Source organism: Sedimentitalea arenosa, assembly GCF_016428585.1.
Classification (GTDB): Bacteria; Pseudomonadota; Alphaproteobacteria; order Rhodobacterales; family Rhodobacteraceae; genus Sedimentitalea; species Sedimentitalea arenosa.
This window is the reverse complement of the sequence record NZ_JAELVR010000002.1, coordinates 113,118-170,232: the sequence shown is the minus strand read 5'-3', so window position 1 is coordinate 170,232 and position 57,115 is coordinate 113,118. Positions and strand designations below refer to the sequence as shown.

General features: G+C 62.9%; 54 protein-coding genes and 2 tRNA genes (1 of these 56 running past the window's edge). 19 read left to right on the top strand and 37 right to left on the bottom strand.

Features of this window, described 5'->3' with window-relative positions:
- On the bottom strand, positions 1-1,932 hold the 5' portion of the coding sequence (gene alaS, locus JF290_RS03630) for an alanine--tRNA ligase (protein WP_199023384.1). The gene continues 726 nt to the left of window position 1, outside the view; the window shows 1,932 of its 2,658 coding nt (coding positions 1-1,932); the start codon lies at positions 1,930-1,932; its stop codon lies off the left edge, out of view.
- Positions 1,933-2,097: 165 nt separating this feature from the next.
- A complete protein-coding gene (gene recA, locus JF290_RS03625; RefSeq protein ID WP_199023383.1) occupies positions 2,098-3,171 on the bottom strand; it encodes a recombinase RecA in 1,074 nt (357 codons plus the stop codon).
- 192 nt (positions 3,172-3,363) lie between these two features.
- On the opposite strand from recA, the gene JF290_RS03620 reads away from it, so the two are divergent.
- Positions 3,364-3,960, top strand: a complete 597-nt coding sequence (locus tag JF290_RS03620; protein WP_199023382.1) for a sulfotransferase family protein — start codon at positions 3,364-3,366, stop codon at positions 3,958-3,960.
- 62 nt (positions 3,961-4,022) lie between these two features.
- Here the strand turns inward: JF290_RS03620 and JF290_RS03615 are convergent, their stop codons facing one another.
- The 3 genes from JF290_RS03615 to guaB form a co-directional block, all read right to left on the bottom strand.
- Positions 4,023-6,329 carry an ATP-binding response regulator gene (locus JF290_RS03615; protein ID WP_425503911.1) on the bottom strand — a complete coding sequence of 769 codons (2,307 nt, stop codon included), beginning with the start codon at positions 6,327-6,329 and terminating at the stop codon, positions 4,023-4,025.
- Positions 6,330-6,427: 98 nt separating this feature from the next.
- Complete coding sequence (locus JF290_RS03610) at positions 6,428-7,600, bottom strand: RsmB/NOP family class I SAM-dependent RNA methyltransferase (protein WP_199023381.1); 1,173 nt, start codon at positions 7,598-7,600, stop codon at positions 6,428-6,430.
- A 38-nt stretch (positions 7,601-7,638) separates the two neighbouring features.
- Positions 7,639-9,090 (bottom strand): IMP dehydrogenase, encoded by a 1,452-nt coding sequence (gene guaB / locus JF290_RS03605; protein WP_199023380.1) that lies wholly within the window; start codon positions 9,088-9,090, stop codon positions 7,639-7,641.
- 203 nt (positions 9,091-9,293) lie between these two features.
- On the opposite strand from guaB, the gene JF290_RS03600 reads away from it, so the two are divergent.
- Complete coding sequence (locus JF290_RS03600; protein WP_199023379.1) at positions 9,294-11,357, top strand: ASKHA domain-containing protein; 2,064 nt, start codon at positions 9,294-9,296, stop codon at positions 11,355-11,357.
- Positions 11,358-11,406: 49 nt separating this feature from the next.
- Positions 11,407-11,480, top strand: a tRNA-Gly gene (locus tag JF290_RS03595).
- Between the two features lie 260 nt (positions 11,481-11,740).
- On the opposite strand, the gene JF290_RS03590 is transcribed toward JF290_RS03595, so the two are convergent.
- Both JF290_RS03590 and JF290_RS03585 read right to left on the bottom strand, forming a co-directional pair.
- A complete protein-coding gene (locus JF290_RS03590; RefSeq protein WP_199023378.1) occupies positions 11,741-12,607 on the bottom strand; it encodes an MBL fold metallo-hydrolase in 867 nt (288 codons plus the stop codon).
- Positions 12,608-12,872: 265 nt separating this feature from the next.
- A complete protein-coding gene (locus JF290_RS03585; protein ID WP_199023597.1) occupies positions 12,873-14,270 on the bottom strand; it encodes a formimidoylglutamate deiminase in 1,398 nt (465 codons plus the stop codon).
- Between the two features lie 52 nt (positions 14,271-14,322).
- Between JF290_RS03585 and hutI the strand changes: the two genes are divergently transcribed.
- Genes hutI through hutU form a run of 4 tightly spaced genes read left to right on the top strand, consistent with a single transcriptional unit; the run spans position 14,323 to position 19,524 of the window.
- The gene (gene hutI / locus JF290_RS03580) at positions 14,323-15,534 is read left to right on the top strand and encodes an imidazolonepropionase (RefSeq protein ID WP_199023377.1); all 1,212 of its coding nucleotides are present in this window, start codon (positions 14,323-14,325) and stop codon (positions 15,532-15,534) included.
- Positions 15,535-15,539: 5 nt separating this feature from the next.
- Complete coding sequence (gene hutH, locus JF290_RS03575; RefSeq protein WP_233155140.1) at positions 15,540-17,069, top strand: histidine ammonia-lyase; 1,530 nt, start codon at positions 15,540-15,542, stop codon at positions 17,067-17,069.
- Positions 17,066-17,863: an N-formylglutamate deformylase gene (gene hutG, locus JF290_RS03570; protein WP_199023375.1), complete on the top strand. Its 798-nt coding sequence runs from the start codon at positions 17,066-17,068 to the stop codon at positions 17,861-17,863. The genes hutH and hutG overlap by 4 nt, the downstream gene beginning before the upstream one ends.
- Positions 17,860-19,524, top strand: coding sequence for a urocanate hydratase (hutU, locus tag JF290_RS03565; protein ID WP_199023374.1), 1,665 nt, complete (start codon positions 17,860-17,862; stop codon positions 19,522-19,524). The genes hutG and hutU overlap by 4 nt, the downstream gene beginning before the upstream one ends.
- A gap of 36 nt (positions 19,525-19,560) precedes the next feature.
- On the opposite strand, the gene JF290_RS03560 is transcribed toward hutU, so the two are convergent.
- Together JF290_RS03560 and JF290_RS03555 are read right to left on the bottom strand one after the other, a co-directional pair.
- Positions 19,561-20,250, bottom strand: coding sequence for a histidine utilization transcriptional repressor HutC (locus JF290_RS03560; RefSeq protein WP_199023373.1), 690 nt, complete (start codon positions 20,248-20,250; stop codon positions 19,561-19,563).
- Positions 20,251-20,433: 183 nt separating this feature from the next.
- Complete coding sequence (locus JF290_RS03555; RefSeq protein ID WP_199023372.1) at positions 20,434-20,973, bottom strand: GNAT family N-acetyltransferase; 540 nt, start codon at positions 20,971-20,973, stop codon at positions 20,434-20,436.
- Between the two features lie 242 nt (positions 20,974-21,215).
- On the opposite strand from JF290_RS03555, the gene JF290_RS03550 reads away from it, so the two are divergent.
- On the top strand, positions 21,216-21,797 hold the full coding sequence (locus tag JF290_RS03550) for a VOC family protein (RefSeq protein ID WP_199023596.1): 582 nt from the start codon (positions 21,216-21,218) through the stop codon (positions 21,795-21,797).
- A 122-nt stretch (positions 21,798-21,919) separates the two neighbouring features.
- Here JF290_RS03550 and rpoH read toward each other — a convergent pair whose 3' ends face one another.
- On the bottom strand, positions 21,920-22,816 hold the full coding sequence (gene rpoH, locus JF290_RS03545) for an RNA polymerase sigma factor RpoH (protein ID WP_199023371.1): 897 nt from the start codon (positions 22,814-22,816) through the stop codon (positions 21,920-21,922).
- 144 nt (positions 22,817-22,960) lie between these two features.
- Positions 22,961-23,986 carry an RluA family pseudouridine synthase gene (locus tag JF290_RS03540; RefSeq protein ID WP_199023370.1) on the bottom strand — a complete coding sequence of 342 codons (1,026 nt, stop codon included), beginning with the start codon at positions 23,984-23,986 and terminating at the stop codon, positions 22,961-22,963.
- Here JF290_RS03540 and JF290_RS03535 point away from each other — a divergent pair.
- Positions 23,985-24,293 carry a DUF6476 family protein gene (locus tag JF290_RS03535; protein ID WP_199023369.1) on the top strand — a complete coding sequence of 103 codons (309 nt, stop codon included), beginning with the start codon at positions 23,985-23,987 and terminating at the stop codon, positions 24,291-24,293. The genes JF290_RS03540 and JF290_RS03535 overlap by 2 nt on opposite strands.
- Positions 24,294-24,319: 26 nt before the next feature.
- Here JF290_RS03535 and JF290_RS03530 read toward each other — a convergent pair.
- Together JF290_RS03530 and JF290_RS03525 are read right to left on the bottom strand one after the other, a co-directional pair.
- Positions 24,320-24,396 (bottom strand) — tRNA-His (locus JF290_RS03530).
- Positions 24,397-24,440: 44 nt separating this feature from the next.
- Positions 24,441-24,923 carry a GNAT family N-acetyltransferase gene (locus JF290_RS03525; RefSeq protein ID WP_199023368.1) on the bottom strand — a complete coding sequence of 161 codons (483 nt, stop codon included), beginning with the start codon at positions 24,921-24,923 and terminating at the stop codon, positions 24,441-24,443.
- A 78-nt stretch (positions 24,924-25,001) separates the two neighbouring features.
- Here JF290_RS03525 and JF290_RS03520 point away from each other — a divergent pair, with 78 nt between their 5' ends.
- Positions 25,002-25,190, top strand: coding sequence for a DUF6324 family protein (locus tag JF290_RS03520; protein ID WP_199023367.1), 189 nt, complete (start codon positions 25,002-25,004; stop codon positions 25,188-25,190).
- Here the strand turns inward: JF290_RS03520 and JF290_RS03515 are convergent.
- The 6 genes from JF290_RS03515 to JF290_RS03490 all read right to left on the bottom strand — a co-directional run bounded on the left by JF290_RS03515 (position 25,180) and on the right by JF290_RS03490 (position 29,256).
- Complete coding sequence (locus JF290_RS03515; protein WP_199023366.1) at positions 25,180-25,659, bottom strand: MmcB family DNA repair protein; 480 nt, start codon at positions 25,657-25,659, stop codon at positions 25,180-25,182. The genes JF290_RS03520 and JF290_RS03515 overlap by 11 nt on opposite strands.
- 292 nt (positions 25,660-25,951) lie before the next feature.
- The gene (locus JF290_RS03510) at positions 25,952-26,281 is read right to left on the bottom strand and encodes a hypothetical protein (protein ID WP_199023365.1); all 330 of its coding nucleotides are present in this window, start codon (positions 26,279-26,281) and stop codon (positions 25,952-25,954) included.
- A 70-nt stretch (positions 26,282-26,351) separates the two neighbouring features.
- Positions 26,352-26,834, bottom strand: a complete 483-nt coding sequence (gene nusB / locus JF290_RS03505; protein WP_199023364.1) for a transcription antitermination factor NusB — start codon at positions 26,832-26,834, stop codon at positions 26,352-26,354.
- Positions 26,831-27,382, bottom strand: a complete 552-nt coding sequence (locus JF290_RS03500; RefSeq protein ID WP_199023363.1) for a 6,7-dimethyl-8-ribityllumazine synthase — start codon at positions 27,380-27,382, stop codon at positions 26,831-26,833. The genes nusB and JF290_RS03500 overlap by 4 nt, the downstream gene beginning before the upstream one ends.
- 3 nt (positions 27,383-27,385) lie before the next feature.
- Complete coding sequence (gene ribB / locus JF290_RS03495; RefSeq protein ID WP_199023362.1) at positions 27,386-28,507, bottom strand: 3,4-dihydroxy-2-butanone-4-phosphate synthase; 1,122 nt, start codon at positions 28,505-28,507, stop codon at positions 27,386-27,388.
- A gap of 161 nt (positions 28,508-28,668) precedes the next feature.
- The gene (locus JF290_RS03490) at positions 28,669-29,256 is read right to left on the bottom strand and encodes a riboflavin synthase (RefSeq protein ID WP_199023361.1); all 588 of its coding nucleotides are present in this window, start codon (positions 29,254-29,256) and stop codon (positions 28,669-28,671) included.
- 127 nt (positions 29,257-29,383) lie between these two features.
- Between JF290_RS03490 and JF290_RS03485 the strand changes: the two genes are divergently transcribed.
- The 3 genes from JF290_RS03485 (at position 29,384) to JF290_RS03475 (ending at position 33,921) form a co-directional block, all read left to right on the top strand.
- A complete protein-coding gene (locus tag JF290_RS03485) occupies positions 29,384-30,694 on the top strand; it encodes a capsule biosynthesis protein (RefSeq protein WP_199023360.1) in 1,311 nt (436 codons plus the stop codon).
- 135 nt (positions 30,695-30,829) lie between these two features.
- A complete protein-coding gene (locus JF290_RS03480) occupies positions 30,830-31,915 on the top strand; it encodes a polysaccharide biosynthesis/export family protein (RefSeq protein WP_233155139.1) in 1,086 nt (361 codons plus the stop codon).
- A gap of 2 nt (positions 31,916-31,917) precedes the next feature.
- Positions 31,918-33,921 (top strand): capsular polysaccharide biosynthesis protein, encoded by a 2,004-nt coding sequence (locus tag JF290_RS03475; RefSeq protein WP_199023358.1) that lies wholly within the window; start codon positions 31,918-31,920, stop codon positions 33,919-33,921.
- Here the strand turns inward: JF290_RS03475 and ribD are convergent.
- From ribD to JF290_RS03400, 15 genes are all read right to left on the bottom strand, one after another.
- Positions 33,903-35,012 carry a bifunctional diaminohydroxyphosphoribosylaminopyrimidine deaminase/5-amino-6-(5-phosphoribosylamino)uracil reductase RibD gene (ribD, locus tag JF290_RS03470; protein WP_328701194.1) on the bottom strand — a complete coding sequence of 370 codons (1,110 nt, stop codon included), beginning with the start codon at positions 35,010-35,012 and terminating at the stop codon, positions 33,903-33,905. The two genes, JF290_RS03475 and ribD, sit on opposite strands and share 19 nt — an antisense overlap.
- The gene (nrdR, locus tag JF290_RS03465; protein ID WP_199023356.1) at positions 35,009-35,473 is read right to left on the bottom strand and encodes a transcriptional regulator NrdR; all 465 of its coding nucleotides are present in this window, start codon (positions 35,471-35,473) and stop codon (positions 35,009-35,011) included. Before nrdR ends, ribD begins: the two co-directional genes overlap by 4 nt.
- A gap of 125 nt (positions 35,474-35,598) precedes the next feature.
- On the bottom strand, positions 35,599-36,027 hold the full coding sequence (locus JF290_RS03460) for a secondary thiamine-phosphate synthase enzyme YjbQ (RefSeq protein WP_199023355.1): 429 nt from the start codon (positions 36,025-36,027) through the stop codon (positions 35,599-35,601).
- Positions 36,028-36,034: 7 nt separating this feature from the next.
- Positions 36,035-36,349, bottom strand: coding sequence for a hypothetical protein (locus tag JF290_RS03455; protein WP_199023354.1), 315 nt, complete (start codon positions 36,347-36,349; stop codon positions 36,035-36,037).
- 86 nt (positions 36,350-36,435) lie between these two features.
- Entirely contained in the window at positions 36,436-36,852 is a 417-nt protein-coding gene (locus JF290_RS03450; RefSeq protein WP_199023353.1) for a hypothetical protein, read from the bottom strand.
- A 251-nt stretch (positions 36,853-37,103) separates the two neighbouring features.
- On the bottom strand, positions 37,104-37,511 hold the full coding sequence (locus JF290_RS03445) for a hypothetical protein (protein ID WP_199023352.1): 408 nt from the start codon (positions 37,509-37,511) through the stop codon (positions 37,104-37,106).
- Positions 37,512-37,698: 187 nt separating this feature from the next.
- Complete coding sequence (gene rpoD, locus JF290_RS03440) at positions 37,699-39,684, bottom strand: RNA polymerase sigma factor RpoD (protein ID WP_199023351.1); 1,986 nt, start codon at positions 39,682-39,684, stop codon at positions 37,699-37,701.
- Between the two features lie 113 nt (positions 39,685-39,797).
- The gene (gene dnaG, locus JF290_RS03435) at positions 39,798-41,744 is read right to left on the bottom strand and encodes a DNA primase (protein WP_199023350.1); all 1,947 of its coding nucleotides are present in this window, start codon (positions 41,742-41,744) and stop codon (positions 39,798-39,800) included.
- 40 nt (positions 41,745-41,784) lie between these two features.
- Positions 41,785-42,090 carry a hypothetical protein gene (locus JF290_RS03430; RefSeq protein ID WP_227363018.1) on the bottom strand — a complete coding sequence of 102 codons (306 nt, stop codon included), beginning with the start codon at positions 42,088-42,090 and terminating at the stop codon, positions 41,785-41,787.
- Positions 42,091-42,123: 33 nt separating this feature from the next.
- A complete protein-coding gene (locus JF290_RS03425; RefSeq protein ID WP_328701193.1) occupies positions 42,124-42,669 on the bottom strand; it encodes a sarcosine oxidase subunit gamma in 546 nt (181 codons plus the stop codon).
- On the bottom strand, positions 42,662-45,595 hold the full coding sequence (locus tag JF290_RS03420; RefSeq protein WP_199023348.1) for a sarcosine oxidase subunit alpha family protein: 2,934 nt from the start codon (positions 45,593-45,595) through the stop codon (positions 42,662-42,664). The genes JF290_RS03425 and JF290_RS03420 overlap by 8 nt, the downstream gene beginning before the upstream one ends.
- Positions 45,592-45,867 (bottom strand): sarcosine oxidase subunit delta, encoded by a 276-nt coding sequence (locus JF290_RS03415; RefSeq protein WP_199023347.1) that lies wholly within the window; start codon positions 45,865-45,867, stop codon positions 45,592-45,594. The genes JF290_RS03420 and JF290_RS03415 overlap by 4 nt, the downstream gene beginning before the upstream one ends.
- A gap of 66 nt (positions 45,868-45,933) precedes the next feature.
- On the bottom strand, positions 45,934-47,187 hold the full coding sequence (locus JF290_RS03410; protein WP_199023346.1) for a sarcosine oxidase subunit beta family protein: 1,254 nt from the start codon (positions 47,185-47,187) through the stop codon (positions 45,934-45,936).
- Positions 47,188-47,301: 114 nt separating this feature from the next.
- On the bottom strand, positions 47,302-48,198 hold the full coding sequence (locus JF290_RS03405; RefSeq protein WP_233155122.1) for a TonB-dependent receptor: 897 nt from the start codon (positions 48,196-48,198) through the stop codon (positions 47,302-47,304).
- Between the two features lie 81 nt (positions 48,199-48,279).
- On the bottom strand, positions 48,280-49,710 hold the full coding sequence (locus JF290_RS03400) for a Glu/Leu/Phe/Val family dehydrogenase (RefSeq protein WP_199023345.1): 1,431 nt from the start codon (positions 49,708-49,710) through the stop codon (positions 48,280-48,282).
- A 424-nt stretch (positions 49,711-50,134) separates the two neighbouring features.
- Between JF290_RS03400 and JF290_RS03395 the strand changes: the two genes are divergently transcribed.
- From JF290_RS03395 to JF290_RS03385, 3 genes are read left to right on the top strand one after another with little or no spacing between them, the layout of a single operon-like run.
- A complete protein-coding gene (locus JF290_RS03395) occupies positions 50,135-51,502 on the top strand; it encodes a TadE/TadG family type IV pilus assembly protein (RefSeq protein ID WP_199023344.1) in 1,368 nt (455 codons plus the stop codon).
- Positions 51,502-52,035 (top strand): TadE/TadG family type IV pilus assembly protein, encoded by a 534-nt coding sequence (locus JF290_RS03390; RefSeq protein ID WP_199023343.1) that lies wholly within the window; start codon positions 51,502-51,504, stop codon positions 52,033-52,035. The genes JF290_RS03395 and JF290_RS03390 overlap by 1 nt, the downstream gene beginning before the upstream one ends.
- A gap of 2 nt (positions 52,036-52,037) precedes the next feature.
- Positions 52,038-52,598, top strand: a complete 561-nt coding sequence (locus JF290_RS03385) for a TadE/TadG family type IV pilus assembly protein (RefSeq protein WP_233155121.1) — start codon at positions 52,038-52,040, stop codon at positions 52,596-52,598.
- 5 nt (positions 52,599-52,603) lie between these two features.
- Here JF290_RS03385 and JF290_RS03380 read toward each other — a convergent pair whose 3' ends face one another.
- Positions 52,604-53,068, bottom strand: a complete 465-nt coding sequence (locus JF290_RS03380) for a hypothetical protein (protein WP_199023341.1) — start codon at positions 53,066-53,068, stop codon at positions 52,604-52,606.
- Positions 53,069-53,123: 55 nt separating this feature from the next.
- Complete coding sequence (locus tag JF290_RS03375) at positions 53,124-54,080, bottom strand: NAD(P)-dependent oxidoreductase (RefSeq protein ID WP_199023340.1); 957 nt, start codon at positions 54,078-54,080, stop codon at positions 53,124-53,126.
- A gap of 330 nt (positions 54,081-54,410) precedes the next feature.
- Between JF290_RS03375 and JF290_RS03370 the strand changes: the two genes are divergently transcribed.
- Positions 54,411-54,983, top strand: a complete 573-nt coding sequence (locus tag JF290_RS03370) for a Hint domain-containing protein (RefSeq protein ID WP_199023339.1) — start codon at positions 54,411-54,413, stop codon at positions 54,981-54,983.
- A 123-nt stretch (positions 54,984-55,106) separates the two neighbouring features.
- A complete protein-coding gene (locus JF290_RS03365) occupies positions 55,107-56,018 on the top strand; it encodes a pirin family protein (RefSeq protein ID WP_199023338.1) in 912 nt (303 codons plus the stop codon).
- A gap of 20 nt (positions 56,019-56,038) precedes the next feature.
- Here JF290_RS03365 and JF290_RS03360 read toward each other — a convergent pair whose 3' ends face one another.
- The gene (locus JF290_RS03360) at positions 56,039-56,629 is read right to left on the bottom strand and encodes a TetR/AcrR family transcriptional regulator (protein WP_199023337.1); all 591 of its coding nucleotides are present in this window, start codon (positions 56,627-56,629) and stop codon (positions 56,039-56,041) included.
- 103 nt (positions 56,630-56,732) lie between these two features.
- On the opposite strand from JF290_RS03360, the gene JF290_RS03355 reads away from it, so the two are divergent.
- Positions 56,733-57,044 (top strand): hypothetical protein, encoded by a 312-nt coding sequence (locus tag JF290_RS03355; RefSeq protein ID WP_199023336.1) that lies wholly within the window; start codon positions 56,733-56,735, stop codon positions 57,042-57,044.
- Positions 57,045-57,115 lie beyond the last annotated feature (71 nt).

The following is a 57,115-nucleotide window of genomic DNA, read 5'->3' as shown; positions in this document are numbered from 1 at the left end:
GAACAACGCCTGCGCACCAAGCGCACGGGCATCGTCAGGCGTCATGATCCGCGTATTCACGGGCGCGTTCTGACGGATATAGGCGTTCACCTCGTCCTCGACCCGGGCAAGCTCTTCGCGCGTCAGCGCCTTGGTGTGGCTGAAGTCAAAGCGCAGCCGGTCCGAGGCGTTCAGCGAGCCACGCTGCGCCACGTGATCGCCGAGGGCTTGGCGGAGTGCCTCGTGCAGCAGGTGCGTGGCGGTATGGTTGGCGCGGATCGCCGTTCGCCGCTCGTGATCGATCTCAAGAATCGCCGCCTCACCGCGCGACAGGCTGCCCCGTGTGACTTCCGCAACATGTACGAAGACACCAGCGGTCTTACGCGTATCGATTACCCGCGCCTCGCCCGAGTCAGTTCGGATAATGCCGCTGTCGCCGACCTGACCGCCGCTTTCCGCGTAGAACGGCGTCTGGTTCAGCGCGATCTGCACCTCCTGACCGGCTTCCGCCTTGTCGCACAGTGCGCCATCCTGCACCAACGCCACGATCTGCCCTTCGGCAGTTTCAGTGTCATAGCCCAGAAAATCAGTAGTTCCGGCACTGTCGGCCACGTCGAACCACACTGACGCATCGGCCGCCTCTCCGCTGCCGGACCACGCGGCCCGCGCCTTGGCCTTCTGCGCCGCCATCGCCGCGTCGAAACCCTCGGTGTCGACGGACCGGCCCTTCTCGCGCAGCGCATCCTGCGTCAGGTCGAGTGGAAACCCGTAGGTGTCATAGAGCTTGAAAGCTGCCTCGCCCGGAAAAGCCGCGTCGTCCGGCACCCGCCCGAGTTCCTCGTCGAGCAGTTTCAGACCACGGTCCAGCGTTTGCTTGAAGCGTGTCTCCTCCAGTTTCAGCGTCTCCTCGATCAGCGCCTGCGCACGGCCCAGTTCCGGATATGCCGCACCCATCTGCTGCACCAATGCCGGCACCAGACGATACATCAGAGGGTCTTGCACCCCCAGAAGATGCGCATGGCGCATTGCGCGACGCATGATCCGGCGCAGTACGTAGCCACGACCGTCATTGGACGGCATCACGCCATCTGCCATCAGGAACGAGGTCGACCGAAGGTGATCGGCGATCACCCGGTGATGGGTCTTTCCAGGGCCGTCCGGGTCGGTGTTGCTGGCGTCGGCACTGGCCTCGATGAGGTTGCGCATGAGGTCTGTGGCATAGTTGTCGTTGGTCCCCTGCAACAACGCCGCGACCCGCTCGATCCCCATGCCTGTATCGATCGACTGGTTGGGCAGATCCTTCCGGGTGCCGTCCTCGAACTGTTCGTATTGCATGAAGACGAGGTTCCAGATCTCGACGAACCGGTCGCCGTCCTCTTCAGGCGAGCCCGGAGGACCGCCCCAGATATGGTCACCGTGATCGAAGAAGATCTCCGAACACGGGCCACAGGGACCGGTCGGCCCCATCATCCAGAAATTGTCGTCCGTAGCGATACGGATGATTCGATCATCGCTCAGACCCGCGACCTTTTTCCACAGGTTCGCGGCCTCGTCGTCTGTGTGATAGACCGTGACGAGCAGTCTGTCCTTTGGGATGCCCAATTCACGCGTGATCAGTTCCCAGGCAAACGGGATCGCGTCGGATTTGAAATAATCACCGAAACTGAAATTGCCCAGCATTTCGAAAAAGGTGTGGTGCCGCGCCGTGTACCCGACATTGTCAAGATCGTTGTGCTTGCCGCCCGCGCGCACACATTTTTGCGCAGTGGTCGCCCGCTGATAGTCACGGTGCTCAAGTCCGGTAAACAGGTTCTTGAACTGCACCATGCCAGAGTTAGTGAACATCAGGGTGGGGTCGTTGCGCGGTACCAGGGGGCTGCTGTCGACAACCTCGTGTCCCTGCTTGGCGAAGTAACTCAGAAACGTGGATCGGATATCGTTCAGGGTGCGCATGGACGGGCCTTTGGGCATCTTGGAATGTGGGGTTTCACATATCCGCAAGCCCTGTCGCTGTCCACAGGCGCGCAGGGTCCGAAAACGGCGAAGGACGCGCGGTGTTGCGCGTCCTTCTCCATGGTTACATCTCATCACTGTGCGCCCTTGGACACACAGTCAGGTTCAGGCTTCGAGGATATCCTCGCCCTGTTCTTCGGGCGCTTCGGGCATATCGAAATCCAATCCATGCGCAGCCCTGATCTTGTCCTCGATCTCATAGGCGACGCGGGGGTTGTCCCGCAGATATTGCTTCGCGTTCTCGCGCCCCTGACCGATCCGCTCGTCGCCATAACTCATCCAGGCGCCGGATTTTTCGACCACGCCGGCCTTCACGCCGAGATCCAACAACTCGCCCATCTTCGAGATGCCCTCGCCATACATGATGTCGAATTCCACCTGCTTGAAGGGCGGCGCCACCTTGTTCTTGACCACCTTGACGCGGGTCGCGTTACCGACCACCTCGTCGCGATCCTTGATGGATCCGATCCGGCGGATATCCAGACGCACTGAGGAGTAGAATTTCAAAGCGTTCCCGCCGGTGGTGGTTTCGGGCGATCCGAACATGACGCCGATCTTCATTCGGATCTGGTTGATGAAAATCACCATGCAGTTGCTGCGGCTGATCGAGCCGGTCAGCTTACGCATCGCTTGGCTCATCAGGCGCGCGTGCACCCCGACGCTGCTGTCGCCCATGTCGCCTTCGAGCTCCGATTTCGGTGTCAGGGCGGCAACCGAGTCCACGACCACCATGTTTACCGCTCCCGAACGCACCAGAGTGTCGGTGATCTCGAGCGCCTGTTCACCTGTGTCGGGCTGGCTGATCAGCAGTTCATCTATGTCCACACCGAGCTTGCGGGCATATTGCGGGTCGAGCGCGTGTTCCGCGTCGACGAAGGCACAGACCCCGCCCTTCTTCTGCTGCTCGGCGATGCAATGTAGTGTCAGAGTGGTCTTGCCCGAGCTTTCCGGGCCGTAGATCTCAATGACTCGTCCCATTGGCAATCCGCCAATGCCAAGCGCGATGTCCAATCCCAGCGACCCCGTCGAACTGGCTGCGATCTCCTGAACCGCGCCTTCATCGCCGAGCTTCATGATCGAGCCCTTGCCGAACTGACGTTCGATCTGGGCCAGGGCGCTATCCAACGCCTTCTGCTTGTCTGCGCTCTTCTTGTCTTTCATGCTCAAAAGGTCCGCCATTATCCTGTCATCCTCCTTATTGTCACACACCGGAGCGCGCGACAATCGCTGCTTTGTTCACCCCATGTTCTCAATAGGACCATATAGGGAACATTTCAATCAAAGTTTTCTTCATCTTTACTGTTTCGCAAAGATATTAAGGAGTAGTTTACGCAGATCCCGGCCGGAACCGCATGCAGGAGCGCCAGTCAGATGCTTGTTTTCTTCAAGGAGCGCCTCGTGTTCCTGGCCGTTCCAAAGACGGGAAGCACCGCCTATCACACTGCCTTGGCCAAGCGAGCGGATCTGGTGATCACCAACCCACCGGAACTCAAGCACGCGCCGTTGTTCCGCTATGACCGCTTCGTGCGGCCAATGTTCCAGAAGGTCTGCGGTGTCGACCTTGAAACGCTGGCGGTCGTGCGCGAACCGATCCGTTGGCTGGGGAGCTGGTATCGCTATCGCCGGAGACCATTTACAATTGGAAAGCCCACCTCGACGCACGACATCTCGTTCGACGAGTTCGTTTCCAGCTATATCCGCGGCACGCAGCCGGACTATGCACAGGTCGGAAGCCAAGCCAGGTTTCTGACGCCGCGCCCTGGCGGATTGCCGGTGACCCACCTCTTCCGCTATGACCAGATCGACCGACTCGACGCCTTCCTGTCACATCGCCTCGAAATGCAGGTCGAGACCCGCCGGGAAAACGAGTCGCCGAGCTTGAACCTAGAACTGTCGCCAGAAACGGAACAGCGGCTGAGACAGAAATGCACCGACGAGTTCGCGCTCTATGACAGCATAGGCCGCTGACACGGCGCAATTGGCAAATCCCAATTCTCTGCCGGCACCGCGACCCGGGGAAATGCCGATACTCAATGCAACTGCTGGTGCACTGTATCCGTCAGTTGGTTGAGAGAGAACGGTTTCGGCAAAAAGACCGAGTTCGGGATGACCGGTTGCGAGTCGCTGAATGCGCCTTCGGCGTAGCCGGATACAAACACCACGCGGACATCGGGCCTCTCCTTCAAGGCCTCGCGCACCCAACTCGGACCATCGAGTCCTGGCATCACCACGTCGGTCACGAACACGTCGACGGTGAGTCCCGGGTCCTCAAGCGTTCTAAGGGCGTCTTCGGCCGACTCGGCCTCGAGCACGGTATACCCCCTCAAGCGCAAAGCCCTCGATGCGAACGCCCGGACCGGCGCCTCGTCCTCAACCAGAAGCACCACACCCTCTCCATGCTTGGGCGCGGACGCCTGCACTGGTGCCTTCGCAACCGGCACGGTTTCGGCGTCCTCCTCGTGCACCGGAAAGAACAACGTGAAGACCGTCCCGTTGCCGACGACGCTATCGACGAAGATATAACCACCGGTCTGTTTGACGATCCCATATGCGGTGGACAATCCCAGGCCTGTCCCCTCACCCGTACGCTTGGTGGTGTAGAATGGCTCAAAGACCTTGGGAAGCTTGTCGGGTGCGATTCCCACCCCTTGGTCGCTGACTTTCAGAGTAACGTAGTCTCCCGACGGCACGGTCGCGCGATCACGCTTCAAGGGAGTGGCAAGCGTCGTGACTTCGGTTTCGATCCTGATCTCTCCGCCGGCGGACATCGCATCCCGCGCATTGACCACGAGGTTCATCAGCACCTGTTCGAGTTGACGCTTGTCGGCGCGGATCGACTTCAGAACCGGTGAATGGCTGAGCGTCAGCGTAACCTTTTCGCCCACGAGGCGGTTCAACAAGTGGGTCAAGTCCGAAAGCGTGTCCCGCAGATCCAAGACTTCCGGCCTCAGGGTCTGCTTGCGCGAGAACGCCAGTAGCTGGCTGACCAATGCCGCCGCGCGGTTGGCATTCTGGTTGATCTGAACTAGGTCGCCATAGTCCTGGTCTCCTTGATCGTGCCGCAGCAACAATAGATCGCAATGGCCCGAGATTGCCGTCAGCAAATTGTTGAAGTCATGCGCGACACCGCCGGCCAATTGGCCGATCGCCTGCATCTTCTGGCTCTGGACGAATTGCGCCTCCAGAGTCTTGAGTTCGGTCGCATCGTTCAGAACCGCGATCAGCCTTTTTTCGGCGAGTTCCGTGACCCGGCTCAGGGTGACCTGAACGAAAACTTCCTTGTCCTTGCGCGTCACTCGCAGGAATTCCGACTTCTTGTCAGCGGTGTCGGACAGAGCCTCGTCCAGCCAATCGGAAATCGGGCGCCCAAGGCCCTCCATCACCTGCCCCAAGGCCATTCCTTCACTGGCCTGATCTCCCAGCAGCGTCGTAGCCAACTTGTTGGCGGTCAATATCTTCCCGTCTGCCGCGATTTTCAGCATCGGTACCGGCAATGTTTCAAAGGCGACGCCGTCGTCGGCCCGTCCGCCTTTCTCGGCCGGCAGGAAATAGAGTTCGCGCCGACCCGCGAAGCTGTTGTTTTCAGCCACCATGACATCGACCTGACCTTCGGTCGTGCTCAGCGCATTGACGCAGCCGGGTTGCACCGGCATCGACACGAACAGGCGATCGAGCGATTTGACTCGTTCCCCGACCAGGGTGCGCGCGGCATCGTTCATGAACAGAACGGCACCGGAGCGACCGGTTGTAATCATTGGCACGGGTAGAGTCTCGGCACCGCGCCCCGATTGGCTGCGCTCAGGCATGTCTTCTATGCGCCAGAGATATTTCTCTTCCCCGATCAGGTGGACGGCGAGGCGCACATGACCGCGCCGTGTCACCACGTCCTCATTTGCTGCCCCGTCGAGCCGCGCCCGGCATCGCAGGCGATAGAGTACCGCCGACGGATTGGCGAAGAGCATCCGGAGCGTCCCTGCCAACGTCTCGCTCTCGCTGTCGGTAAAACGTGTTCCCGCCGCAGCGTTCCGGGTCAGGATCGCACCATCCTCATCGGTCACGAAGCTCGGAGAGGCATCCTTTTCTATGAAACCGGCCAACACATCCAGTGCCGCGTCACGCGTGCCGCCGCGATTACGCCCACGCAGGCCCAGCACGAAAACGACGCAGGTGATGGTCAAGCCTGCCGCGATCAACCCCTGTGCCACCAGCCCCGGGGGGACCAGAAAATATCCAGCGAGTCCCATCGCGATCGCCACCAGCACGATCGCCGCCGAACGTGCCCGGTTCGACGGCGGCGCGCTGAGATGAGGCGAAAAGGAAGATGGGCGGCTGATCACAAGACGGCTCCTGAAGCGGGATTCGCTGCCGCCAATGTCATGGCAGAGGAGTTAAGCCCCCCTTAACATCGACCAGCTACCTTTAAGGTTGTGTAGCCTTACGCGTCTGCGCGCGTCAAGTGTGCAGCGAAAAAGCCGTCCGTTCCCTCCGGCACCCGCCAGGATCGCGTGAACCCAGGCTGCCATGGCCTTGTTCTGGCGCAAAACCTCTCGACCTGTTCGGTGTTTTCACAGGCAAGGACCGAACAGGTGGCATAGGCAAGAACACCCCCCGTATCGACACGCGGGGCGACGGTATCCAGGATCTCAGCCTGCGTCGATCTCAGCCGGTCAAGTCCGTCCGGCGTCAGCGTCCATTTACCATGTGGCGCTCGACGCCACGAACCGCTGCCTGAACAGGGCACGTCACAGAGGATCAGGTCGAACTGGCCGAGGCGGTCCAGATCAGACGTTTCGACCGCCTTCACCCGTATCCCGGCCCGATCCGCCCGCGCCGGGATATCTCGCATCCGCCTCGGGTCGACATCATGAACGAATAGATCGATATCGGCCCGCGCCGCCATCGCGAGCGCCTTGCCACCGCCGCCAGCGCAATAGTCGAGCACCCGCATGCCGTCGCGCAGCGGTAGCCCCTCAACCACGGCCTGGCTGGCCGCGTCCTGCAGCTCGATCAGCCCGTCTGCAAAGGCGCTGCATCCCCGCAATTTTCGCGCACCCTCTATGACTTCCAGCGCCATCGCGGCGGCGGGATGCTCACGCGTCTGGATGCCTTCGGCGGCCAAGACGGCGATCGCCTTGTCCCGCGTCGTCCGTCCCGCGTTGACGCGCAGATGCACCGGCGCGCGGGATTGCAATGCGCGCGCGGTTTCTTCCGTGCGCTCCCCAAGGCTGTCGCGAAAAGACCGCCAGAGCCAATCGGGGACATCCAGCGCCTCCGCCCCATCTTGCGGCACCCGCCCGCCTGCGTGCTCAGCCTCGGTCAAAGGATCGGGCGCATGCCCGCCCACCCCGAAAATCGCATCAGGATCAGCGCCTTCCCGGCGCAACAAGCCCAACATGACAGCGCGCCCGTTCATCCCACCGCCGAGCGCGGCACAGGAGCGCAGGCATCGCAGAGCATCGAACACATGGTCGCGCACCGCAGCGCGATCCTTGGAACCGGCAAAGCGGCTGCGCCGGGCCCAGCCGGTGAGGGCCTGCTCGGCTGCAACACCATCCAGGATGCGATCTAACACCTCGATGGCAGCCTGCACGCGCGCCGCCGGGGTCATGGCTGATGCCTCAAGTCAATTGACACCCAGGAACATCTTCACATGACCACGCGGTAGTTCGGCGACTCTCGCGTGATCTGAACGTCATGGACATGACTCTCCTTGAGCCCCGCACCAGTGATCTTGACGAACTCGCAGTTTTTTCGCATCTCATCGATCGTGGCGCATCCGGTATAGCCCATAGCGGCCCGTAGCCCACCGACTAATTGGTGGATCACGGTGCCCGCGCTGCCCTTGTAGGGAACCTGACCTTCAATCCCCTCGGGCACCAGCTTGTCGCTGGCTGCGTCCTTCTGGAAGTAGCGATCCGCCGACCCTGCCGCCATGGCGCCGAGGCTGCCCATCCCGCGATAGCTCTTGAAACTGCGTCCCTGGTAGAGGATCACCTCGCCGGGGCTTTCGTCGGTGCCGGCGATCATGCTGCCCACCATTGCGCAGGAGGCTCCCGCCGCGATCGCCTTTGCGAAATCGCCCGAATACTTGATGCCCCCATCCGCGATGACAGGGATGTCACCTGCCCCGCTGGCGCAGTCCATGATCGCCGTCAGTTGCGGCATGCCAACACCTGCCACCATTCGCGTGGTGCAGATACTGCCCGGTCCGATCCCAACCTTGACCGCATCCGCCCCCGCCCCGATCAGGGCCCGGGTCGCTTCGGCGGTGGCGACGTTCCCGGCGACGATCTGCACCTCGTTCGACAGCTTCTTGGCTCGTTCGACCGCAATCGCGACCCCCTCGGAATGGCCATGCGCCGTGTCGATCACGATCATGTCCGCGCCGGCATCGACAAGCGCCTGCGCCCGCTCGAAGCCCGCATCGCCCACTGTGCTGGCCGCCGCCACTCGCAAGCGGCCCAGCTGATCCTTGCAGGCCGTCGGGTTCAGAACCGCTTGTTCGGTATCTTTCAACGTCAAGAGCCCGGTCAGCTTGCCCTCGCTATCGGTGACCAGCAGCTTCTCGATCCGGCGCGCCTTCATGAGGCTGATCGCTTCGTCCCGGTCCGCCGGCTCCTGCAGGATCGCCAGGTTGTCCGAGCGCATCATCACCTTCACCGGGGTGGTGTCGACCGTGGCAAAGCGCATGTCGCGGTTGGTCACGATTCCCACCACCCGTCCGCGTTCGTCCACCACCGGGAAGCCGGTCACGCGATATCGCTCCTGCAGGGCCTTGGCATCGGCCAGCGTCTGGTCCGGGGTCAAGGTGATCGGGTTGTAGACGATGCCGCTTTCGAACCGCTTGACCCGCCGCACCTCTTCGGCCTGCGCGTCGATATCGAGATTGCGGTGCACGACTCCGATGCCGCCAGCCTGCGCCATCGCAATGGCCATGCGCGCCTCGGTCACCGTGTCCATGGCGCTCGACAGCAGCGGGATATTCATCCGTATGGTTCGGGTGACATAGGTGGCCGTGTTGGCCGTGGAGGGCAGCACGGAACTCGCCGCCGGAACCAGCAGAACATCATCAAAGGTGAGTGCCTCACGAATCTGCATCATCATTCCCCATGCAACAGCCCGTTTGACGGCCACCCTATCGCACGGATGGTCGCAAGGGAAAAGCCCCCTACCATATATTGCCAAGCGCGCCGGATGCCCGGGATGACGCGGGCGAACCTGAAACTGCCGTTCCTTGGCTTTCACTCTGGACAACCGCCACTATCTTGCCCACAGCGCGACATGAAAGGCGGACCAAGATCATGCAGAACGATCCCCTCGTGGTTTTCACCCCCTCCGGCAAGCGCGGCCGCTTCCCGGTCGGCACCCCGCTGCTGACTGCGGCGCGACAGCTGGGCGTCGACCTCGACAGCGTCTGCGGCGGCCGCGGCATCTGCAGCAAGTGCCAGGTCACCCCAGGATATGGCGAGTTTCCCAAGCATGGAGTCAAGGTCGCGCGCGACGCCCTGTCCGACTGGAACGCGGTCGAGGAGCGCTACAAGTCCAAACGCGGCCTGATCGACGGACGCAGGCTCGGCTGCCAGGCGACGGTTCAGGGCGACGTCGTGGTGGACGTGCCGCCGGAAAGCCAGGTGCACAAGCAAGTGGTTCGCAAGCGGGCCGAGGCCCGTGACATCGTGATGAATCCGGCGGTGCGTCTGTTCTATGTCGAGATCGCGGAACCTGACATGCACGACCCCTCAGGTGATCTCGAGCGCCTGCGCACGGCGCTGTTCGAGCAATGGCAGCTCTCGGACCTGCAGATCGACCTTGCCACGCTGCAGGGACTTCAACCGATCCTGCGCAAGGGCAAATGGACTGCGACCTGCGCCATCCATCTCGGCACCGCATCGCTCAGGCCCCGCATTCTCAAGGTTTGGCCGGGCTTTCACGACGCACCTGTGCACGGGTTGGCGGTCGATCTCGGCTCCACCACCATCGCCGGGCATCTCTGTAATCTCGTAACCGGCGAGGTCGTCGCGTCCTCGGGCCTGATGAACCCGCAGATCCGCTTCGGCGAGGACCTGATGAGCCGAGTCAGCTACTCGATGATGAATGCAGGCGGCGCGGCCGAGATGACGGCCGCCGTGCGTGAAGGCATGAATACGCTGTTTAGACAGATCGCCGGGGAGGCCGGGATCGAGACCACCGACATTCTCGACGCGGTGTTCGTCTGCAACCCGGTGATGCACCACCTGTTCCTCGGGATCGACCCGTTCGAACTGGGTCAGGCGCCCTTCGCATTGGCGACCTCCGATGCCCTGAACCTGACCGCCGCAGAGCTCGACCTGCAGCTGCATCCCGCGGCCCGCGTCTACCTTTTGCCCTGCATCGCCGGCCATGTCGGCGCCGACGCCGCCGCCGTGGCGCTGTCCGAGGCGCCGGACAAGTCCGAGGACCTCGTGCTCGTGGTCGATGTCGGCACCAATGCCGAACTCCTGCTCGGCAACCGCGAGAAGGTGCTTGCCTGCTCCTCCCCGACCGGCCCCGCCTTCGAAGGTGCGCAGATTTCCTCCGGCCAGCGCGCCGCTCCCGGCGCGATCGAACGGGTCGAGATCGACCCGGCGAGCAAGGTGCCGCGTTTCAAGGTGATAGGCAGTGACCTATGGTCGGACGATCCGACCTTCCCCGAGGCCGCGGCAACAACGGGGATCACCGGTATCTGCGGCTCGGGAATCATCGAGATGGTTGCTGAAATGCGCCTCGCCGGGCTGCTCGACGGTTCTGGCCTGATCGGCTCTCCCGAGCAGACCGGCTCCGACCGCTGCATCCTCGATGGGCGCACCTATTCCTACCTGGTGTGGGACGGACGTGCCGAGGGCGGGCCGCTGATCACGGTGACCAACCGCGACATCCGCGAGATCCAGATGGCAAAGGCCGCGCTCTATTCCGGCGCCCGGCTGCTGATGGACAAGTTCGGTGTCGACAAGGTTGACCGCATCGTCCTGGCTGGTGCTTTCGGCGCGCATATCAGTCCGAAACACGCGATGATCCTCGGCATGATCCCTGATGCGCCCTTCGACAAGGTCACCTCGGCCGGAAACGCCGCCGGCACCGGGGCGCGGATCGCGCTCCTGAACATGGATGCGCGCGCCGAGATCGAAAGCACGGTGCACGCGATCCAGAAGATCGAGACCGCGATCGAACCGCGCTTTCAGGAGCATTTCGTCAACGCCTCCAACATCCCGAACGCGGTCGACCCCTTCCCGATCCTGAAGACACACGTCACCCTGCCCGAAGTGAACTTCAACCAGGGCGGCAGCGAGGCCCGCCAATCCCGTCGCAGGGGAGCCTCAGGTGGGCCCGGGGGCCGTCGCCGCGCCTGACGTTTCCATCTTGTCCGGCCGGGGGGCTTGCGCTAGTGATCTTCCGTCTGCGGGTGTAGCTCAATGGTAGAGCAGCAGCTTCCCAAGCTGACGACGAGGGTTCGATTCCCTTCACCCGCTCCAGCCGAACGTGCTCTGAGATTGAGCAGACTGGCGTACGAGAACACTCACGAAATCCATGGATTCAGACGCGCCCCGTCCATTCTCGGCAGGTGCGATGAATGATGTCCCGACGGTTTTCTTACGGGTTTGAGTCTCTTGTTCATGGGACGACCGACCATACGCAGGACGCCATCAATTCACGACGCCAGCCGGCACGTTGGCAGCGGATTCCCGCTTCTCCGACCACTCGTATCTTCCGCGTGTTCAGATTGGACCGCTGGTCACTCGGATGCCTTACCAATTGGGACCACCATTCCGTCGCGCCCGACCGTGAGAGGGCCGTTCCATGTCTTCGAAACTTCGGACCGCCAATCGACCTCTCCGAAATCCGGATCATCGGCGGGCACCAGGTGGTGCAGAACCAAATGCCCGACCATTGCGCTGGCCGCGATGCGCCCGACATCCTCGGCCTGAGTGTGCGAGGCCAACAAGTGCTCACGCAGCCGCGTCGCACCGCCAGTGCGCGCAACAAGCTTGTCCACGCCTGCGGTCAGCATCGCTTCGTGCACGAGGACATCCGCCCCCTCGGCGAAACGGCCAAGCGGAGGGAAATGGCATGTGTCGGATGAGAAGACGACACGGTAGGCGGCGCTATCGAACCGAAGCGCGAAGCAATCGGTGACCGGCGGGTGATCGACCCGCAGCGCGGCGACCGACACGCCGTCGATTTCGGCGGACCAGTCGTCGCACAGGGTGTGTATCTCGACCATCCCGGCGATGTCCGGGCGGCCTTCGTCCTCGATCCGGATCGCGTGGTCGAACGCCATCGCCTGCAGAAAACTCCGCCAGTATTCTTCAGTGCCCGGCGGTCCATAGACCGGCAGAACACGCTCGAGCCCGGTCGTCCAGGCAGTGTAGATCAGCGGGCCGAGTTCGACGAGGTGATCGGAGTGCAGATGGGTGATGAAGATCGCGTCGATGTCCAGAAGCGATGTCCCGGCCTCGACAACCGAACGCGACACGCCAATGCCGCAGTCGATCAGGATGGTCTTGCCGCCGAGACTCAGCAGAGATGACGTCGGCTGCGCGCCGACCTCACGCAGGGCCGGCCCACCCTTGGTTCCCAGCAGGATGATCTCGTCGCTCACATCGCTCTCCCCATGCAAAAGCAGATCAAGACCCGCTGCCTAGCGGCTCATGTCTAGGGCGAGGCCCACGGCAAAGTCCAGTGAACCGGTGTCGACCCCAAAAGGAACGACCCTCGCAGCAGGACAAAAAACCGCCGCCGATCTCTTTGACGATGTGCCCCCCAGACGTAGGGGCCGCTCGGGCGAAATCGCGTGGCCCGAGGCGTTGCTCGACAGAAATCTCGCGTCGGTCAGGTGGAAGCTGGCTCGCACGAAAGCCGGCGCCTTATATCCCGGTGGTCAACTCGTTCAGCGCGGCGCGGTAGTCTTTAAAAATCTCGTCGCGGCGGATATGCCGCCCTTCCCGCACCATGTGCCGACCTGCAGACCAAACATCGGTGACCACGTCATTTTTTGTCGCAAAGACCAGCCCATCGAGCAGTTGGGCGCGCGAAAGGGCGCACAGAGCACGATTGGTGGAGTCGATGGCGACGAGATCGGCCAACTTGCCCGCCTCGATCACGCCCGCATCGCGCGCCAAAGCCTGTGCTCCGCCGCGCGCCGCTTCTGCATAAAGGAACGCGCCAACAGAGCCCTCACCCGGGATCATTACGTTCCGCCGCATGTCGCGTAGCCGCTGTGAGTATTCCAGCGTTCTCAATTCCTCGGCCAGGCAGATGTTGACGTTGGAATCCGATCCAATGCCGAACCGGCCGCCAGCGGCCAAGTAGTCGGGACCGTTGAACGGGCCGTCGCCCAGGTTGGCCTCGGTGATCGGGCACAGGCCGGCGACCGCGCCGGACGCGGCCAACGAGCGGGTCTCTTTATCGGTCATGTGCGTGGCATGGATCAGGCACCACCTGTCGTTCACGTCGTGGTTTCCCAGCAGCCATTCCACCGGGCGCGCGCCAAGCCAGGCCTCGATGTCCCGAACCTCCTTGGGCTGCTCGGCGACATGCATATGGATCGGCCCCTGACAGTGAGCGGCGAGCAACCGGGTCAGGTCTTCGGGCGCCGTCGCCCGCAGGGAATGCGGCGCGATCCCGATCCGGGCGTCTTCAGGCAGAGATGAAAGAGTCGCGCTGGCTGCATCGAACAGACGCATGAACCCGTCAACATCGTTGCCAAAGCGCAATTGTCCGTTTTCAAGGTCCGACTTGCCGGCGTCGCCATACGTGTAAAGCACTGGCAGGTGCGTCAGGCCCATCCCCGTCCGGGCCGCGGCCGCGAAGATACGTGTGGAGAGTTCGGCGATATCGTCGTAGGGCGCACCGCCGGGTTGATGATGGACGTAATGGAATTCACCGACGCTGGCATACCCGGCTTCCAGCATCTCGACCTGGACCTGCGTGGCGATGGCCTCGACCTGATGCGGCATCAACCTGTCGAGAAACCGATACATCAGATCGCGCCACGTCCAGAAACTGTCACGTCCCGCGCGGCGGTGTTCGGTCATCCCGGCCATGGCGCGCTGAAAGGCATGGCTGTGCAGGTTGCCCAGTGCCGGTAACACCGTATCGACCCGGACGTCGCTCGGTTCCGGGTCGGCATCCGGACAAATCTCGACGATCCGCCCGTCAAGGATCGACAGACGAACATCGCTCACCCATCCTGTCGACAAGAGAGCCTGTCTCGCATGTATCACGGTACTATTCTCACGGTTAATGATTTTATGTATAGACATATAATCAGGTGACGCATAACAGGAAAGAAGATTTTGCGGAGGATTCCCGGCCATGAGCGCCTCGCCAAAACTCCTGACCAATCTGAACGTCGCGACAATGACGGACGCCCCCACGCCCTATGGGCTGATGTCGGACGCCGCGATCGCGCTGCAGGACGGCCTGATCAAGTGGGTTGGCAAAGCTGAAGAAATCCCGGAAAACCTGCAGGACGCGGAAAGCGTCGACTTGGGTGGACGTCTTGTCACACCCGGCCTCATCGATTGTCACACGCACCTTGTGCATGGCGGCAACCGCGCGGCCGAGTTCGAAATGCGTCTGAACGGCGCCAGCTACGAGGAAGTTGCCCGAGCCGGGGGGGGAATCATCTCGACCGTCAGGGCGACGCGCTCCGCCAACGCGGACGAGTTGCTGCAAAGCGCGCTGCGCAGAGCCGATGCCCTGATCGCCGAAGGGGTCACAACGCTCGAGATCAAGTCGGGCTACGGGCTCGACGTGGACACGGAGTTGCGCATGTTGCGCGTGGCTCGCGAGGTCGGAAACAACCGGGCGATCCGGGTCAGAACATCGTTCCTGGGCGCCCACGCGATACCGGCCGACTACAAAGACCGCGCGGACGCCTATATCGACCAGGTCTGCATCCCCACTCTCCGTCAAGCGCATGACGAAGGGCTGGTCGATGCCGTCGACGGGTTCTGCGAAGGCATTGCCTTTTCAACCGACCAGATCGCGCGGGTGTTCGAAGTCGCACGGGAACTCGGGCTGCCGGTCAAGTTGCATGCGGAACAGCTGTCAAATCTCGGCGGAGCGGCACTCGCGGCGCGCCATGGCGCCCTATCAGCCGATCACCTCGAATATCTCGACGAAGACGGCGTTCAGGCCATGGCGGACGCCGGCACTGTGGCGGTCCTTTTGCCCGGGGCCTTCTACACGTTGCGGGAAACGCAGGTGCCTCCGGTTCAGTCACTGCGCGAACACGGGGTCCCGATCGCGCTCGCGACCGACGCCAATCCGGGCTCTTCGCCCCTGACCTCGCTTCTGCTGGCCATGAATATGGGGTGCACCTTGTTCCGCCTGACGCCCGAGGAAGCCTTGCGAGCGGTCACCGTTCATGCCGCCCGCGCCATGGGATTGACGGACGTGGGAACCATCGCGCCCGGCCAACGCGCCGAACTGGCCGTCTGGGATGTCAAGCAACCGTCCGAACTTGCCTATCGGATCGGGTTCAACCCGCTTCACACCCGGATCTTCGGAGCGCTCACGTGACAACTTTGACCCTCACCCCGGGCGAGGTCTCGCTCCAAGAGCTTGCACAGATCTATCGCGAGGATGCCTCCCTGCGCCTCGCGCCCTCCTGCCATGCGGCCATCACACAGGCCGCGGACCGGATCGCCGCCGCTGCCAATGGCGAGGCGGCCGTCTATGGCGTGAACACCGGTTTCGGCAAGCTCGCCTCGGTCAAGATCGCCGCGAAGGACACGGCGAAACTGCAACGCAACCTGATCCTCTCCCATTGCTGCGGCGTCGGCGCGCCGATCCCGCGCGGCCATGCACGGCTGATGATGGCGCTGAAGCTGCTGAGCCTCGGGCGCGGTGCCTCGGGCGTGCGGATGGAATTGATCACCTTGATCGAGCAGATGCTGGCGCAGGGCGTGACTCCGGTGATCCCGGTCCAGGGCTCGGTCGGAGCATCAGGTGACCTCGCCCCCCTTGCGCATATGGCCGCGGTGATGATGGGTCACGGCGAAGCGGAATTTGGCGGTCTGACGCTTCCTGGTGGCGAAGCTCTGAACCGCGCCGGACTGTCGCCGGTCGAACTCGGCGCCAAGGAGGGATTGGCGCTGATCAACGGCACGCAATTCTCGACCGCCTTCGCGCTCGCCGGTCTGTTCGACGCGTGGCGAGCGATGCAGGCCGCGCTCGTGACCTCATCCATGTCGACGGATGCGATCATGGGCTCGACCGCACCGCTGCAACTCGAGATCCACACGCTGCGCGGCCATGCCGGGCAGATCGAAGCCGCCGCCACGATGCGCGCTCTTCTGGACGGCAGCGAGATCCGCGAAAGCCACCGCGAAGGCGACACCCGCGTGCAGGACCCCTATTGCATCCGCTGCCAACCCCAGGTCACCGGCGCCGCGATGGACATGCTGCGCATGGCCGGGCGCACCTTGCAGATCGAAGCCAACGCGGCGACCGACAACCCGCTGGTTCTGACCGAGGCGGACCTGATCGTATCGGGCGGCAATTTCCACGCCGAGCCGGTCGGCTTTGCCGCCGACATGATCGCGCTGGCCGTCGCCGAGATCGGCGCCATCGCACAGCGGCGCATCGCCCTGATCGTCGACCCGACGCTCAGCTGCGACTTGCCGCCGTTCCTGACCCCCGACCCCGGCCTGAATTCCGGACTGATGATCGCCGAGGTGACGACCGCCGCCCTGATGAGCGAGAACAAGCATCTCGCCAATCCCTGCGTGACCGACAGCACGCCCACCTCGGCCAACCAGGAGGACCATGTCAGCATGGCAGCGCACGGCGCGGTGCGGCTGAGCCGCATGGTCGCCAATCTCGAACGTATCCTCGGAGTCGAGCTGCTCTGCGCGGCACAGGGCATCGAGTTTCGCGCGCCCCTCGCGACCAGCGCGCCGCTGTCGCGCGTGATCGCCCGATTGCGGCGCGACATCCCTGCCCTCGCGGAAGACCGCTTCATGGCACCCGACCTCGAAGCGGCGGCCACGCTGGTGCGCGGCGGGCAGTTGAGCGAAGCTGCGCAAACCCCGATGCCGGACGTCGCCGCATGACTCCGGTCGAGGTGATCCGTGGCGATGGCCCGATCGTTCTGGGTCTGCCGCATACAGGCACCTGGCTTCCGGACGGGGTGCGCGACCGTCTCAACACGCGCGGCCTTGGGCTCGCCGACACCGATTGGCACGTCGAGCGGCTCTATCACGGTCTGCTGCAGGGCGCGACGATGGTGCGGGCCACGTTCCACCGCTATGTGATAGACGCCAACCGCGACCCGGCGGGCCAGAGCCTCTACCCCGGCCTCAACACGACCGGCCTTGTCCCGTTGACCGATTTCGACGGCGAAGACATCTGGAACGCCCCGCCGACCGAGGCCGAGATCGGCGCCCGCGTCGAAACCTACCATGCGGCCTATCACGCTGCACTGCAGGCCGAACTGGAGCGCGTGCGCGCGCTGCACGGGGTCGCGATCCTCTATGATTGTCACTCGATCCGCTCACGCATTCCGTTTCTGTTCGACGGCGCCCTGCCCGATCTCAACATCGGAACCAATCACGGCGTCACCTGCCATCGCGCGATCGAAACCGCCGTCTATGGGTTGTGCCTTGCCGACGATCGCTATTCGACCGTGCTGAACGGACGGTTCAAGGGCGGCTGGACCACGCGCCACTATGGCCGCCCGAACGAGAATATCCACGCCATCCAGATGGAACTGGCCCAGTCCACCTACCTGGCGGCGGAAGCTCCGCCCTGGGATTACGACAGCACCGCCGCCGACAGTCTGCGCCCTCTCCTCGCCCGCATGCTGGGACGGTTGGCCCATCTCGCCTTGAACGGAGACCTGACATGAGCGACCCCCGCAAGAACACGCGCGACGTCTACCCGGACACCGGCCCCGAAATCACCGCGAAAAGCTGGCTGACCGAGGCGCCAATGCGGATGCTGATGAACAACCTGCATCCCGATGTGGCCGAGAACCCGCATGAACTCGTCGTTTATGGTGGCATCGGACGCGCCGCGCGGACATGGAAGGATTTCGACACCATCGTTTCCAGCCTCAAGGCGCTGGAAGACGACGAAACGCTTCTGGTGCAATCGGGCAAACCGGTCGGCGTCTTCCGCACCCACAAGGACGCCCCGCGCGTGCTGATCGCCAATTCGAACCTGGTGCCGCATTGGGCGACCTGGGATCATTTCAACGAACTCGACAGGAAAGGCCTGGCCATGTATGGCCAGATGACCGCCGGATCGTGGATCTACATCGGCTCCCAAGGCATTGTTCAGGGCACCTACGAGACCTTCGTCGAGGCCGGCCGCCAGCACTATGACGGCAATCTGCAGGGCCGCTGGATCCTGACCGGTGGGCTTGGCGGCATGGGCGGCGCACAGCCGCTGGCCGCCGTGATGGCCGGTGCCTGCTGCCTAGCCGTCGAATGCGACGAAACCCGCGCCGATTTCCGCCTGCGCACCCGCTATGTCGACGAAAGGACCCATTCGCTGGACGACGCGCTGGCGATGATCGACCGTTGGACAAAGGCGGGCGAGGCGAAATCCGTGGCGCTGATCGGCAATGCGGCGGACGTGTTCGCGGACCTGGTCGCGCGCGGTGTGCGTCCGGACATCGTCACCGATCAAACGAGCGCTCACGACCCGATTCACGGATACCTGCCGCAAGGCTGGAGCGTGGCAGAATGGCGCCAGAAACAGGAAACCGACCCAAAGGCCGTTGAGAAAGCCGCCCGTGCCAGCATGAAGGTGCACGTCGCAGCGATGGTCGATTTCTGGAATGCCGGAGTGCCGACGCTGGACTACGGCAACAATATCCGCCAGGTGGCGCTCGAGGAAGGCCTTGAAAACGCATTTGCCTTTCCCGGCTTCGTGCCCGCCTATATCCGCCCGCTCTTCTGCAGGGGCATCGGCCCGTTCCGATGGTGCGCCTTGTCGGGCGATCCTGACGATATCTATAAGACCGATGCCAAGGTGAAGGAACTGGTCGACGATCCGCACCTGCACACCTGGCTCGACATGGCGCGCGAGCGGATCAGTTTCCAAGGCCTGCCTGCGCGCATCTGCTGGGTCGGGCTTGGTGTGCGGCACAAGCTGGGGCTCGCCTTCAACGAGATGGTGCGCAATGGCGAGTTGACGGCGCCTGTGGTGATCGGTCGCGATCATCTGGACAGCGGGTCCGTCGCCTCGCCCAACCGCGAAACCGAAGCGATGAAGGACGGCAGCGACGCGGTCAGCGACTGGCCGTTGCTGAACGCGTTGTTGAACACCGCGTCGGGCGCAACCTGGGTGTCACTGCATCACGGCGGCGGCGTCGGTATGGGGTTCAGCCAACACTCGGGCATGGTGATCTGCTGCGACGGGACTGAAGACGCCGACAGGCGCATCGAAAGGGTTTTGTGGAACGATCCGGCCACCGGCGTCATGCGGCACGCGGATGCAGGCTATGAGATCGCGACGGACTGCGCCCGAGAGCATGGGTTGAACCTGCCCGGCATCCTCTGACCCTGCAGACCTTCAGACGCGCCAACGCGGTAGCGCTCAGTACTGCGTGGTCATCCGATGTCCGCGGCGATAGGTCAGCCGCACCAGCGTGATCGCGCTGCCCCTCAGCCATGTGGTGCGCTCGATGCGAAAGAGCGCATCGTCAACAGCACAGCCAAGGTGATCCGCAAGGCCCTGTTCGGCTTCGACCGCCATGAAGCTGATCTCGGCATCGGAGAAGGGAACCTCGGCCACCAGCCATTCATTCGGCCCGTTGACGGAGAAATCCGCCGCGAGCACACCGGGCACGATCTCGGGATTGATCCAGCGATCCTCGTGCTGATACGGCATCCCGTCGGCATAGTGCATGCAGACCACGTGCAGCACCTCCTGTCCCGCGTCCAATCCCAAACGGCCACGCAGCCAATCGGGTGCCCCCTGCACCGTTCGATCTAGCAGCGCATAGCGATACTCCGCCCCCTGGGCCTCGATCTCATCGCGCACGATCGGAATCGAAAATCGCGCCTGGCGGATCGGCGCCATGCGCACGCGTGTTCCGGCCTTTCGCTTGCGTTCGACGATGCCCTCTTCGGCCAGTTCGCGCATCGCCCGGTTCACCGTGGCGCGCGCGCAGCCATAGGCCTCGGCGAGATCGGTCTCGTTCGGCATCTGGGCGCCCGGACGCAGCGTGCCGCGCGCGATCTGATCAAGCAGGTCGGCTTTGACATCCTTGAAGGTCACGGTCATGGGTCCTGCCTTACTCCGGGCGTTCAGCCCCGGCATTTGGGCAGACCAGACCGTTGTCGTCCGGTGCATGACGCCGCATGCCCTTTATCAAGATCATACATAACGCCGTGAAGCCAGACAATAAATGCCAGCCGATCGACCGACCCGTGAATGAAAAACAGTCTCGGTCGCCGAACCGAAAGCCTACCAGAACACCGGGTCGTTGAACGCTCCGACACAGTGCGGCGGGCCATGAAAAGGAACGAGCGGTGCCTTATTCAGGGATTGACCAAGCCATCCCTCTGGATGCCGAAGTGCAAACGGCGCGGGAATGTCATGCTCGCTGACTGGCGCGAAGCTCAGCCGGGCGTAGTAATTCGGGTCGCCGTAGGTCATCGCGACATCCACGCCTTCGGCGCGCAGCATGTCAAGGCCATGCCGGATGATCCCCTGCCCGATCCCGCGACCTTGCCGTTCTTCCGCCACGGCCACTGGGCCCAGAACAAAGACCGACCGCTCATCGCCCTGATAGACGAGACGCGAAAACAGGATGGCGCCAACCAACGCCCCATCGACCCACGCGGTGAACACACGCAGGTCCGCTTCAGGCGTTTCAGCCATCATGCGGCGGGCGAGATCTCCGATCAGGGCGCCCTCCTCAGCGCCCTCGGACACCGAAAAAACGGCTTCGAACAGCGCCGCAATCGAGGGCGCGCTGGTTTCGTAGTCGGTCGAAAACTGCATCGCTCTGTCTCCCAAAGGCGGTGCGACCCTGCCATCCAATGCGTTGCGGGTAAAGTGCAGCGGCATGCGTCGTGCCCGCCGAAGCGATTTGCATTTACCAGAACCAATGAGTGCTTTGTTCTGTCGAGTTGCCCCCGGGGCCAAATCCGGCTCCCAGATTCCGGCGCCTGAAAGGATTTGAGATATGCACTGTGGGGCCTAGAATGACTGCAACACGGGAGAACGACATGAGCCAGAAAAAGTTGCGCAAGATCCAGAGCCAGGGCGTGCACCATATCACCCTGGTCGGGGCCGATAGGCAGACATCTATCGATTTCTGGGAGGGCGTTCTGGGCATGCCTTTCATCTTCGACCAGCCGAACCTGGACGATCCGAACGAAGGGCATCTCTATTTCGATCCCGGCGACGGGCGCCTGATCACGATCTTCACAAATGAGGAGCGCAAACCCGATCCGAGACGCACCTCGACCGAGCCGGGTTCAGTGCATCACATCGCGTTCAACGTCAGCCAGGCCAGCTTCTGGCAAGTCGCTGAGCGACTCGATGATCGAGGCATCAAGCATTCCGGTCCCAAGGATCGCGGCTTCATGGACTCGATCTATTTCAACGATCCGCTCGGACTGCTGATCGAACTGGCAAGCTATCGGTTCGAACCGCCGGAAGGATGCCGCCACGCCGACGTAATGATCGAAGCGCACAGGATCCGCGTGGCCAACGGCGATCCTCATATTGACCGTGAACACCTGGCCGACGCGATAGAGACGCTGGTGGCGCACCGGCATCAGTCGCTGTCAGACGATCGCTCCCCCAGAGACCCTTACTAAGGACCGGGATCGGACGCGAAAAAACCCGCAGCGCCTTCTTGGCACTGCGGGTTCTTCTTTTTCTCGGTGGTCAGATCGCGTCAGAGGTGGCAGCACCGGGCAGAAGCATGTCCTGGTGTCGGTTAAACCGTGCTGAGCATGCCTTTCTCACGCGCGAGGTCGCGCATTTTCTTCTGCAGTTTCTCGAAGGCGCGCACCTCGATCTGCCGAATCCGCTCGCGGCTGACCTTGTACTGCACGCTCAGATCTTCGAGCGTCACGGGCTGATCCGTCAGTCGCCGCTGCGTCAGGATGTCTTTTTCCCGATCGTTCAGAACGTCCAGCGCTTGCGCCAACAACTCGCGCCGCGCCTCCAGTTCGTCGCGCGCCTCATAGTCGCTGGCCTGGTCGGCGTCCTCGTCCTCGAGCCAATCCTGCCATTGCATCGTGCCTTCGCCTTCGGACCCGACGGTCGCATTCAGCGAGGCATCCCCACCGGACATCCGCCGGTTCATGCTGATGACTTCCTCCTCGGTCACGCCGAGATCTGTAGCGATCTGCTTGACGTTGTCCGGGTGCAGGTCGCCCTCTTCGAGCGCACCGATCTTGGCCTTGGCCTTGCGCAGGTTGAAGAACAGCTTCTTCTGCGCCGACGTGGTGCCCAGCTTCACCAGTGACCAACTGCGCAGGATGTATTCCTGAATGCTGGCCCGAATCCACCACATCGCATAGGTCGCCAGGCGGAAGCCTTTTTCGGGGTCGAACCGCTTGACCGCCTGCATCAGGCCGACATTGGCTTCCGAGATGACCTCGGCCTGCGGCAAGCCGTATCCGCGATAACCCATGGCGATTTTCGCCGCGAGCCGCAGATGCGAGGTGACCATCTTGTGCGCCGCCTCGGTATCCTGTTCCTCGACCCAGCGCTTGGCCAGCATGTACTCCTCTTCCGGCTCCAGAAGGGGAAACTTGCGAATCTCCTGCATGTACCGGTTCAGACCGCCTTCCGGCGTCGGCGCAGGCAGATTTGCGTAATTGGCCATGTTCGTGTCCCTCTCAATGTTTAGTGGGTTAACATGCATATGGTGGTACAATGCAGCGGTTCAAGAGCGCATGTCTCATTATGCCCTTCACGACGCATTACGTAACGTGAATATCAGCGGCTTCACGCGCATGTGCTTGATATGTCAATTGCGCAGAAGGGTTATAAGTTCCCGCATATCCTCTGGAAGATCGGCGGAGAACCGCACGGGTTCGCCACTGATCGGATGCACGAACCCCAGAACGGCGGCGTGCAACGCCTGGCGCGGAAAGTTCCATGCTGCCGCGGCGGCCGAAGCGGAGACGGATTTCGACGCCAGCTTTCGGCGGCCGCCATAGACCGGATCGCCGATCAGCCCGTGGCCCGCATGGGCGAGATGGACGCGGATCTGGTGGGTGCGCCCCGTCTCGAGCCAGCATTCGATCAACGCCGCGGCCGGGGGCGCACCGAATGTCTCGACGATCCGCGCCCGCGTGACGGCGTGCCGCCCACCGTTGAAGAGCACTGCCTGTTTCTGCCGGTCGGTCTTGTGACGCGCCAACTGGGTCGTCAGGCGCAGGATATTGCCGGGTTCGAAACTCGCGCCACGCACGCCGCGCAGGCGCGGATCGGACGCGTCTGGCACGCCGTGGCAGATGGCCGTGTAATAGCGTTCCACGCTGTGTGCGGCGAATTGCGCCGCGAGCCCCTGGTGTGCAGCGTCGGATTTGGCCACGACCAGAACGCCGCTTGTGTCCTTGTCGATCCGGTGCACGATTCCGGGCCGTTTCACCCCGCCGACACCCGACAGGTCATCGCCGCAATGATGCATCAGCGCGTTGACGAGCGTGCCACCTGGCGTGCCCGGAGCCGGGTGCACGACCATGCCCGCCGGCTTGTCGATGACGATCAGATCTTCATCCTCATGCAGGATCGACAGCGGAATGGGCTCAGCCCCGATATGACTCTCGGCTGCGGCTTCGACCGTCAGGCGCACCTGTGCCCCGGCCTCGATGCGCGCCTTGGCGTCCCGCGCGACCTGCCCGTTCACCGTGACGGCGCCCTCTTCGATCAACCGCGCGAGGCGCGTGCGCGACAGGGCCGCATCAACTGGAACATCGCGGGAAAGCGCCTTATCAAGGCGGGGCGGCGGGTCTGCCGCGATGGTGAACTCTATCTGGCGCGTGATCATGACTGACCCTTCCGAACCGGCCCCGGAACCGGCGAACCTGAGATTTCTGCGACGCCTCGTCACGACACTGACGGCGGTGATGATCCTCGGGCTTTTAGTGATCGTGAGCCTGCTTGTCATCCGCTTCTGGACCGAGAAGCCACCTGTGATGCCCCTGCCCGACCAGATCACCTTGCCAGAAGGCAAAAGAGCGATCTCCGTCACCTATGGGCCGGGTTACTTCGTCGTGGTGACCGAAGACGACCGCATTCTGGTCTTCGACGCCGTCAGCGGAGACATAACGCAGACGATTCCGTTCAAGCGGTAAAGATCTGCTGTGTGGAAAACCTGGAGTGGTACCACCTCCTGGGCTCGAACCAGGGACCTCCTGATCCACAATCAGGCGCTCTAACCAACTGAGCTAAGGCGGCACGCAGGGGCGATTTAGCTAAGCCACATTCTGAATGCAAGGGTCTTAAAGGTCAATCCGCCAGCTTTGTTCCACCACGTCCTGGCCGAAGCTGCGAGTCCTGCGACTGTCGGTCAGCGTCCAGCCCGACCTTGCGTATAGCGCGCAGGCCGCGCGGTGGCTTTCATGAGTCCAGAGTTCAATGTCGCGATACCCGGCCGCACGTGCGAACTCGATGCAGCGCGCCAATAGCCGCTTGCCCAGCCCTGTTCCCCGTGCTTCGGGCAGCACGAGGAACAGGCGCAGCTTGGCAGTCGTGTCGGTCAGCCGCACACAGAAGATGCTGCCGAGAGGTGCACCCTCCGTCTCGGCGATCCAACCCCGCTCGCGCTTTGGATCATGATCGGTGAGAAACTCCGAGACGATATCCGAAACAAGGTCCCCGAAGCTGTCGTCAAACCCTTCGTCGCGCGCATAGAGAAAACGATGTTGCGCCACCAACCAATCGGCGTCTTCCTTGACGAAGGGGCGCAGCACTGTCTCGGTCATGCAAAGAGACAAGCCTAGGGGCGCTTGATTCTCAAGTCTTCGCGCGCTAGCAGGTTCTCCTCACAAGGGACGGGGCAGATGGGCATCAATACCGAACGCGATATCGAGGCGAACATGCAGATCGGCCCGACCGATACCGGCATGGTGCGGATCTTCGTCGAAGCACAGGGCGTCGAGATTCCGATGGACTTCGATCCAGAGGAAGCCGACGAGATCGCAGAGGAACTGCGCGCGGCGGCTGCGGCGGCCCGAAGCCTCAGAAAGTGAAATCGGGATCACGCAGGGCGTGCAGCCTTCGCGCTGCGTGGGTCGCGAATTTCTGAACCATTGCCTTGCGTCGGGCGGGCGCCAGACGATCTTCCGGCGCCATTCGGATGATCTCGGCATCGAACGCATCCGCGATGATGAGTCCGGTGCCATCCGGCAACACCTCCGTTGGGAACGCCTGGTCAACCGCCCAGAAGTACCGATCGCACCATTCCAGGTAGCCCTGCCACTTGCAGTCACTCTGGTAGTCCGCCCGGCTCGACTTGCACTCCACCACCCAGAGCTCGCCCTTGGGACCCAACCCTATCACATCAACGCGCAATCCCCGGCTGGGAACGAATTCCTCGACCGACGCGAACCCATGTCCGTGCAGCAAACGGCATACGCCACGCGCCAGCAACTGGCCCGGTCTTGGAAGATCCGCCACGGCACTGGTTTGTGGGGAGAGTGTCGTTACGTGTTCGCTCATGCGACCATTATGAACATTACGTGAACATCAGGCAAGCTCGATCACCTGTCCGAGAATTCTTGCGCCTCGACCTGCGTGCCCCTTGCCGGACCTTCGTGCCGTCTCTATGTGCAGAGTGTGGCGGGTTCTGCCCTGCGCGTGAAAGGTTGCATTCCGGTGGCCTTAAGCAAATCCGAGGGAGCTGGCTCTGTACGGATCCTGGTCCGTTTACCTGGCGCCCACCTGTACATACAGGTCCTCGGGAATCAGAACCACACGGCTGATTGGTGGTCCCGTCACATGATCCCCTGACCTATCGGCCCAATTTCAACCGGCGATCCCTGGCCGTCGCTTCGGCGCGCACCGGCTCCGGACGGGACAGATCGACGGCAGGTGTGCCGCCGCGTCCGCTCGACTCGGGCTTGTCAGCCATTGCCATCACCGCCCAGGCGAATTGTACACCCGCAAAAACGATGCCATTCATGAACCACAACAGGAATACCGCCATCAGTCCTACATCGGACTGGCTGACCAGAGCCCAGAGATTCATGACGTTGAACCAGAGCAACATCGCGACGAACGCTCCCGCGATGGCGAAACCGATCAGAACATTGCGGATATAGAGCTTGACGAGTTTGGGCATGGCGTACCTCCAACATCTTACAAATAGCATGTGATGACGGAAGGTCCAACGATTTAGCGGTTTCACCGCGTCAGAAAGCCTCGGGCCGCATCTCTCGGGCCATGTGGTCGAGCACCGCGTTGACGAATTTCGGCTCCTTGCCATCGGGAAAGAAGGCACGGGCGATATCGACGTATTCCACGATGACGACCTTCGGCGGCGTTGCACCGGCGTTCAACTCGGCGCCGGCGGCCCGAAACACGCCGCGCAGCGTCGGATCGATACGGGCGATCGGCCACTTGGCGACAAGCGCGCGGTCAGTGGCCTGGTCGATCCTGGCCTGGTGATTGACCGCATCCTCGACAAGGCTGCGGAACAGACCGATATCGCCATCGATCATCTCGTCGCCCTCGTAGACTTCGCCAAAGCGATGGTTCAGGAACTCGGCTACGACATGCTCGCTGGTCTGCCCGCTCTGCTCCATCTGGAACAGCGCCTGTACGGCATAGAGCCGTGCGGCCGATTTCATCTTGCGCTTCTGGTTACCCGTCGGGGCGCTGCGTTCGGTGCTCATGCGATGGTGGATCCGTCGTTCTTTCCGGCCAGCCGGATCGGGTCGGCGGGAGGTTTGAACCCGACTCCCTTGGTCTGGCCGCCCCACTTACGGGCCAGCGCGATCAGATGCAAGGCAGCCGCAGCGGCGCCACCGCCCTTGTTCTGCTGGTCCGGATCCGCCCGCACAACCGCCTGTTGGCGGTTTTCGACGGTCAGAATACCATTGCCGATGCACAGACCCTGCAGACCCATCAGCTGGATCGCGCGACTGCTGTCATTGCAGACCGTCTCGTAATGGGTCGTCTCGCCCCGGATTACGCAGCCGAGCGCCACATATCCGTCGAAATTCGACGTGCGGTCGGCGATCCCGATCGCTGTCGGCACTTCCAGCGCGCCGGGAACTTCGACCAGCTCCCAGGAGCCCTCAACGGCCTCAATCTCGGCCTTCGCGCCCGCAACCAGGTCGTCAGCGATGTCCTTGTAGTAGGGCGCGACCACGATCAACAGCTTGACCGGCCTGTCGAATTCCGGGCGCGGTAGGATGTAATGGGTTTCGGTTCCAGCCATGTATCAGTCCTTCGGCATGATCGGTCGGGTGCCGACGATGGTCAAACCATAGGCATCGAGGCCGAGATAGCGGGTTTGCGGGGAATCCGTCAGCAGGATCATCTGGCGAAGACCAAGGGACGACAGGATCTGCGCCCCCAACCCGGTCTGCTTGATCGTGCGTGGACCCTCGTCTTCCTGCGCATAGAGCGAATGACGCGCCTCGCGGAACAGGCAGACGACGCCGCGCCCCTCCTCCGCGATCAGTTCCATAGCGCGGGGCAACTCGCGCGCGGGCTTGGGCCCCAGTCCCAGCACGTCGGAAGCCTCGTGCAGCGCGTGGGTGCGGATCAGGACCGGTTCGGGCGTTGTGATGTCGCCCTTGATCAGAGCGACATGTTCGATCCCGTGGGTCTGGTCCGTGAAGATGCGCATGTCCCACGCGCCGCCGTATTCCGAGGTCACCATGTGGTGCGCCGTCTGCTTGACGAGGTTGTCGTTGAGGCTGCGATAGGCGATCAGGTCCGAGATCGTCCCGATCTTCAGTCCGTGTTCACGGGCGAATGTCACCAATTCCGGCAGGCGCGCCATGGTGCCGTCGGCATTCATGATCTCGCAGATCACACCGGCGGGCTTCAAGCCGGCAAGGCGCGCGATGTCCACCGCCGCCTCGGTATGGCCCGCACGCACCAGAACGCCACCTTGACGGGCGCGCAGCGGGAAGACATGGCCCGGCGTCGCCAGCGAGGCCATGGTGTTCTGCTCGTTGATCGCCGTGGCGACCGTATGGGCGCGGTCGGGAGCGGAAATCCCCGTCGACACCCCCTCGCGCGCCTCAATCGACACGGTGAACGGCGTTTCATGACGCGAGGAGTTGTTGACCGCCATCATCGGCAGGCCAAGTCGATCGATGCGCTCCGCTGTCATCGGCAGACAGATCAGACCACGGCCATGCGTCGCCATGAAATTGATTGCCTCGGCATCGGCGAACTCGGCTGCGATCACCAGGTCGCCCTCGTTCTCCCGATCCTCGTGATCCACCAGGATGAACATCTTGCCTTGGCGCGCGATATCTATGATCTCCTCGATCGGGGAAATCGCGTCGCGCAGATCGGTCTCGACCGGACCGGGAGATGCAAAACTCATGGCCTGAACCCTTCACACAGAGACCTCGTCAGAGGCCAATAGCCCACTCGGGTCATGATGACCAGTGCCGCACGGTCGTGCCGCCACGTCCGAGCGCAGCTTCATCTTTGCCGAAATACTCCGGGGGTTTGGGGGCTGGCCCCCAATCCGGTCGGACATGCTCAGACCGTCTCGGCCAGCCGCGCCACATAGCGCGCCAAGGTGTCGATCTCCAGATTGACCCGATCGCCGAGCGCCACTTCGCCCCAAGTCGTTACCGTCTTGGTGTGGGGAATGAAATTGATCCCGAAGCGTGCGCCATCCACCTCGTTCACAGTGAGCGAGGTTCCGTTCAGCGCCACCGATCCCTTGGGCGCGATAAACCGCGCCAGTTCGGTCGGCGCCAGCAGCGTAACCCGCGTGCTGTCTCCCTCCTCCCGCAGGTCGACGACCTCGGCCACGCCGTCGACATGACCCGACACGATGTGACCGCCCAATTCGTCCCCGACGCGCAGCGCACGTTCAAGGTTGATCCGCTTGCCGACCGTCCAGTCCCCCAGATTGGTCTTGGACACGGTTTCGGCACTGACCTGCACATCGTACCAGTCCTCGCCCAGGCCGATCACCGTCAGGCATACCCCGTCACTGGCGATCGACGCGCCGATGTCGATTTTGGCCGTATCGTAGCCGGTTGCGATGCGCGCACGCAGATCGCCGCGCTGCTCGAGTTCCCGGATGGTTCCGATATCGGTGATGATGCCCGTGAACATGCTGTCGCTCCCCTGACCTAGACCGCGAAATCGACCTAGCGGCCGCGCTTGCGCGCCGCAAGCCCCTGCGACCTTGCGCCGTGATCCACCGGACGCCATAGTACGCGAAACCGTCCGGGATCACGACATGCCCAAGCCGCGTTTATCGCCGCGCCGCACGACCTCGGAACGGGTATTCCTGTTCCTGCAGGGGCCGCATGGCCCCTTCTTCGGCAGGCTGGGACGGCAGCTGGAGGCGACCGGCGCGGGTGTTCTGCGCGTGGGCTTCAACGCGGGCGATCAGGTGTTCTGGCCGAACGCGAAAACCTTTCTCGCCCATCCCAGCCCCTTGCAGGATTGGCCCGAAACGATCGACTATCTGTTCGAAACGCGATTTGTCAGCGATCTTGTGATCTACGGCGACATGCGTCCGGTGCATGCCATCGCCATAGCTGCGGCCAGATCGCGCGGCATCACCGTACACGTCTTCGAGGAAGGCTATCTGAGGCCCTACTGGATCACCTACGAGCGTGACGGCTCGAACGGCAACTCCAGGTTGATGGACCTTTCGATAGAGGAAATGCGAACCGCGCTGGCCGAAACCGGAGCCGCGCCCCAGCGTCCACCCGCCCATTGGGGCGACATGCGACGGCACATGCTGTACGGCGCGCTCTATCACGGGTGCGTGCTGGCAAAGACCCGTTCCTACCCGCATTTCACACCGCACAGATCGATTCCGGTGCAGCGGGAGTTCCAACTGCACCTGTCGCGCCTTCTGATGCAACCGGTACACGCGCTTCAGCGCGGCTTCGCGACTCATCGCATCCGCCAAGGTCATTTTCCGTATCACCTGGTGCTTCTGCAACTGGAGCACGACAGCAATTTTCGCGCCCATTCCCCCTTTTCCTCGATGCTCGATTTCGTCTCCGACGTGGTCGCGGGCTTCGCCGCGGGGGCGCCGCGGCATCATCATCTCGTCTTCAAGGCGCATCCGCTCGAAGACGGACGCGTGCCACTGCGCCGGACGATCCTGCGGCTGGCCCGCGCGGCCGGGATTTCGGAGCGCGTGCATGTGGTCGGTGGAAGCCGGCTCGCGCCACTGCTGGATGAAGCCCGCGCAGTGGTGACGGTCAATTCCACCGCCGGACAGCAGGCGCTTTGGCGCAACTTGCCAGTCCGCGCATTCGGGCGCGCGGTCTATGACAAGCCCGAGTTGGTCTCGCACCAGCCCCTGCCCGCCTTCTTCGCCGATCCGGTGCCGCCGGATGCGGCCGCATATGCCGACTACCGCCGTTTTCTGCTTGCCACCAGTCAGGTTCCTGGGGGCTTTTACGCCCGTGGCAGCCGAAATCTCGCTCTGCGACGGATCACCGACATGATGCTCAGCCCGACCGATCCCTATGAAACGCTGCTCACACCGACAGCGGCACAGGAGCAACAGCTGCGACTCATCCAATAGTTGAGCTGTACTCCTGGTGGATTTGCGCTGTGCAGTTCGCTAACGTCCCAGCAAATTGAAGCAATTAATAACAGGTCAGGAGACCGAGCAGTGAAATCCGCTTCGTCACGATGGGCGCTGCCTGTCGCTCTTGTCATGTCGCTTGGCATCGTCGCCGGTTGCACGCTGCCCCAGGTCGGCCCGAACAAGCGTCAGATCTATGCCGGGTCCGTGCAACAACAGGGTGATGCCTTCGTTGTCGAAGTCAACGATCGGGTCACCCGCGCCACCGCCGTGGTGCCCGCGCTCGGCTTCAGCGAGGCCTTCGCTACGGCGCCCGAACTGACATCCGACACGATCCGTCCCGGCGATGTTCTCGGCCTCACGATCTGGGAAAACGTCGATGACGGACTGCTGTCGGGGGAAACCGCAAACTCGACCGCGCTCGAAGAAGTCCAGGTTGATGGGGCCGGCTATATCTTCGTACCCTATGCCGGACGTCTGAGGGCTGCCGGCAACACGCCGAACGAACTGCGCGAGATCATCACCGAGAAACTCGAACTTCAGACCCCTGACCCGCAGGTGCAGGTGCGCCGTCTCGCCGGGGACGGTTCGACCGTGTCTCTGGTCGGCGCCATCGGAGCACAGGGCGTTTATCCGATCGAGCGTCCGACGCGCAAATTGTCAGCAATGCTCGCCAACGCGGGTGGCGTCACGATCGAGCCCGAAATCGCCCAGATCACCGTGATTCGAGGCGACCAGCGCGGCAAGGTCTGGTTCCAGGATCTGTTCGACAACCCGAGGCTCGACATCGCCCTGCGCGGCGGAGACCGTATCCTTGTAGAGGAAGACCGGCGGTCCTTCACCGCCATCGGTGCGACAAGCCAGCAGGCCCGGGTCAAGTTCGAGACACAGAACCTCTCAGCCCTCGAAGCGATCGCCCAGGTCGGCGGCTTGGTTCCCACCGCGTCGGACCCGACCGGCGTTTTCGTGATCCGCAACGAACCGGCCGAAATCGCCGGTCAGGTCCTGGGGCGCAGTGATCTTCAGGGCGCACAGCGGATGGTCTATGTGCTGAACCTGAGGGAACCCAACGGCCTGTTCATGGCGCGCGATTTCGTGATCCGCGACGACGACACTCTCTATGTCACCGAGGCGCCCTATGCCCAGTGGACCAAGACGATCTCGCTGGTGGCTGGCGGCCTGACGCCGTTCGCGAATGTCGCGACCTTGACCCAATAGAGATGGGCGACCCCGGCATGGGGCTAAGCGGCGGCACAGAGCGGCAGCATCTCTTCGCCTACAATGCAGGCTTCTGGCGCAGTGGCCGGGTGCGCCGCATCCTGCAACTGGCCGGATACGACCTGCGGCTGGGACTGCCGGGCTCGCAGGACCGTGTCGCGATCTGGGGCAACAGCCCGACCGCCCACCGTGGCCGCTTCGTCGCGGCCCGTCGCGGAACCCCTCTCCTGACCGTCGAGGATGCCTTTCTGAGGTCGATCCGTCCCGGACGCGCCGGGGATGCACCGATGGGGTTGGTTCTGGATCGCAGCGGGGTGCATTTCGACTCGAGCGTGCCGTCGGACCTCGAGCGCTTGCTGACTAGCGCGCCGCTTGACGACACCGCGCTGCTGGACCGAGCGCGCAATGCCATGGCGCGACTTCGGAATTCGGCCCTGTCCAAGTACAACAGCTTCGATCCTGACCTCCCCTGCCCGGATCCCAGCTACGTTCTGGTTGTGGACCAGACACGCGACGATGCATCGCTCAAAACGACCAACGCCGGTCGCGCTCGGTTCCGAGAGATGCTTGTCTTCGCGCAGGAGGAGCATCCCGGCGTGCCGGTGGTCATCAAGTCCCATCCGGAAACGCTCGCAGGCTATCGTGACGGGCACTACACCAATGCCGATACCAGCAAGCGCGTTCGCATCCTGACCGATCCGGTCAATCCCTGGGCGCTGCTCGACGGCGCGGTCGGCGTCTACACGGTGTCCTCGCAGTTGGGCTTCGAGGCGATCCTCGCCGGGCACAGGCCGCGTGTCTTCGGCCAGCCCTTCTATGCCGGTTGGGGGCTGACCGAGGACGAAGACCCGGTGCCTCGCCGGGTGCGTCGCCTGACCCGCGCGCAATTGTTTGCCGCGGCGATGATCCTCTATCCGACCTGGTATGATCCGTTCCGCGACCGGCTCTGCCAACTTGAAACCGTGATCGACACGCTCGAAGCGCAGGTGCGCGCCTGGCGGCAGGATCGGCGCGGCTGGGCCGCCCGTGGCATCAACCTGTGGAAACGCCCGTCAATCCAGAGTTTCTTTGGGCAGGAACGGAAAGTCGTTTTCACCGAGCGGCTCAAGGCGGACACCCGGCGACGGCAGATGGTCTGGGCCAGTAAGGCGGTCGATGCCGACACCGCGGCCCGCGTCGAGGACGGCTTTCTTCGCTCGCGGGGTCTTGGTGCCGACTTGGTCGCGCCGCTGTCGCTGGTGGTCGACGATCTGGGGATCTACTACGATCCAACCCGATCCAGCCGGCTCGAGCAGTTGATCGCGCGCCGCGCAACGCTGCGTGCAGACGAGCGCCGTCGCGCCGAGCGCCTGATCACCAGCATCACTTCTGGTGGTTTGAGCAAGTACAACACAGGCGGCGCTTTGCGCGACCTGCCAGAAGGGCGCCGGGTGTTGGTCGTCGGCCAGGTCGAAGACGATGCCTCGATCAAACACGGGGCGGATACGATCCGCAGCAATACCGAACTTCTAAAGGCCGCGCGCGTTGCGGAACCCGCCGCCACCTTGATCTACAAGCCGCATCCGGATGTCGAAGCAGGTCTGCGGCCCGGGGCCATTCCCGCCGATGTTGCAGACCTGATCGCCTCGGAGTGCGATCCGTCCACGCTGCTCGGTCAGGTGGATGCGGTCTGGACGATCACCTCGCTCATGGGATTCGAGGCACTGCTGCGCGGAGTGCCGGTGACGACCGTCGGCAGGCCATTCTACGCCGGCTGGGGTTTGACGACGGATCTGGTGGAGCAGCCGGCGCGTCGCACGGCGCGTCCCGACCTCGCCGGCCTTGTCCACGCGGCGCTGATTGACTATCCGCGCTACCTTGATCCGTGCACCGGACAGATCTGCCCGGTGGAGGTTCTGGTCGAACGTCTGCTCGCAGGCCACGTACCGTGCCGAGGCACGGGAAACCGGGTTCTTTCCAAACTTCAGGGTCTCTTCGCGACACAGGCTCACGTCTGGCGCAGGTAGCTCCGGCGCCAGCGATGTGCGATGTCGTTTCCGACGGGGCGCATCTCGACCAGGTCGAACCGGGGCGCGCTCGCCAGCCTGTCGACCCCCAAGGCTCCAACGCAGGGCAATCCTTCGGCTCCGATCAGGCGGCCCGCGGTGAAACCCACAAGCTCGTCCACCAGATCCGCTGCCAGCAGAGAAGCCGCGAGCGCTCCGCCGCCCTCGCAAAAAACCCGTGTGAGTCCGCTCTGCCCGAGCTTGTGCACCACGTCCACCGGATCGAGCTGCATGCCGTTCACGGCACAGGGCAAGAGCCGCGCACCGAGACCCTCCCAGGCGCGGATCCGGTCTGCATCCGCGCTCTCGCCGTGGCAGATCCAGACCGGCACTTCCTTGGCAGTACGCGCGAGGTTTCCCAGCAACGGCAGGTCGAGATGGCGCGAGACGACCACGCGCACGGGCTGCCTGTGAACGCCGATGTCGCGCACGGTCAGCGACGGATCATCTGCGCGCGCGGTTCCCGCCCCCACCATCACCGCATCGTGGCATGCGCGCAGCCCGTGCACGACGCGCCGCGCCGCCGGACCGGTGATCCATTGGCTTTCCCCCGTCGCGGTCGCAATTCGCCCATCAAAGCTGCTCGCAAGCTTCAGGGTGACGAGGGGACGCCCCTGTTCGCAGCGCAGGAAAAAGCCCGCATGATCCTGTTGCGCCCGCTCGACCAAGCAGCCGGTCACAACGCTGATGCCCGCGGCCTTCAAGGCCTTGAACCCCTGCCCCGCGACCCTTGCGTCGCTGTCTTCCATCGGCGCGACGACGCGGGCGATCCCGGCCGCGATCAGCGCATCGCTGCAGGGCGGCGTCAGGCCATGATGAGCACAGGGCTCCAGCGTCACATAGGCCGTGGCGCCATGCGCAAGCGCACCGGCCATGGCCAGCGCAACGGTTTCCGCATGGGGCCGTCCGCCCGGCTGTGTCCAGCCGCGTCCGACGATACGACCCTTGTTCACGATGATGCAGCCGACCGCCGGGTTGGGCCAGCACTGCCCCAGGCCGCGCCGCCCCAAGGAGAGGGCGAGCGCCATGAAACGATTGTCGTCCTGCGTCACTCTTCCGGCGTCTTCGGGCGCAGTTCGTGCACGAAATCCTCGAAATCATCCGCCGCCTGGAAATTCTTGTACACACTGGCGAACCGCACATAGGCAACTGTGTCGATCCGGGCGAGCGCCTCCATCACGATCTCACCGATCTTGCTCGAGGAAATGTCGGTTTCGCCCATGCTCTCAAGCCGGCGCACGAGGCCTGATATCATCTGGTCAATACGCTCGGGCTCGATCGGGCGCTTCTGCATGGAAATCCGGATCGAGCGCTCCAGCTTGTCGCGGTCGAAATCCTCGCGTTTGCCGCTGGATTTGATGACGACCAGGTCGCGCAACTGCACCCGCTCGTAGGTGGTGAACCGCCCGCCACAGGCCGGACAGAACCGCCGCCTGCGGATCGCGACGTGATCCTCTGCCGGGCGTGAATCCTTGACCTGCGTGTCAATGTTACCGCAATACGGGCAGCGCATCGGCCATCCCCCTCATTTGATCTGCCTCTGGTTGTGGACACTCTGGTCCACTTATCCACAACTATACGAAAGCCTCTAGGATTTGGGTAGGGGAGAAATGAGACCGCTAGATGCTGGATTTGCCTCTAGGCGAGATGCGCGGCGATCCGCCGTCGGTGCGGCGCACTTCGATGTTCGAACAGGAAGACGCCCTGCCAGGTACCCAGCATCGCCCGCCCATCGACCACCGGGATGGACAGGCTGACCGGCAGCAATGCCGCCTTGATATGGGCCGGCATGTCGTCAGGTCCCTCACAGGTATGCCGAAGGTACTTCATGGAAGGATCCGTCGCGGGCGGCACAAGGCGTTCAAGAAATGCGACCAGATCGTCCTGAACGTCGGGATCCGCGTTTTCCTGAATGAGCAGCGAACAGGACGTATGGCGCACGAAAAGCGTCAAAAGCGCGTCGCGACGTTTCGTCCGGGCCAGCCAGCGACCGATTTCTGCCGTCACTTCGTAGAGACCGACGCCATTGGTCGCGACAACGAATTCCGTGCTTTCAGTTGCCGCCATCTGGCAATCAACCGTGCGCGTCCACGAAGCGCGCGCAGTAGTTCGACGCCTCGATCGCGCTCAGGTTTTCTCCGACGCGCGTGACCGACAGCAGCAGACGCCAAGAGGTATCACCGTTGGGCGGCGGGTCGAGAGAGAACTGGACCGCGGATTTTCGGTTCGCGGTCTCGGCTTCGGCGCGGCCTCGCGAGACGTAAAGCCTTTGTCCGTTGGCCACGCCCAGCACGCGGCGCGCATACTCGCCGGCAGCGCACCAGTAGTCGGTGTTGCCCGACCCTGCCTGGCCCAGCACCTCAAAAGATCTGTCGGACAGTGGTACCACGGTCTGACTGTTTCGCGCTGTCCAGCCCAGCGATGCCTGCGGCAAGACCATTAGGAGAACGAGTGCCGCGCCAATGCCTACCAGCCTCATCGGACGCTCCAGATGTCGTCTCCGTCAAATTGATAGCAATATTGAACGGCCGCGTGTCGTGCGAGGTTGTCGCCCGCACGCTTGACCGTCAGCGAATACCCGGTCGAGGTGTCCGCCCCTGGCGGCGGCGTCAGCGAAAACTGCACCGCCTTTCGTCCGGGACGCGCTACACTGGGACCGATCGCCTTCCAGATATAGATTCGTTGGGCGGCGGGCGTGCCGAGAACGCGTTGCGCGAAGTCTCCGGCACCACACCAATAATCCGCTGCGCTCGAACCGACTTCGGACACGACTTCCCATACCGTATCGGAAACCGGGAATACCTCGTGCCGGTTCATTGCCCACCAGGCTGAAGCCCAGCTTGGCAATAGGGCCGCCGTGGCGGCGATGCAGATAATTCGGGCCGTTTTCATCAGGTCATCCTTTGCCCTGTTGTTTACGCGATCCTATCATGCCTGTTCAGATCTTGTCAGGTCGTTGGGCGGTTTTTCCTCACGTCTCCAACCGGCTGGAGCAACTGCGTCCCGCAACGCAACAACGGCGAGATAGATCGCATCACTGCCTAGTGTGGCACTTGGACCGCAGGCTCGCCAGAAATTGGTGGACTCTCCCAAGGCGAAAAACCGCTGGTTTCACCCTGCCCTCCGCGCTCAAGCATCTCTGCCTAGAAAATGGACTGCTTGGCACAGAAGTCATAAGCGCGCCGCACAGTCATGTTCTCACCGGCCTTCAGGGAGTTCAGGCTGAGCGACGACTCGATCGGTGTCACGCTCGCCGCCTGCGGATCGAGTGTGAATTGAACCGCGGATCGCCTGTTGGTCGTAACGCTCGGGCCCCGTCCGCGCGCGATGTATAGCTGCGCGTTCCAAGACGCCCGCAACTCGCGCTGCGCATAGTCCGCTGCGCTGCACCAGAAGACCTGACCGTCCCCGCCGCTGCTGGGGACGACCTCGAAAACGGTAGAGTTGACGGGGTTGACCTTGGCCCCGCGCTTGCTGGTGAAAGCGGAACCGACGCTTGGAACCGCGAGCGCAAGCGCCGCGGCAAGGGAGAACGAGACTAGTCGCTGCATTTTGTATCCTTTCCAATCGAACCAAAACGATAGTTCGTCGGCGACAAAGACCCATGCACCGTCACACCAATTTTACCGTCGCTTGTTCTGTCGGCGCGTCCAATGCGCTGTTCATTCCAGAACCGGAACAAAAAAAGCCTCCGCCGATGGGGTTCGGCGGAGGCTACCTAAGTTACTTTGTCTCGGTCTATTGATCGAGGAAACTACGCAGCTTCCGGCTGCGGCTCGGATGCTTCAGCTTGCGCAACGCCTTCGCCTCGATCTGGCGGATACGTTCGCGGGTCACGCTGAACTGCTGTCCGACCTCTTCAAGCGTGTGATCGGTATTCATCCCGATTCCGAACCGCATCCGCAAGACCCGTTCCTCGCGCGGGGTCAGGCTCGCCAGAACGCGCGTCGTCGTTTCCTTGAGGTTCTCCTGGATTGCCGAATCCAGAGGCAGGACCGCGTTCTTGTCCTCGATGAAATCGCCGAGCTGGCTGTCTTCTTCATCCCCGATCGGCGTTTCCAGAGAGATCGGTTCCTTGGCGATCTTCATCACCTTGCGGACCTTCTCGAGCGGCATCTGCAGCTTTTCGGCCAGTTCCTCGGGCGTCGGCTCTCGCCCGATCTCGTGCAGCATCTGGCGGCCGGTGCGCACCAGCTTGTTGATCGTCTCGATCATGTGCACAGGAATACGGATCGTGCGGGCCTGGTCGGCGATCGAGCGCGTGATAGCCTGCCGGATCCACCAGGTCGCGTAGGTCGAGAACTTGTAGCCTCGGCGATACTCGAACTTGTCCACCGCCTTCATGAGGCCGATGTTGCCTTCCTGAATGAGATCAAGGAATTGCAGGCCGCGGTTCGTGTATTTCTTGGCAATTGAGATCACCAGACGCAGGTTTGCCTCTACCATCTCCTTCTTGGCCTGGCGGGCCTCCTTTTCGCCCTTCTGGACCTGCTGGACGATTCGGCGAAATTCGCTGATGTCCAGACCGACATATTGCCCGACCTGGGCCATGTCGGCGCGCAACTCCTCCACCTTGTCAGTGCTGCGCTCGATGAACATCTGCCAGCCACGACCCGGCTTATCTGCCATGTCGGTCAGCCAGTTCGGATCGAGTTCCCGGCCCCGGTATTCATCGACGAACTCGCGACGGTTGATCCGTGCCTGATCCGCAAGTTTCACCATGGAGCTGTCCAGCGACATGACCCGCCGGTTGATACCATAGAGCTGGTCGATCAGCGCTTCGATCCGGTTGTTGTGCAGATGCAGCCCGTTCACCAGCAGCACGATCTCGGATCGCAGAGCCTGATATTTGGCTTCGGCCGCCTCGCTGAACGAGCCGTCCTCGTTGAGCGTCGCGGAAATGCGGCTGTCCTGCATTTCCGAAAGCTGCGCGTAGTCGTTGGAGATGGTTTCGAGCGTGCTGAGAACCTGGTCCTTTAGCGCGGCTTCCATGGCCGCGAGGCTCATGTTGGCCTGTTCGTCCTCGTCGTCGTCGTCATCCTTCTGGATCGGGTTTCCGTCCGCGTCAAGTTCCGGCGTCTCTTCCTCAGCCGGCTTGGCCGCAGCCACCGCGCTGGTGTCCACGACCGGGGCATCGACTTCACCATCCTCCCCCATCTGGTTGCCAAAGGTGGTTTCGAGATCGATCACGTCGCGCAGAAGGATGTCCTCGCTGAGCAATTCGTCATGCCAGATCGTGATCGCCTGAAAGGTCAGCGGGCTTTCGCACAGGCCCGCGATCATCGTGTTGCGGCCGGCTTCGATGCGCTTGGCGATGGCGATCTCGCCTTCGCGCGACAACAGTTCCACGCTGCCCATTTCGCGCAGATACATACGCACCGGATCGTCGGTCCGGTCGAGCTTTTCCGCGCTGCCCGTCGACAGCGTGACCTCGCGCGCGCTCTCGGTGGTCGCGACTTCGGTCGAGCCTTTCTGCTCTTCCTCCTCGGCTTCCTCGTCCTCGATGATGTTGATGCCCATCTCGCTGAGCATCGACATCACGTCCTCGATCTGTTCGGAGCTCACCTGATCGGGCGGCAGCACCTGGTTCAGCTGATCGTACGTGATGTAACCCTTCTCGCGCGCCTCGCCGATCATTTTCTTGACGGCGGCCTGGCTCATGTCGAGCGTTACTTCGGCGTCCTGATCGTCGGTTTTGCGGTCGTCGTTGTCCTTGGCGGCCATTCGGTGCTCCTGCTAGGGCGTCGGGTGATTCGCGCTGAGCGAATCATTAGCGCGATCTGCTGATTCGTCACCCCACCTACCCTGATTTCTTTAGTGTTTCTTTACCAAAACCATCATCGCTTGGGCCGGGAGTGCATGATCTTGTCCAACAGGGAGGCAAAAGCATCGCGCTCTTGCCGATTGATTCGCGCGCCGTTTTCGCCCATGTCGTATTCCGCCTTGTCCTCGTGCTCGCTGCGTTCGGCCCGGTTGTATGCCTGGGCCGCTTGCGACAAGCGCCAGGTCAATGCTTCGTCCGCTAGGCCGGTCAGGTCTTCCTCGGCTTCGGCAATCTCTGCCGTCAGCCCGCGTCGCGCCTTCAGTTTCGCGAATTCTTCGCTCAGGGTGATCCGAGCCAGTTCGACATCGCCGGGTTTCCGCACGCAGGGGCTGAGCGCGACATGGCGTAGCGCGTGTAGTTTTTCAAGGGTATCCGCCCCGATTTCCCGCTCTATCGCCTGCATCAGGTCCTCCGCTGTGGCCTCAGGGTTGCGCAGGATGAGGTCGCGCAGCTTTGCATGCGTCGGATCCTTGCAGGGCAGCAACTCGATATCGGTTTCCACCTCGGCGATGATCGCGGGGGTGGACAGCACGGTCGCCAGGATGACCGCCACACGCAGGTGATCCTGAACGTCGACATCCGCGGCCACCAGCAGCGAGGACTTGGTGCCCGCGAGTGGCGCGACGTCCGGCTTGCGCCCGGGGGACCACGGCCGCTTTCCCGACCCGGCCGGGCGTGACTTGAACAACTGCCAACTCAGCGATTTCAGTTCGCGGCCATAATGATCGCGGATCGAACGGTCGCGGATCAGATCGACCTTGTCCTGCAACGCCTTGTCGAGCATCGCCTTGCGTTCGGGGCTGTCGAATACCTTGCCTTCGGTTTCCCTCTGCCAAAGCAACCGCACCATCGGTACCGCGCCGTCCAGCAACGTCTGCATCGCGCTTGGCCCGCGCGCCCGGATCAGATCGTCCGGGTCCTGACCTTCGGGCAGAATGACGAAGCGAAGCGATTTGCCCGCTTCCAGCAGCGGCAGCGCCAGGTCGATCAGCCGCATCGCGGCGCGCAGGCCAGCGGCGTCGCCATCCAGCGCGATGATCGGTTCGGGCGCGATCCGCCAGAGCATCTGCAACTGGTTCTCGGTGATGGCGGTGCCCAGAGGGGCGACAGACGCCTGGAAGCCACCGCTGTCGAGCGCGATCACGTCCATGTAGCCCTCGGCCACGATCAGCGGCTGGCCCTTGCCCGCCGCTGTGCGCGCGGGGCCGTGGTTGTAGAGGCTGCGCCCCTTGTCGAACAGTTCGGTTTCCGGCGAGTTCAGATATTTTGCGTTGTCATCGGGGTCCAACGCGCGGCCACCGAAGGCAATGCAGCGCCCCCGTGGATCGCGGATCGGAAACATGATCCGGTTGCGAAACGTGTCATAGGGTTTGCCCCCCTTCGAGGACGCCTTGGCCAGACCCGCACCCACAATCAGATCTTCACGGACGCCCTTGCCGCGTAGATGATCCCAGAGCCCCTGCCAGCCATCCGGCGCAAATCCGATTTCCCATCGCTCCTGCGCCGCCTCACGCAGGCTCCGCCGCTCCAGATAGGCGCGCGCCGCCGTGGCTCCGGATGTCTTCAACTGCAGGCGAAAGAATTGCACTGCCTGTTCCATGACATCGGCAAGTTCGCCGCGCCGATCGGATTTCTCCTGCGCCTTGGGGTCACGCGCCGGCATCGGCATCCCGACCTCGCGCGCCAACAGCTCGACCGCTTCCATGAAGCCCAGGTTCTCTGTTTCGCGGACGAAGGTGATCGCGTCACCCTTGGCGTGACAGCCAAAGCAGTAATAGAACCCCTTGCGGTCGTCGACGTGAAAGGACGCGGATTTTTCCTGATGAAAGGGGCAAGGAGCCCACATGTCGCCCTTGCCCTGGTTCGACTTGCGCGTGTCCCAGATGACCTTGCGCCCCACCACCTGCGACAGGCTGGCGCGGCTGCGCAATTCGTCCAGGAATCCAGGCGGGAGGCTCATGCGCGGGTCATATCACAGCCATGACCGGAACGGCAGACGATCAATTCGTCATGCACGTGGTCATCCACTCGGCACGCAGATCGATCTTTTTCAGATCGCGCTTCTTGATCTGGTAAATCTGTGCAGCAAAGACCGGGATCGCGTTGCTGTAGCGGTCGGGCCAAGACGGGTTACCTGCCTCGATCGCCTCGCGGACATCCCTTTCGGCCACACCGTCCAGACGGGCCTGCTGCACCGCGCCCGCGACATCGGCCTGATACCCGCAATCGACTTCCTTTTCGGACTGCGCTGCGACGCTGGTCGCGCTCAGCATCAGGGACAGGGGAAGGATCATCAGGCGTTTCATGGGCATGCTCCGGAATCAGGGGTTTCAGGCAGATTACCCGCGCGCGGCGACACCTTCCATCGCCGTTTCCAAATCGTGAACGAAGCTCTTGGCCATCGATCGAAAGACCATGATCTGGAACCGCTCGGCCCCAGTCCGCGTGATCGAGACGCTCATGTGCTGAAGTTGCGTGCGCACCGTATATCCGCGCTTGAAGATCGCGGCACGCACGTCGACAGGAACCAATCGCGCCAAAACGTCCTCCGCTCCCTCGCCTTGCAGTGTCGCAGTGACCCAGCCATCGCTCTGATCCACCAACGCAGCGTGCTCGGCAAGCCCCGGATCGGGCTCGGGGCCCGCAAGCATGACCTGGCCCAACGCGAACCAAAGAACCCGACAACCGGCCTGCCCGGTGGTGCGGTTCGGCGCGGGTAGCGCAACGTCATGCGCGGACTGCAACGCCTTCGAAAGCGCGGCCTCCCGGTCCTTGTAGGGCGTGATCAGCGTCAATCGCCCCAGATCGACGGCGGCGAGTTCGACCGATCCGACCGAGAGAGGCAGCAAAGCGGCGAAGGGAGCTGATGCGAAAAGCTCAGCCACGGACGCGTCCTCCCTCGGGGTCGTAGAACACCGGATCAACCACTTCGCATCGCGTATCGAGGGCACGCAGATGGTCGACCATACGCACCGTTTCTCCATGACGCGCCGGGCCGTTTTTCAGGAACCCCAGAGCGATCATGTGACCGAGTGTCGGCGAAAAGGCGACCGATGTGACATAGCCTTGGCTGTTCGGTGCCACCGGCTCGGCACCATCCTTGAAGAGATGCGCCCCGGCGGTCATCTCCTGTACCGCGCCGGCGGGTTTCAACCCGACCAGGCGTTCGCGCTCGGGATCGATGAGCCCGGGTCGTCGGGCGAGCCGCTTGCCGATGAAATCCTTCCTTTGCGCCATCATCCGGTCCATTCCGATATCGAAGGCCGTTACGCGACCGTGGATTTCGGCGTGGGTGATGAAGCCCTTTTCGATGCGCAGAACGTTCAGCGCCTCCATCCCGTATGCCCCGCCCCTGAGCGCCTCGGCGCGCTCGATCAGCAATCGGAACAGACTGTCGCCATAGCGCGCGGGGACGGCGATCTCGTAGCCATGTTCACCCGAGAACGAAATCCGGAACAGCCGTCCGGCGACGCCCAGAACGCGGACTGGCCCACAGGCCATGAACGGCCAGTCGGCCTCGTTCAGTGGGCTGTCAAGTATGCCATCAATCAGCGCGCGCGAACGTGGCCCTGCCACGGCGAATTGCGCCCAATTCTCTGTCACCGAACTGATCGCAACGTCGAGGTGCGACATCAACCCCTGCCGCGCGAACTCGAGATGCCGCATCACCTGGCCGGCCGCCGCGGTCGTCGTGGTCATCAGGAAATGCGTCTCGCCCAGCCGCGCGCAGGTACCGTCATCCATGACATGCCCGTCCTCGCGCAGCATAAGCCCATAGCGCACGCGACCGACCTTGAGCTTGCTGACCACGTTGCAGTAAACCAGATCGAGAAATTCGGGCGCGTCCGGTCCCTGGATGTCGATCTTGCCGAGTGTCGACACGTCGCACACACCCACGGCTTCGCGCACCATTGAGACTTCGCGGTCGCAGGACTGTCGCCAGGTCGTCTCGCCCGGTCGTGGAAAATAGCTTGGTCGATACCAGAGCCCCGCCTCGATCATCGGCGCGTTCCGCTCTAGGCTGGCCGCATGGCTGGTCATCAAGCGGTCGGGCGCAAAGCCCTTGCCTTGCCCCCACGCACCCAACGCGGCGATCGCGACCGGACTGAAGGGCGGCCGGAAGGTCGTCGTCCCGGTTTCGGCAATGCCCCGACCCGTCACATCCGCAAGGATGGCAAGCGCGGTGACGTTGGAGCTTTTGCCCTGGTCGGTCGCCATGCCTTGCGTCGTATAGCGTTTCATGTGCTCGACCGAGCGGAAATTCTCGGTCGCCGCCTGCTTCACATCCTTGACGGTCACGTCATTCTGGAAATCGAGCCACGCCCGCCCTCGTCCCGGAACCGCCCAGAGAGGCGCGATGGCATACGGCGCGTTCTCGGCCTCTGGTGACGTTACGTTCGCGGGCGTGATGCCGAGGTCCCGCAACGCCTCGCTCGCCGCCCTGACCCCGTCGCGCAGACAGCCCGCGGTCGAAAACACTCCGTTGCAGGCCCCCGCAGCGTACAGGCCGGGGACGGCCCCTGGTCTCGGCACGAAGGCAAGAATATCGTCCCGCCACGTCGGCCGCCCGTTCAGGTGGCATGTCAGGTGCACACTGGGATTCCAGCCGCCCGACATGGCGAGGCAGTCGGTGGCGATCCGCTCCTCACCTCCGATCCGGCGCACCGTGATGCTGCTGAGGGCCGTCCGCCCGCTGCTGTCAGAGACGGTCGCCCCCTTGAAGACCGGATAGTCGGAACTGTCCGGCGCATCATGGCGACTGTCGATCAGCGCGGCCACGTGCACCCCAGCGTCGACCAGATCACGCGCCGTGCGATGCGCGTCGTCAGTGTTGCCGAACACCGTCACCTTGCGTCCCGGCGCCACGCCCCATCTGTTCAGGTACGACCGCACCGCGCCGGCCAGCATGATGCCCGGGCGATCATTGTTTCGAAACGCCACCGGCCGCTCCAGTGCTCCGGCCGCAAGCACTGCGCGCCGCGCCACGATCCGCCAGAACGTCTCGAGCGGCGCGCCGGCAGGTCGTTCCGCGCGGTGGTGGCCGACCCGCTCGAGCGCTCCGAACGTGCCCTGATCGTAAACACCCGCCACCGTCGTGCGGGTCATCAGTCGCACATTATCCATACCGCGCAATTCGGCGAGCACCCTGTCAACCCAGTCCGGCCCGGTCTGACCTTCAACCAGGTCGGTCTCGCTCAGAAGGCGCCCCCCCATGCTGCTGTCCTCGTCCAGCAGCATCACATCGGCTCCCGAGCGCGCCGCCGTCAACGCCGCCATCAGGCCCGTCGGCCCGGCACCGATGACCAGGAGGTCGCAAAACGCATAGGCGCGCTCATACCTGTCCGGGTTCGCCTCGCCCGAGAGGGCGCCGAGGCCCGCGGCGCGCCGGATCAGAGGTTCATAGAACTTCTCCCAGAAAGTCGCGGGCCACATGAAAGTCTTGTAGTAGAACCCGGCGCCAAGGAACGGCGCGGCCAGATCGTTGACCGCCATCAGGTCCAGCGTCAACGAAGGCCAGCGGTTCTGGCTCGTCGTTTCCAGACCTTCGTAGATTTCCTGGACCGTTGCGCGCACGTTCGGTTCGGCCCCCGCACCCCGCCCGACGGTCACCAACGCATTGGGTTCCTCGCTGCCCGCGCTCAGGATCCCACGCGGCCGGTGATACTTGAAAGACCTCCCGAGCAAGCGCACGTCGTTGGCGAGCAGCGCAGACGCGACCGTGTCTCCCTTGACCCCTTCATAGATGATCCCGTCGAACCGGAAGCGCACCGGCCTGGTGCGATCGACAATCCCCTTGTCGTCGATCCTCATGGCCGTGCTCCTGACGCGACATCGGACGCAAGCACACAGTCGAGGACCGCATGCGTAACCGTATCACGCGTCACCACGACCCAGGCTCCGCACCCGGCCTCGTGATACCAGAGGTCACGCGTCTTTCCCGCCGGGTTGTCGCGCAGGTGAAGATAGCCGTCCCATGCCTCGTCAGACGCATCGAAGGCCGGGCGCTCCAGCAAAACCGCCGCACCCTGGTAGTAGAACTCTCGCCGGTCCCGCTCGCCGCAGAGCGGACAGGTGATCCTCATGTTTCCCGTCCCGTCTTCATCTTCACAGAAATACTCCCGCCGGAGGCTCCGGCATCTACCCTCGCGCTAGTGCAGGTTATGCTGTGCTCCGGTTCCTTCTTCGTCCATCAGGCCACGCCCGGTGCGGAACCGATCCAGCCGAAACCCCGCGGCCGCCGGATGCGGCCTGTCGGTCGCGATCAGATGCGCAAAGCAATCGCCGGAAGCCGGAACCGCCTTGAACCCGCCGTAGCACCAGCCGCAGTCTATGTAGAGTCCGTCGATGCCGGTCCTGTCGATGATCGGCGAGCCGTCCGGTGTCATGTCCATGATGCCGCCCCAGCTGCGCAGGACACGGGCCTTGCCGATCATCGGCATCAAAGTCATCCCCGCCTCCATCACGTGTTCGACCATCGGCAGGTTGCCGCGCGCGGCGTAGGAGGCATAGAAATCGAGGTCGCCCCCGAAGACGAGCCCACCCTTGTCGGACTGGCTGATATAGAAATGACCCATGCCGAAACTGACCACATGGTCGATGATCGGCTTCAGGCCCTCTGTCACGAAGGCCTGTAGCACGTGACTTTCGATCGGCAACCGCAGCCCGGCCATCGCCGCCACTTGGCCCGACCGGCCCGCCACCACGATTCCGACCTTGTCAGCCCGAATGGCACCGCGCGTGGTCTGCACCCCCCGGACCTGGCCACCGGCGATGTCGATGCCCGTCACTTCGCAGTTCTGGATAATATCCACCCCGCGCTGGTCGGCACCGCGCGCATAGCCCCAGGCAACCGCGTCATGCCGCGCCGTGCCGCCGCGCGGATGGTAGAGGCCGCCATAAATCGGAAAGCGGGTGTTGTCGAAGTCGAGATACGGCAGATGATCGCGCACACCCTCCCGATCAAGCAGGATCGCATCGTCACCCTGGTTGATCATCGCATTGCCCCGCCGCGCGAAGGCGTCCCGCTGCCCGTCCGAATGAAACAGGTTGATCAGCCCGCGCTGGGACAGCATCACGTTGTAGTTCAGCTCCTGCTCGAGCCCTTCCCAGAGCTTGAGCGAATGGGAATAGAATTCCGCATTGCCCGGCAGGAAGTAGTTGGCCCGCACGATCGTCGTGTTCCGCCCGACATTTCCGCCACCGATATAGCCCTTTTCCAGAACTGCGATCCGGCTCAGACCGTAGGTACGCGCGAGGTAGTAGGCCGTGCTCAGGCCATGGCCGCCGCCACCGATCAGGATGATGTCATAGTCCGGCTTGGGATCCGGATCGCGCCAGTGCGGCCGCCAGCCCTTGTTGCCGGTCAAACCTTCCTTGAGAACTCTCAGCCCGGAAAACCGCATCACACTCCCCGTCGATCGCGCACGATAGAACCAAGTCCACGTCTGCGGGGCAATGCTCTTTCGACCGCGTCCCGGTTATTTTCGGCACGCGCTGCCGTGTCGCGTGGCCCTGGCTCAGAAGGTTACCCGGAAGGCGAGCCCGAACAGCGGTGCCGTATCATAGTCCTGCGTGCTGACCACTGCGCCCGCGGCGCTCTCCAATTGCAGTTCACCGCCGAATTCGGCGCCAGCGAAGGCACTCAGCGACATGTTCGGTGTCGGATCGTAGTTCACCGAGATCACTACCGGCACGCTCCGATCCTGCCCGACTCCGCCGGGTGCAAGACCGGTGTCGTCAAGCCGGAACCGCAACTCCTCGTAGCGCGCGCCGAACGACACACGCAGCGCGTCGCTATAGGCATAGCTGAGCGAGATTCCCGGACCCTGCGTCGCGCCAAGCCCGGTGCCTGTCGAGAGGCGCCAGCGATCGGTGATGTCCCAGTCGACCAGCAAGGCGGGAAACACGTTCGCGTCGTCATCCTCGATCTGGGTGAAGAACCCGACGCCCGGGCCGATGGTCAAACGATCGCTGACGCGCCAGGTCAACCCGGCGAAGGCCCCGTACGTGCGCCCATCCGATGCCGATACGCCGGACTCGTAGTCGTAGCGCAGCGACGGCACGAGGAAGGCGCTGACCCGGTCACCAACCGGGAACCGCAAGGGCACGGATACGCGGATATCGTTGATATCGCTCCAGGGGCGCGCGCCGGGGATGTCGAAATCATAGTCCAACTGCCCTGCGCTCACGAAAAGACCCGCAGAATGACCGCTTTCAAACCGATAGAGGCCGCCCGCCCGAAGATAGCTGCGGGTCGCGGTGAAGGAGCCCCCGCCGTCGAGATCGGAGTCATCCTGGTAGGAGACAAAGCCGTCCACGGCGCTGACCCAGCCCATCGGTGGGCCGCCCTGCTGCGCCTCTGCAGCAGGTGCCATGGCGGCGAGTGCGAGTGCTCCAAGCCAGCAGCGGGTCATCGGCAGTCCTTTCATTCGGTCGTTACTGCGGCAAGCTAGATCGGCCATGCGCAGGAACCAGTCCGCAATTGGCGTTTTTCTTCAGAGTCCCTTGGCGCGGTAGCTGGCTGCGACCTTGTCGATGGACACGAGGTACGCCGCGGTGCGCAGGTCATGCACGTCCTCGCGTTCATGCCAGACCGTGCGCATCGACTGGTAGGCGATCCGCATCGTGTCATCCAGCCCCGAGCGGACCAGTTCCAGTTCATCCGCACCGCGAAGGTATTTCTTCTTGAAGTCGGGAGACATGCTCCACGCATCGCCGAGATAGCGATCGAGACGTTCCAACTCGTCCACGACAAGCTGGTGCCGCGCCTCTTCCTGTCGGCGTTGCATCCGGCCAAACCGGATATGGCTGAGGTTCTTGACCCATTCGAAATACGATACGGTGACGCCGCCGGCGTTCGCGTACATGTCCGGAATGATCACCGTGCCCTTGGCGCGCAGGATATCGTCGGCCCCGGCGGTGATCGGGCCGTTTGCGGCCTCGATGATCAGCGGAGCCTTGATTCGGTCGGCGTTGGACAGGTTGATGACACCTTCCAGCGCCGCCGGGATCAGGATGTCGCACTCTTCCTCGAGCACCGCCGCACCTTCGGCCGAGTGGGCCGCGTCCGGAAACCCGGTCACGCCGCCGTGCTTGCGAATCCAATTGTGAACGGCTTCGACATCCAGACCAGCCGGATTGAACAGCGCGCCGTCCCGCTCGATGATGCCGGTGATCACGCACCCATCTTCCTCGGCCAGGAATTTGGCCGCGTGATAGCCGACGTTTCCAAGCCCCTGGACGATGACCTGTTTGCCATCCAGTGATCCGCTCATCCCCGCTTTCTCGATATCGCGCTCGTCGCGGAAGAACTCGCGCAAGGCATATTGCACGCCCCGCCCGGTCGCCTCGACCCGCCCCGCGATGCCGCCGGCGTTCAGCGGCTTGCCAGTCACGCACGCGCGTGCGTTGATGTCGGTCGTGTTCATCCGTGCGTACTGATCCGCGATCCACGCCATTTCCCGCTCGCCGGTGCCCATGTCCGGCGCCGGCACGTTCTGAGAGGGATGGATCAGGTCGCGCTTGGCCAGTTCATAGGCGAAGCGGCGGGTGATCTGTTCGAGTTCGTGTTCGTCATACTGTCGGGGATCGATGCGCAAGCCCCCCTTGGAGCCGCCGAACGGCGCTTCGACAAGAGCGCATTTGTAGGTCATCAGCGCCGCCAGTGCCTCGACCTCGTCCTGATGGACGCTGGGCGCGTAGCGGATGCCGCCCTTGACCGGCTCCATGTGTTCGGAATGCACGGAGCGGTAGCCGGTGAAGGTCTGTATCTGGCCGCGCAGCCGCACGCCGAAGCGCACCGTGTAGGTCGCGTTGCAGACACGGATCTTTTCTTCGAGCCCCGGCGCCAGGTCCATCAGCGCCACGGCGCGATTGAACATCAGATCGACGCTCTCGCGGAAACTCGGTTCGTTTCTCTGGTTCATCTCTGGCTCCTCCCTGCCATCTCGGCGACTCGTGACAGCCGTCGTTGAGTCTCCGACTCTATGCCGAACAGATTGATTTGTGTGACCTTTCTTCCGTTCGGATAACATCGCGCCACACTCCGGAGCGAATCCGGGCCGCGTGTCGCAGCGCGCAACACGGCGTCCCAATGATTGTCGCCACCTGCGAAACAACTCAATTCGATTAAACGTATCGTGGCAATAACTGCGGCATTTCACAGCGAATTTGCCGGTTATCGCCTCATTTCCGACATGATCTCGGGGCATTCAGGATGAGACTTACTCCATCCTGCGATCTGTCCGTCCCTTGCGGAAAACGAGGTGAACCATGTTCTTGCGTAACGCCTGCAGCCCCTTCCGATCTCGCCACCTTGGCCCGCGCAGGGCCAGCAGGGCAGCGACATTCTTGGGGAGTTTTGCGCGCAACGAGGACGGGGCGATGCTCATCATGGGGGTCTATATCTTCCTGATGATCCTGATGGTCGGGGGCATCGGAATCGACCTCATGCATTTCGAACGCGAACGCTCCAAGCTGCAGAACACGCTCGACCGGGCCGTTCTGGCCGCCGCGGATCTCGACCAGCCGCTTCCGCCGAAGGAGGTGGTCCGCGACTATTTCGACAAGGCGGGCCTTGCCGAGCACATCAAGTCGATCAACGTGGTGCCGGGGATCAACTTCCGAAACGTGTCGGCCACCGCGGAAACCACCATGCCGACGCAGTTCATGCACATGCTGAATCTGGACGAACTGACGGTTCCGGCCGCAGGTGCCGCCGAAGAACGGGTTCCGAATGTAGAGATTTCGCTGGTGCTCGATATCTCGGGATCGATGCGCAACAACAGCCGTATGGACAAATTGCGTCCAGCGGCCGTGAATTTCGTCAATGCCGTCCTTGCAGGCGACGCGGCAGCCAAGACATCGGTCAACCTGATCCCCTATGCAGGACAGACCAATCCCGGACCCTGGATGTTCAATCGCCTGAACGGCGTGCGCTATCCGGACATCGAACTTGACCCGGACAAGGGCGGCACGTCTGACGGCAGGTATCCCAACGTTTCTTCCTGCCTCGAGATCGGCAGTTCCGACTTCACGCATTCGGGCCTGCCCAACGGATCATCCTATGACCAGACGCCGCATTTCATGAACTGGGAGATCGCTTCAAGCGTGATGGACTGGGGCTGGTGTCCGCAGGATCAATCCTCGATCGTCTACGCGTCGAACAACCCCGGCAACCTCAACACCATGATCAACACGATGCGGATGCACGACGGCACAGGCACGCACTACGCCATGAAATATGCGTTGGCTCTGCTGGATCCGACGAGCAGACCGGCCTTCGCCGCGATGGCGACGGCGGGGCTGGTCCCGGACGAATTCAAGACCCGCCCGGCAAACTGGCTGGCGTCGGACACCGTGAAGTACATCGTCCTGATGACCGACGGGCAGATCACGGAGCAGGTGCGTCCAAAGGACGGCATGCACGAGGACAACCCTACAAAGGAGCTGAAGGAGGGCAACGACTCCGGCTCCAGGAACATCACCAGCGCATCGGACAATGTCAGCAGTTTCTATTCGCAATGCAACCTGGCCAAGCACCCCAGCCGCAACGTGATCGTCTACACGATCGCCTTCGACGTGACCGGCGCGCCGCGCACCCAGATGAAGAACTGCGCCTCGAGCCCCTCGCATTTCTTCATCGCGAGTCCCAATGAAATCGCGGCCGTGTTCTCGGCCATCGCCCGCCAAATCAACGAACTGAAACTGGTGAACTGATGAGACAGCTCCAACGCCGCATCGCTCGGTTCCTGCACTGCGAGGATGGTCAGTCGACCATCGAGTTCGCGCTGACCTTTCCCGCCATGCTGGTCATTTTCCTGTCCGGGATCGAACTGGCGATGGCGACGCTGAACCATTCCATGCTGGAGCGCGCGGTCGATCTGACAGTGCGCGACATCAGGCTGGGCACCGGAACCGCGCCCCAGCATGACCAACTCAAGACCCTGATCTGCGAGCGTGCGGGCTTCATCAACGATTGTTCGTCCAACCTGCGGCTCGAGATGGTCCAGGTCGACCCGCGAAACTGGGCTGGAATCAATCCCGAGGCAGATTGCACGGATCAATCCCAGGAAGTCTCGCCGGTCCGCACCTTCGTCAATGGCGCCGAGAACGAGCTGATGATCCTGCGCGCGTGCGCCAAGATCAACCCGGTTTTTCCCACCACCGGCCTGGGCAAGAGCATCGCCAAGGACGGCGCAGGCCAATACGCGCTGATCTCGACCTCGGCCTTCGTTCAGGAGCCGAAATGACCATGCCCATTCGTTCGCTTTTCATTCATCTGCGCAGGTTCGGCCGCGCCACCGATGGCAACGTCAACGTCGAATTCGTGCTTGCCATGCCCTTCGTGTTCTGGGCTTTCATGGCCAGTTTCGTCTATTTCGACGGTTACCGCCAAAGCTCGGTCAATCTCAAGGCGGCCTACACGATCAGCGATCTTCTTTCGCGCGAGACCGGTTCGATCGACGACACTTACATAGACAGCATGCACAACATGCTCGACCTGCTGGTGCGCGAGGGCTCGGAAACGACGCTCCGGATTACCGTGGTGCGCTGGAGCGACGCCGACAGCCGCTATTACGTGGACTGGTCGGCGAACCGGGGCTTCCCGACCGACCTGACGGATGCGAACGTATCTGACCTGGCGACGCGCCTGCCCAATATGCCCGACATGGAGAGGGTGATCCTCGTTGAAACCAACAACACCTTCGAACCGCTCCTGAACATCGGCATGGACCCGATCCAGCTCGAGAATTTCGTGTTCACGCGTCCGCGGTTCGCACCCCAGCTCAAATGGGTTGGCGCCGACGCCTGATCGGCTCAGTCAAGGCGCTTGGCCAAAATGTCCGCCATCACGCGCGCCTGAGCGCCCGGCGTGACGCCACCGATCCCGATGCGGGTTCCGAACCGCCACCAAAGCCCAGGCTGCCAGCCGCGCGCGCTCCGGCTCCGGGTCTTGACCAGAAAGCCGTTCGAGGGTTTGAACGCGAAGGCGCCACGGTCGACTCCGGCGATCTCGTCCATGCGGGCGATCCAGGTGCCACTGCTGTCGCGCAATCCCTCTGGCGTCAGCTCCACCCGCAGCGCGGTGGCGCGGCGTACCTTGTCGGCACTCCATGCAGCAAGGCCGCCAAGCACCGCAAGCACGATCTGCCACATCGGCTCGGTCACCGTGGTCGCGGCCGATACCAGCAGCAGCACCCCGACCGCCGCGAGGGTCGAAACCGCGATGAACCGGCGGAACGGGCTAGCTTCGAGCACGGCCAATGTGGTGTCGTCACTCATCCGAACGTCTCCTTCACGACGTCCGGATTAGCCGGTTATCACGACGGCGAACAGGTCATTCTGCCGCCTGCCGGTGCACCACCACCTCTTCACCCGGTGCCTCGGGTTCATCATCGACCATCTGGGCCGGAAATCCTGGCGCGCGTATGTCCAGCCCCGTCGCCTCCTCAAGCCGCTTGATGATGTTGGGAGACAGTTCGCGCGGGCCAAAACGTTCGATCCCGTCGGCGAATATCTCGATCAATCGCGGGCTGATATCGAGCGGAACCCCTGCCCTGTCCGCGACTTGCTGAAACAGGCCGATATCCTTTGCGACCAGATCCATCGTGAACGAGATGTCCCTGCTTCCGTTCAGGATCACCTGGCTTTCGGTTTCATGCACGAAGCTCGTGCCCGAGCTGATCCGTATCGCCTCGTACGCGGTATTGAGGTCCATTCCGGCGGCTTTGGAGACGACCAGCGCTTCCGCGCAACTGACCAGGTTCGCCGTGGCAAGGTAATTCGTCACCACCTTGAGAACACTGGCACTCCCCAGCGGGCCCGTATGCAGCACACGCCGCCCCATGACGGTCAGGAGCGGCAGGACGGTTTCGAAGGCCGCCCGGTCACAGCCGGCGAAGATACTGATATTGCCGCTGTCCGCCCGGTGACAACCTCCGGAAACGGGACAATCCACAGCCATCCCACCCCGCGCGGCCACCTCGGCACCCAGACGCTTCACTTCGGCCTCGTCGGTCGTCGACATCTCGAGCCAGATCTTGCCCGGTCCCACCTGGGGCAACATCTCGTCCAGCACCCGTGCGCTGGCCGCCGGGCTGGGCAGGCACGTGATGACCGCATCGCACTCCTCCATAAGCGCTGCGGCGGACCCGCCGGCTTTGGCACTGCGCGCGACAAACGCGTCGACCAGATCGCTGTTCAGATCGTGCACGGCCAGATCGAACCCGTTGCGAAGCAAACTCCCCGCGAGCTTGCCGCCGACATTGCCCAGACCGATAAATCCGACTTTCATGTGATGTCCCCGCATTTGCCTTTCAGGCAAGTTCGAACACATACCGCGCGGGATCGCTCTTGTTTGCGACCATGTGTTCGCGTCAGCGACCTCCCTGCGTCCGAACGGCGCGACCGAGTCGCGGTGTGTTTTGCTCCGCAACCGTCAACAATCCCCGGTTCTTGGCGCCTTCGTTTCTGCCGAAACGGTTGAACAGCCCCGCGTTAATCAAGATCCAACTGGATTTTTTACAGTTTTGGATCAAATTGCTACGGTCCGCGCATGAGTATCTGGCCCCACAAGACCCCACCCCCAATGCGACCGGTGCAACACGTGCCGTCGTCCGAAACCATGCGCAGATCGCAAGACCCGGAAATCGATCGCGGGTATGACGCCGACTCCGACCTGATCGCCTCTGTACTCGAACAGGCCGGCCTGGGGGACGCGCAGCCGCGGTCCGACGCAGAAACGCCATCCCGCTCGATCATCACATGGACGCTACCGGGCTTTGACCGTCGTTGCCGGATTTCGACGAATTTCGGCGACCTTCCGATCGAGGCGCTGCGCCGGCATGACAAGGTCAAGACCCTGTCGGGCGCCTATCGCTCCGTCGAGCGGATCGACGAGATCCGGTTGGACGCCGATTTCCTCGCCCGCCATCCCGAGGCGCACCCTGTCCAGATCAGACTGCGCACCTTTACCGCCGGACAACCGGTGCGCAACACGCTGGTGTCGCCAGCGCAACCTGTCTGCCCAAGCGGTCATGTGGGCAGCCATGCCGCGACGGTCGCGCTCGACATGGTCGGCCTGCCGGGCATCTGTCGATTGCCCCAGGCCGAAATGACCTATTTCCGCTTCCATTGCGGCAGCCCAGAGACTGTCTGCGTCGACGGTGCCTGGTTTCACGTCGCACCGTGGACGTGACCGCGACACGATGCTTCCTGTGCGGGACCGCACATCTCAGGTTTGCCGGTGCCGATTGCCGCCGCCGTCAGCCTGCTTATCTTCTGGGAGAATGTAGAACCCTGCTCTTCCCTAGGAGAAATCATGTCGCTTCGTCCGACTCTCGAAACCCGCAAAGCCGTTCCGACGCTGGAAGGCGCCGGAGTCAAACTGCACCGTGCCTTCGGGTTTCAGGACCCGTCCGAACTGGACCCGTTCCTGCTGTTCGATGACTTCCGCAACGAACATCCACAAGACTATATCAAGGGGTTTCCCTGGCACCCCCATCGCGGCATCGAAACCATCACATACGTGCTGTCGGGCACGGTCGATCACGGCGACTCGCTGGGCAACGTCGGCACGCTGGGGGCCGGTGACGTGCAGTGGATGACCGCCGGGTCGGGCATCCTGCACCAGGAAATGCCCCACGGAAACGCCAAGGGGCAGATGCACGGCTTCCAGCTCTGGGGCAACCTGCCCTCGGCGCAGAAGATGACCGCACCGCGCTACCAGGACGTGACGGCGGCCGACATCCCCGAGGTGATCGACGACGACGGCACCCGCGTGAAGATCATCGTCGGGCATTTCTGGGGAAAGACCGGCCCGGTCGACGGGATCGCGGCGGACCCGCAATATCTGGACGTGTTCGTTCCGGCGGGCGTCCGCAGGACCTTCAGGATCGACACCTATCGCCGGGCCTTCGCCTATGTGTTCGAAGGCGCGGCCGCTTTTTCCGATGCCTCCGCCCCTACGGGCGTGTTGCTCGAGAAAGAGGTCGCCGGTCAGGAGGTGAACATTCGCGACCTGAGCGGCGATCGCACCCTGATCCGCTTCGGCACAGGTGACGAGGTAACAGTTCAGGCGGGCCCTGACGGCGTGCGCTTCCTTCTGATCTCGGGCGCGCCGATCCAGGAACCGGTCGCCTGGCACGGTCCGATCGTGATGAACACGCAGGAAGAACTGATGCAGGCCATGCGCGATCTGCGCAACGGCACCTTTATCCAGCCGGCGCATTGAATGCTGCGGTCGTTCCGGCGTCAGGCCGTGGCGACCGCCTTGCGCACCATGTCCCAGTAGATCGTTTCGACCTGCTGAACCGACAACCGGCCGGCGGGTCTGTACCACGTGCTGACCCCGGTCAGCATCGCGATCAGCGCCAGCGTCGCGATCTTCGTATCCGGCACGTCGAACACGCCGACCGCCACGCCCCGCTTCAGGATCTCCTCGAGCTGATCTTCATAGGCGCGGCGCAGGGTTTCGATCAGGCCGAAATTTTCCGGGCTGAGATTTCGCAATTCCATGTAGGAAATGAAAACCGCATCCGGCCTCTCGAGGTGATGCGCGATGTGAAACCGCGTGAAGTCCTCGAGCTCCGCCAACGGATCATCCGGAACTTCACGCGCGGCACGTGCCGCCAGCAATTCTTCCATATGCTCGCGCATCAGCCCGAACAGCAGGCTCTGCTTGTCGGGCGTGTAATTGTAGAGCGCCCCGGCTTGCACCCCGACACCAGACGCGATCTGGCGCATCGAAACGGCGGCGAATCCGCGCCGCGCGAACAGGTCCAGCGCCACCTCGCGGATGCGGGGGCCAGTGATGTCAGAGTGGGATCCGGTGGTGCGCGCCATATGCCGCAGGTTATCTGAACGTACGTTCAGAAAAAACCCCCTGCTTGCGCCCTCCGCCGGAAAGAGTCATCCCTTGACAGGTTGCAGTTCAAGCGAGGCATTGATGAAACCGGCCAGGACCTGGGTCACGGCACTGATTTGCGGCCCCGTCTGTGCTGTCGCTCTGGCGGCCTGCACGCCCGTCCCGGACCTTGACTCGACCATCGCTCCGGAGTTGCTCGACGCCGATTACCCTCCCCTTCTGCCGATTGACAGGCTGATAGCTTCCGGTCCCGCTCCAGAACTCGAAGCACGTGCCGCGGAGGACGAATTGCAAGGGCGACTCGACTCGTTGCGGCGCCGCGCGGAGGCGTTGGACGGTCCGATCGTCGACGCGGAAACGCAGGCCCGTATGAAAGGCGGGGTCGGCGGTTGACGCCCGGCACGTCACGCGTTGCACCCTTTGGGCGAACCCGATAAGGCACTGCCAAGATTCAAGACCGAGGG

Bases quoted from the DNA above. Each gene is read 5' to 3' on its own strand.
- JF290_RS03420 (WP_199023348.1), bottom strand. From the start codon at position 45,595: ATGAGGATCGACGACAAGGGGATTGTCGATCGCACCAGGCCGGTGCGC.
- JF290_RS03540 (WP_199023370.1), bottom strand. From the start codon at position 23,986: ATGATCACGCGCCAGATAGAGTTCACCATCGCGGCAGACCCGCCGCCC.
- JF290_RS03525 (WP_199023368.1), bottom strand. From the start codon at position 24,923: ATGACCGAGACAGTGCTGCGCCCCTTCGTCAAGGAAGACGCCGATTGG.
- rpoH (WP_199023371.1), bottom strand. From the start codon at position 22,816: ATGGCCAATTACGCAAATCTGCCTGCGCCGACGCCGGAAGGCGGTCTG.
- JF290_RS03445 (WP_199023352.1), bottom strand. From the start codon at position 37,511: ATGCAGCGACTAGTCTCGTTCTCCCTTGCCGCGGCGCTTGCGCTCGCG.
- hutI (WP_199023377.1), top strand. From the start codon at position 14,323: ATGAGCGCCTCGCCAAAACTCCTGACCAATCTGAACGTCGCGACAATG.
- JF290_RS03405 (WP_233155122.1), bottom strand. From the start codon at position 48,198: ATGACCCGCTGCTGGCTTGGAGCACTCGCACTCGCCGCCATGGCACCT.
- JF290_RS03360 (WP_199023337.1), bottom strand. From the start codon at position 56,629: ATGGCGCGCACCACCGGATCCCACTCTGACATCACTGGCCCCCGCATC.
- JF290_RS03490 (WP_199023361.1), bottom strand. From the start codon at position 29,256: ATGTTCACGGGCATCATCACCGATATCGGAACCATCCGGGAACTCGAG.
- JF290_RS03485 (WP_199023360.1), top strand. From the start codon at position 29,384: ATGCCCAAGCCGCGTTTATCGCCGCGCCGCACGACCTCGGAACGGGTA.
- recA (WP_199023383.1), bottom strand. From the start codon at position 3,171: ATGGCGGACCTTTTGAGCATGAAAGACAAGAAGAGCGCAGACAAGCAG.
- hutU (WP_199023374.1), top strand. From the start codon at position 17,860: ATGAGCGACCCCCGCAAGAACACGCGCGACGTCTACCCGGACACCGGC.
- ribB (WP_199023362.1), bottom strand. From the start codon at position 28,507: ATGAGTTTTGCATCTCCCGGTCCGGTCGAGACCGATCTGCGCGACGCG.
- guaB (WP_199023380.1), bottom strand. From the start codon at position 9,090: ATGCAGATTCGTGAGGCACTCACCTTTGATGATGTTCTGCTGGTTCCG.
- JF290_RS03460 (WP_199023355.1), bottom strand. From the start codon at position 36,027: ATGGCGGCAACTGAAAGCACGGAATTCGTTGTCGCGACCAATGGCGTC.
- JF290_RS03355 (WP_199023336.1), top strand. From the start codon at position 56,733: ATGAAACCGGCCAGGACCTGGGTCACGGCACTGATTTGCGGCCCCGTC.
- dnaG (WP_199023350.1), bottom strand. From the start codon at position 41,744: ATGAGCCTCCCGCCTGGATTCCTGGACGAATTGCGCAGCCGCGCCAGC.
- JF290_RS03535 (WP_199023369.1), top strand. From the start codon at position 23,985: ATGACTGACCCTTCCGAACCGGCCCCGGAACCGGCGAACCTGAGATTT.
- JF290_RS03520 (WP_199023367.1), top strand. From the start codon at position 25,002: ATGGGCATCAATACCGAACGCGATATCGAGGCGAACATGCAGATCGGC.
- rpoD (WP_199023351.1), bottom strand. From the start codon at position 39,684: ATGGCCGCCAAGGACAACGACGACCGCAAAACCGACGATCAGGACGCC.
- JF290_RS03620 (WP_199023382.1), top strand. From the start codon at position 3,364: ATGCTTGTTTTCTTCAAGGAGCGCCTCGTGTTCCTGGCCGTTCCAAAG.
- JF290_RS03510 (WP_199023365.1), bottom strand. From the start codon at position 26,281: ATGCCCAAACTCGTCAAGCTCTATATCCGCAATGTTCTGATCGGTTTC.
- nusB (WP_199023364.1), bottom strand. From the start codon at position 26,834: ATGAGCACCGAACGCAGCGCCCCGACGGGTAACCAGAAGCGCAAGATG.
- JF290_RS03385 (WP_233155121.1), top strand. From the start codon at position 52,038: ATGCCCATTCGTTCGCTTTTCATTCATCTGCGCAGGTTCGGCCGCGCC.
- JF290_RS03515 (WP_199023366.1), bottom strand. From the start codon at position 25,659: ATGAGCGAACACGTAACGACACTCTCCCCACAAACCAGTGCCGTGGCG.
- JF290_RS03370 (WP_199023339.1), top strand. From the start codon at position 54,411: ATGCGCAGATCGCAAGACCCGGAAATCGATCGCGGGTATGACGCCGAC.
- JF290_RS03375 (WP_199023340.1), bottom strand. From the start codon at position 54,080: ATGAAAGTCGGATTTATCGGTCTGGGCAATGTCGGCGGCAAGCTCGCG.
- JF290_RS03600 (WP_199023379.1), top strand. From the start codon at position 9,294: ATGCAGAACGATCCCCTCGTGGTTTTCACCCCCTCCGGCAAGCGCGGC.
- JF290_RS03415 (WP_199023347.1), bottom strand. From the start codon at position 45,867: ATGAGGATCACCTGTCCGCTCTGCGGCGAGCGGGACCGGCGAGAGTTC.
- JF290_RS03450 (WP_199023353.1), bottom strand. From the start codon at position 36,852: ATGAAAACGGCCCGAATTATCTGCATCGCCGCCACGGCGGCCCTATTG.
- JF290_RS03610 (WP_199023381.1), bottom strand. From the start codon at position 7,600: ATGACCCCGGCGGCGCGCGTGCAGGCTGCCATCGAGGTGTTAGATCGC.
- JF290_RS03365 (WP_199023338.1), top strand. From the start codon at position 55,107: ATGTCGCTTCGTCCGACTCTCGAAACCCGCAAAGCCGTTCCGACGCTG.
- nrdR (WP_199023356.1), bottom strand. From the start codon at position 35,473: ATGCGCTGCCCGTATTGCGGTAACATTGACACGCAGGTCAAGGATTCA.
- JF290_RS03585 (WP_199023597.1), bottom strand. From the start codon at position 14,270: ATGTCTATACATAAAATCATTAACCGTGAGAATAGTACCGTGATACAT.
- JF290_RS03475 (WP_199023358.1), top strand. From the start codon at position 31,918: ATGGGCGACCCCGGCATGGGGCTAAGCGGCGGCACAGAGCGGCAGCAT.
- JF290_RS03430 (WP_227363018.1), bottom strand. From the start codon at position 42,090: ATGAAACGCCTGATGATCCTTCCCCTGTCCCTGATGCTGAGCGCGACC.
- JF290_RS03410 (WP_199023346.1), bottom strand. From the start codon at position 47,187: ATGCGGTTTTCCGGGCTGAGAGTTCTCAAGGAAGGTTTGACCGGCAAC.
- hutG (WP_199023375.1), top strand. From the start codon at position 17,066: ATGACTCCGGTCGAGGTGATCCGTGGCGATGGCCCGATCGTTCTGGGT.
- JF290_RS03555 (WP_199023372.1), bottom strand. From the start codon at position 20,973: ATGCAGTTTTCGACCGACTACGAAACCAGCGCGCCCTCGATTGCGGCG.
- JF290_RS03400 (WP_199023345.1), bottom strand. From the start codon at position 49,710: ATGAACCAGAGAAACGAACCGAGTTTCCGCGAGAGCGTCGATCTGATG.
- JF290_RS03390 (WP_199023343.1), top strand. From the start codon at position 51,502: ATGAGACAGCTCCAACGCCGCATCGCTCGGTTCCTGCACTGCGAGGAT.
- JF290_RS03380 (WP_199023341.1), bottom strand. From the start codon at position 53,068: ATGAGTGACGACACCACATTGGCCGTGCTCGAAGCTAGCCCGTTCCGC.
- JF290_RS03560 (WP_199023373.1), bottom strand. From the start codon at position 20,250: ATGACCGTGACCTTCAAGGATGTCAAAGCCGACCTGCTTGATCAGATC.
- JF290_RS03480 (WP_233155139.1), top strand. From the start codon at position 30,830: ATGTCGCTTGGCATCGTCGCCGGTTGCACGCTGCCCCAGGTCGGCCCG.
- JF290_RS03500 (WP_199023363.1), bottom strand. From the start codon at position 27,382: ATGGCTGGAACCGAAACCCATTACATCCTACCGCGCCCGGAATTCGAC.